This window comes from Stenotrophomonas sp. PS02289 (genome assembly GCF_029960115.1).
GTDB lineage: Bacteria > Pseudomonadota > Gammaproteobacteria > Xanthomonadales > Xanthomonadaceae > Stenotrophomonas.
Genome location: NZ_JASCOZ010000015.1, coordinates 1 through 45,766, shown reverse-complemented (window position 1 = coordinate 45,766; position 45,766 = coordinate 1). Strand labels below are relative to the sequence as shown.

The window sequence follows — 45,766 nt, the reverse complement described above, 5'->3', positions numbered from 1 at the left end:
GGCCGTTGGCCGGCCCTCATTACCGCCTGGGCCGGCCAACGGCCGGCGCTACCGGGGTGCTGTGCCATTTCCCTTCAAAGGGCGATGTCAGCTTCATCCATCGGCTGCAGATACGGCGACGGATATCGTTCGACGAACAAGCTGGGTGCAGCGCTCTCCAGCTCCATCAAGATGTCATCGGCCGCTACGACATACATGTAGTAGTCGTAGCCGAAGTGCACTTCCATGCGCTCTGCCACCAACTTGCACCAGCAGGCTTCACGCAGCACCTGACGCGCCATTTCCAGCGCCTGGGTCAGTTCCAGGCACTGCCCTTCCGTGAAACCGCGCGCCCGGTTCCCGTCCAATGCCTTCACCCGCAGCGCAGTGGCACCACTGGCAGTGCACGCGGTCTCGATTGCCTGCAGATAAGCCGACTCCACCTGCAGATAGTCCGCCAAAGTCACCAACCGGCCGACATCCGAGAAGGCAGTCCACTCCGACGGCGGCGACGTCCGCGCCCCGTTGGGGCCCAGCGTCGCGTATTTGGTGATGCGGAAGGAGTGCACGAGGTCGGTGTTCATCAGCCCGTATTCTGCACGCCCTGCGACACACCATTCACGCACGCCACCAGCGCGCGCAGCACATCATCATCTTCACCGCCGCTGGCACGCCAGCGCTTGAGCAGATCCACCTGCAGCACGCTGATCGGGTCCACGTACGGATTGCGCAGGCGGATCGACAGCGCCAGCCGCTGGTCGTGCTGCAGCAGGCTGCTTTGCCCGGTCAGCGCCAGGATCAGCTTCCCGGTCAGCGCCAGCTCCTGCTCGATCTGCGGGAAGAAGCGCGCATGCAGCGGACCGGACAGCTGCGAGAACTGTTCGGCAATGGTGATATCGCCCTTGGACAACACCATCGCGATGTCGTCGAGGAAGGTGCTGAAGAACGGCCAGTCACGCGCCATCTCGTGCAGGGTTTCCTCATGACCCGCATCAAGCGCGGCCTGCAGGCCACTGCCCACGCCATACCAGCCGGGAATCACCGCACGCGCCTGGCTCCAGGCGAACACCCAGGGAATCGCACGCAGGTTACCCAGCGCGGCGTCCTGGCCCAGCCGGCGCGACGGGCGCGAGCCCAGCGTCATCCGCTCGATCACATCGATGGGAGTGGCGAGGCGGAAGTACTGCATGAAATCAGGTTGGCCCACGAAGGCGCGATAGGCCGCCGCGCTGTGTTCGGCGATCAGGTCCATCACCGGCCGCCACTGGTCCTCGCGCGGCTCGGGCGCACGCGGGCGCAGGCTGGAGCGCAGTACCGCGCCAGTGGCCTGTTCCAGCGAGCGCAGCGCCAGCGCGCGGATGCCGTACTTGCGGTGAATCACCTCGCCCTGCTCGGTGACGCGCAGACGGCCGTCGATGCTGCCACGCGGCGACGCATCCACGGCGTGAGTGGTTTTGCCACCACCGCGGCTGATCGATCCGCCACGACCGTGGAAGAAGGTCAGGCGGATGCCGGTTTCAGCAGCCACTTCCAGCAGTTCCACCTGGGCCCGCTGCAGGCCCCAGCGCGAGGCGGCGATGCCGCCGTCCTTGCCGCTGTCCGAATAGCCCAGCATGACCATCTGCACGTCGTCGCGCGCGCGCAGGTGAGCGCGGTACACCGGGTCGGCGAGCAGGTCGCGCAGCGTTTCGGTACCGCGCTTGAGGTCGTCCACGGTTTCGAACAGCGGTGCGATATCCAGCGGCACGGCACCTTCGTCGTTGACCAGGCCACCGCGCCGCGCCAACGCCAGTACCGCCAGCACGTCGCTGCGGTCGTGCGCCATGGAAATGATGTAGCTGCCGAGCGCGTCGGTGCCGTGGCGCTGGCGTGCATCGGCGAGTGCCGCGAACACGGCATCCAGCCGCTGCCCGCCCTCTTCTGTGCTGGGCGGCAGCGCCTGCTCGCCGCTGGCGAACGGGGCCAGACGCTTGGCTCGCGCCAGCGCATCGGCGTTGTCCCACGCCTCCTGCCCGTCGAGCACGCTGGCCAGCGCACGGCCGTGCACGCTGGATTCCTGGCGCACATCCAGTCGCGCCAGATGGAAACCAAAGGTACGCACGCGCCACAGCAGGCGGCGCACGGCAAAGCCACCGGCGTGATCACCTTTGTTGGCATGCAGGCTGTCCAGGATCAGCTGCAGGTCGTGTTCGAGTTCGTGCGGGCCAGCATAGGCGCCGTCGGCGTCATCCAGCGTCGCCTGCACGCGCGCACGCATGCGGTCGTTGAGCAGGCGGTACGGCATGTCGGCGTGGCGCGGGCGCGAGCTGACGTTCGGCAGCAGTTGCTGGTAATGCGCGACCTGCGCCTGCAGCGCATCGCTGACCCCGACCCGCTCGGTGCTCTGGCTGAGCAGGCTGGCCAGCTGCAGCAGGTCTTTCTGGTAGCGGCCCAGTACCGCCTGGCGCTGCGCATCGAGCGTATTGCGGATGGTGCGGGCATCCACATTGGGATTGCCATCCATGTCACCGCCCACCCAGGTGCCGAAGCGCAGCAGACGCGGCAGGGGAAGGGTCTGTCCGTACGTGTCCAGCAGCGCCTGCTGCAGCGATTCGTACAGCACCGGCATCACCCGATACAGCACCTGCACCAGGTAGAAGCCCACGTGTTCGCGCTCGTCATCGACGGTCGGCCGTACCGGCGAGGAGTCGGTGGTCTGCCAGGAGGCGGTAAGCGCCATGCGGAACCGCGCCGCGTCGGCCGCTGCTTCGCCGGGCGTGCGCTGGCCATCCAGCGCATCCACCAGACTGGCCACCATCAGCTGTTCTTTCTCAAGCAGCGCCCGGCGCACGGCTTCGGTGGGGTGCGCGGTGAATACCGGTTCGATGTCGATGCGCGGCAGCCACTGTGCCAGTTCGTCGAGGGTGACGCCTTGGGCTTTCAGGTGCTGCAGCGCGTCCTGCAGGCTGTCCGGCTGCGGCACGGCGGTGCCGGCGCGCTGGTAATCACGACGGCGACGGATGCGATGCACGCGCTCGGCGATGTTGACCACCTGGAAGTACGTGCTGAAGGCGCGCACGGTGGCTTCTGCTTCGGCCGGTTCCAGCGCCTGCAGTGCCGCGCTGAGCTCGCTCAGCGGCGCACCGCTCTCACGCCGGGCGATGGCGCGGGTGCGGATCTGTTCGATGTGTTCAAAGAAATCTTCGGAGACCTGCTCGACCAGAAGGTCGCCGACCAGCGCGCCGAGCCGGCGCACGTCGTCACGCAGGGGAATGTCCGGGGTGGCAAACACGATGCTGCTGCGGTATTCGTTCATCTGCGACGCATGGGCCTGAAGGAACGGAATCCGCTCAAGCGTAACGCAGATTGTGTGCGTGTCAGCAGATGGCAAATGGTTTCATCTGCATGTGTTGCACACCGGTCGCCCCACTGCGGGGCGACCGGTGCATGGATCACTTCTTCTTGATCGGCTGGCCCGGGCCAATCGTGCTTTCCAGCCAACGCTCGCTTTCGGCGAGCATGGTCATGATCGACTCGCGGGCACGGTAGTGGTGCGATTCGTTCGGCAGCATCACCAGCCGGGCGGTGCCGCCCAGCCCCTTCACCGCCGAGAACATGCGCTCGCTCTGCATCGGGAAGGTGCCGGAGTTGTTGTCGTCCTGGCCGTGGATGAAGAGCACAGGGTCCTTGATGTTGCCGGCGTAATTGAACGGCGACATCGCCTGGTACACCGGCTGGGCCTGCCAGTAACTGCGTTCTTCTGCCTGGAACCCGAACGGGGTCAGCGTGCGGTTGTAGGCACCGCTGCGGGCGATACCGGCCTTGAACAGGCGCGTGTGCGCAAGCAGATTGGCGGTCATGAAGGCACCGTAGGAGTGCCCGCCGATGGCGATGTGCTCGCGGTCGGTCACACCCCGACGCACCACTTCATCCACGGCCGCTTCGGCATTGGCAATGAGCTGCGGCAGGTAGGTGTCATTGGGTTCCTTGTCGCCTTCACCGATGATCGGCATCGACGGACTGACCAGGACCGCATAGCCGGTGGCCAGGAATGCCTGCGGCCCCCAGTAACCCACCGCGTTGAAACGGTACGGCGAGTCGGTGACCTGGCTGGCGGCAGCGGCGGTTTTGAACTCGCCCGGGTAGGCCCACATCAGCAGCGGCAGCGGGCCGTCCTTTTTCGCGTTGTAGCCCGGCGGCAGCATCAACGTGGCGGTGAGGTCGACACCGTCATTGCGCTTGTAGCGGATCTGTTCCTTGCTCACCCCGCGCAGCTGCGGCAGCGGGTGGATGAAGGCAGTCAGCGCGCGCGGTGCGGCCGCCGCATCAGTCAGCGACTGCACGTAGTAGTTGCCCGGCTCATCCGGCGACTCGCGGGTCAACAGCAGCGAGGTGCCCTCCTGATCCAGCAGCGCCTGCGGCAGGGCGTAGCTGGGGGCCTGCGAATGGAACAGGCGGGTGCTCTGGCGGCTGTCCAGATCGAAGCGGTCCACGAACGGACGATCGCCTTCCGGCGACGCGCCCTGGCCGTACAGGAAGATGCTGCGACCGTCGGCACTGGTCTGCAGGCGGCTGCGCCCATTGACGTCACGCACCATGCCGGGACGGCCGGGGTCGTTGTAGCGGTCCTGCGAGGAGCGCTCCACCAGCAGCTGCGGCTCGGTTTCCGGGTGGTCCGGCGCGATGCGCCACTGCTTGACCGTGCGGCTCTTCCACCACGACTCGTTGAGCAGGGCGAGGTCGCCACGTCCCCACTGGATGCCGGCATAACGGCTGCCCAGCTGCGCCAGGGTCTGCGGCGGACGGTCAAACGGAGCCGCCTGGGTCAGCACGGCATCGCGCACCGCTGCCTCACGCGCGGGGTCGCCGCCGTCCTGGGCTTCGGCCCAGACCAGGGTGGCCGGCACGTCGGCGCGCCAGCTGACCCGACGCACGCCGGTGGCGACGGCGTCATTGCCGGTGGGCAGGCCTTCCACCAGCGGCAGTTCGGCCAGGGTGTGCTGCAGCGAGCCGTCAGCGGCGGACAGCACTTCGATGCGACGCGGGAAATCGTCGGCCGGTACCTGGTAGGAATACGGGCGCAGCACGCGTTCGGCCAGGAGGTACTGACCGTTGGGCGAAACGTCCAGATCGAGATAGATGCCACGGCTGGACAGCGACGTGGTGGCACCGTTGAGCGCGACCTTCACTGGCTGCGCGGTGGCGTAGTAGTCGAACAGGCGCGCATCGGCCTCGTTCTTCAACAGGTCCTGATAGGTGCGCAGCGAGCGCACGCCCGCATCCGGTTCGGTCTGCTGGATGGCCGGCCCGGTCGGAATGCCATCGGCCGCCGGCGCGCTGCCCTGGCCGCTGGGCTGTACGGTGGCGACCAGACCACGGCTGTCCGGCAACCACTGGTAACCGTCACCGAAGACGGTGTTGAGCTGCCCGACCAGCTTGCGCGCGCTGTTGCTGGCGATGTCCACCAGCCAGAGTTCGTTGACGCCGGTGGACGGCTGCACCTGGTTGAAGGCCAGGTACTGCTGGTCCGGCGACCACGCCATCGAGGCGATCGACAGCGGCTGCGGCAGGCCGCTGATCTGGCGCTCCTTGCCGTCGGCGATGCTCATCAGCCACAGCTTGTTGCCGAAGCTGAAACGGCTGGCCGAATGGGTCGCCGGATGGATGCGTACGCCCGCCAGCTTCAGTTCCGGCTGGGCCACGTCGCTGATGGCCGCCAGCGCCGGGGTCTGCAGCAGCGCGGCCAGATCGCGACGCGGAGACAAGCTCAGGGTGGGCGCGCGTGGGGCGTCAACCACGGCCTGCAGGCGCGCCGACGGCAACTGGTAGCCGGACAGCGGTGCGCTGGCCGCAGTCTGCGGGGCATTTGCCTTGCCGGCACCTGCGGCCAGCCCCAGCGGGGCCACTGCCAGCAGGGCTGCGCCCATCATCAGGCGGTTCCAGCCTGCCCTGCGTCCACGTTCACTGCGTGCCATCGTGCCTTCCCGTTCCGGTAAACCTTGGACCTTAACAGGGGGGCGTCGCCCGGCCCCCTGCCGATGGTTGGGGAACGCGGCATTTCATGCCGTTGCAGCGTGGCGGGATATAATGGGCGTCTCCTTCACCGAGGGGCGCTGCGACCGGACCGGCTTTGCCTGGACGGCCAGGCTCGGTGGCCTGGATGGTTCCAACGGCGCCCGGCGAAGACGTACCCACGTCAATTACCGGAGCTTTACATGAACGCTGTTGCCAAGACCTTCTCCACCGAAGGTGATTACAAGATTGCCGACATCTCCCTGGCCGACTGGGGCCGCAAGGAGCTGGACATCGCCGAGCACGAGATGCCGGGCCTGATGTCGATCCGCCGCAAGCACGCCGCCAGCCTGCCGCTGAAGGGCGTGCGCGTGACCGGCTCGCTGCACATGACGATCCAGACCGCGGTGCTGATCGAGACCCTGAAGGACATCGGTGCCGACGTGCGCTGGGCCTCGTGCAACATCTTCTCCACCCAGGACCACGCCGCAGCAGCGATCGCCGCTACCGGCACCCCGGTGTTTGCGTGGAAGGGCGAAACCCTGGAAGAGTACTGGGACTGCACCCTGGACGCGCTGACCTTCACCCTGGCCGACGGCACCCTGACCGGTCCGGAGCTGGTGGTCGACGACGGCGGCGACGTCACCCTGCTGATCCACAAGGGCTATGAGCTCGAAAACGGCAGCGACTGGGTCAACACCGCCTCGGGTTCGCACGAAGAACAGGTGATCAAGAACCTGCTCAAGCGCGTCGCCGTGGAGCGCCCGGGTTACTGGGGTCGCGTGGTCAAGGACTGGAAGGGCGTTTCCGAAGAAACCACCACCGGCGTGCACCGCCTGTACCAGCTGGCCCAGGCCGGCACCCTGCTGATCCCGGCGATCAACGTCAACGACTCGGTCACCAAGAGCAAGTTCGACAACCTGTACGGCTGCCGCGAGTCGCTGGCCGATGGCCTCAAGCGCGCCATGGACGTGATGCTGGCCGGCAAGCTGGCCGTGGTCTGCGGTTACGGCGACGTCGGCAAGGGCTGCGCCGCTTCGCTGCGTGCTTATGGCGCGCGCGTGGTGGTCACCGAAATCGATCCGATCTGCGCACTGCAGGCGGCGATGGAAGGCTTTGAAGTCAACACCATCGAATCGACCCTGGGCCGTGCCGACCTGTACGTCACCACCACCGGCAACAAGGACATCATCCGCATCGAGCACCTGAGCGCGATGAAGGACCAGGCCATCGTCTGCAACATCGGCCACTTCGACAACGAGATCCAGGTCGACGCGCTGGTCGCCTACCCGGGCGTGCAGCAGATCAACATCAAGCCGCAGGTGGACAAGTACGTGTTCCCGAACGGCAACGCGATCTTCCTGCTGGCCGAAGGCCGCCTGGTCAATCTGGGCTGCGCCACCGGCCACCCGAGCTTCGTGATGTCCAACAGCTTCGCCAACCAGACCCTCGCGCAGATCGACCTGTGGGCGAACAAGGACACCTACGAGAAGTCGGTGTACCTGCTGCCGAAGAAGCTGGACGAAGAAGTGGCGCGTCTGCACCTGGAGAAGATCGGCGTGAAGCTGACCACCCTGACCCAGGAACAGGCCGACTACATCGGCGTGCCGGTGGAAGGTCCGTTCAAGCCGGATCATTACCGTTACTGATCGGTGAAGGCGTGCAGCCACGCAGGGCGTGGCTCTACGCGTGACAAGGTTCATTGAGGACGGGCACCTTCGGGTGCCCGTTTTCGTTGGGGTGTGCGCTACCCTCATGTGCATGACGCCCGCCATCAACCTGCTGAAGAAGAACGGGGTTGCCCATCAGGTGCTGAGCTATGCCCACGCGCCGGGAGCCGATTCGTATGGGGGCGAGGCGGCCAGCCTGCTGGGCCTGGACCCGTCGCAGGTGTTCAAGACGCTGCTGGCCGCCACCGAGAAGCACGAACTGCTGGTGGCGATCGTGCCGGTCAGCGGCTCGCTGGACCTGAAGGCGCTGGCCGAGGCGGCCGGCTGCCGCAAGTGCGAGATGGCCGACCCGGCCGCCGCGCAGCGCGCCACTGGCTACCTGGTCGGCGGCATCAGTCCGCTCGGACAGAAAAAGCCCCACCGCACGTTCCTGGATGAGAGCGCGCGGTCGCTGGAGGCCGTGCATGTCAGCGCCGGACGGCGTGGGCTCGAAGTGGCATTGGCTCCTGACGACCTGGTCGTGCTGACCCAGGCCGCGTACGCGCGCATCGGCAAACCCGGCCGATAACGCCGGCGTCAGGGTCGCCAGTTGGCGTTGTTTTCCCAGAACATCACCGCACGCTGGTAGGCGGCGCGATCCAGCGGCACGCCCGAGCCGCCCTCTTCCACGCCCAGCGCGTTGCGCATCATGGTGATCGGAGCCATCGGCACTTCTTCGGGTTCGGCGGTGTAGATGCAGCCGACGATGCCCCAGTCGGCGTCAATGGGGGAGCCTTCTTTCGCCAGCTGCTCGGCGCTGTACAGGATCACCACCAGGTAGTTGGCGCGCGGGCTTTCCACGCCCTCGAACCAGCGCACCAGCACCGGCAGTTCCTCGCGGTTGCGCGCCTCATAACCGCTGCGCAACTGGTGGCGGTTGGCGTCGGTAATGGGAACCGTCAGGCAGCGCGTACTGGTCCAGTTCTCGTACACATGCAGCTTGCAGAACGGCGCGTAGCCGTCGAGCACCTTGTACGGCGCATGCGCATTGAGGTGGGCCTGGAACTGCTCGGCGGTGCAGTCCTGGATGGTATTGCCGCGCGGAACACGGGGGAACAGGCGGGGACGGGCGAATTCGGTGAGGATGATCGACATGCCGATAGCCTACCCGGCGCGGACCGCCGATACGATTTTACATTCATCGCGATGAAGCGATATTATTGCGGCATACCCGCTGCCGCCGCCGCCCATGACCGCCATCAGCTTCGAGTTCTATCCGCCCAAGACCGATGATCAGCGTGCCCAGCTCGACCGCACGGCGACCCGGCTCAGCGCGTATGACCCGCAGTATGTCTCCTGCACCTTCGGTGCCGGCGGCTCGACGCTCAGTTACACCTCCGAAACGGTACGCCACCTCAAGCAGCACCACGGCTTCGACGCGGCTCCCCATCTGTCCTGCGTCGGTGGCACCCGCGAAGAGATCCGTGAACTACTCAAGCTGTACCGCGCCATCGGCTGCCGGCGCATCGTCGCCCTGCGTGGCGACCTGCCGTCGGGGATGGGCCACCCCGGTGACCTGCGCTATGCCGCCGAGCTGATCGCCTTCATCCGCGCCGAGCACGGCGACCATTTCCACATCGAGGTCGGGGCCTACCCGGAGACCCATCCGCAGTCCGACGACGCGCTGCGTGACCTGCGCTACTTCAAGGAGAAGGTCGACGCCGGGGCCGATGCGGCAATCACGCAGTACTTCTTCAACGCCGACGCCTATTTCCACTTCGTCGACGCGGTGCGCGCACTGGGCGTGCAGGTGCCGATCGTGCCGGGGATCATGCCGATCTCCAACTTCAGCCAGCTGCGCCGGTTCTCCGAGCAGTGCGGTGCGGAGATCCCACGCTGGATCGGCAAGAAGATGCAGGCCTATGGCGACGACGCCGATGCCGTGCGCGCCTTCGGGGCCGAGGTGGTGGCCCAGCTGTGCCAGCGGCTGCTCGACGGCGGCGCACCCGGCCTGCATTTCTACACGCTCAACCTGGCACGCCCGACCACGCAGGTGCTGAAGCTGCTGGGTCGCTGAACGAAGCCGGCGATGAAGGCTTGCAGATCACAGGATCACCGCTAACCTGCTGCGATGAAACTGCCTGCCCTGCTGCTGTTGTCCTGCGGACTGTTGAGCCTGCCCCTGGGCGCTCACGCGCAGGCGCAGCGCGTGAACCGATGCACGAACGCGCAGGGGCAATCGGTGTTCACCGACCGCAGCTGTGACGCGGTGGATGCCACCGCACGCGCGCCGCGCGGCGAACCCTCGGTGGGCAACACCGGCATCTACCGTGCCGGCTGCGCGCGCCGGCTCAGCGAGTTGACCGAGCAGATCCGCCAGGCGGTGAGCCTGCAGGACGTGAACCGCCTGTCATCCATCTACCTGTGGGGCAATGTCTCCAATGCCACGGCCAACCAGATCATTGGTCGGCTGGAATCGGTGGTGCGGCGGCCGCTGGTGGATATTGCGCCGGTCTACCCCAGCGTGGCCGAGCCGATCGAGCCGTTGATCCTGCCGCCGGACCCGGATGCGACCGCGGGGGCCGCCGGCGTCGTGCCCGTCGAGGTGGCTCCGCCTGCACCCAGCCGGCCGCGGCCAGTGGGACTGCGCCTGGAACAGACCCTCGCCAACAGCGCCACGCCGTCGCGCACCGTGTTCGGGTTGCGCCGTCAGTACGGGTGCTTCTGGATCACCTTGTAAGGCTCAGCCCGGCCAGAATCCGCGGATGGCGGCAATGCCCTGCGCGCCGTGCCGGCGCGCCTGTGCCAGGTCATCCGAGCCCAGGCCGCCCAGCGCATAGATCGGCAACGACACCTGCGCACGCAGGCTGTCAAACGTTTCCCAGCCCATCGGCGTGGCCTGCGGATGGCTGGAGGTCGCCTGCACCGGGCCCAGCACCACGAAGTCGCAGCCCAGCCGTTGCGCCGCCCGCAGCTGTTCCAGGTCGTGGCACGAGGCGGCCACCAGCTGGCCTTCCGGCAGCGGACGTTCCTGCAGCTGGGCCAGCTGTTCGCCGCCCAGATGCACGCCCACGCCCAGCCGCTGGGCCAGTTCGATGTCGCGATTGAGCAGCCACTGCACGCCCTGCCGGTGCTGGCCGATGGCCTGCTCGGCCAGCGCGATCCGGGCCGGGCTGGTCGGCGTACGCAGCTGCACACGACGCACTCCCGCCTCCAGCGCCTGCGCCAATCGCGTGTACCAGAGCTGGTGCGCGGTCTCGTCGTCAGCGTCCGGCTCGGGGGTGATCAGGTAGCGGTCCGGGTGGCGCAGGGCCGCCACGACCGGCAGATCGGCCGGGGGCATCGAATAGCGCGCCAGCTTGTCGGGAGCCACCCAAGTGATGGCCTGGCCCTCGCGCCCGCGTGGCGTGCCCTTCCAGCTGCGCACGTGCCGCACTTCCAGGCGCAGGTGCTTGTCCGGATACAGCTGCGGCACGTCCATCAACCAGTCGCCGACCTGGGCCTCGATGCCCAGTTCTTCGCGCAGCTCCCGCACCAGCGCCTGTTCGGAGGTCTCGCCCGCTTCGCGCTTGCCGCCGGGAAACTCCCACAGACCGGCCATGTCGCGGTTCTCGGTGCGACGGTTGAGCAGAACACGGCCACGGGCGTCGGTGATGACGGCCGCGACCACATGAATGGAGCGTGTGGGGGATGGCATGACCCCAGCATGCCCAATCGGTTGTGACAAGCGCAATGCCGGTCAGATGAATGGGCCGAAAAAGAAAAGGGCCCCTTGCGGGGCCCTTTTGTTGCCGGGCATGGCCCGGCACTACCTCAGAACGACACGTTCCAGTTCAGCTGGGCACCGAACTCACGCTGACCGTCACCCGCGCGGCCCTGCGCACGCAGCGACAGGCGGCTGTTGTCGGTCGGCTTCAGCGAGACGCCCAACTCGGCGATGCCCACGTTGCGGGCCAGCGGCAGGCCGTACACGGTGAAGGCATCGCTGCCGGCCACGAACTGATTGCGCGAATCGGCACGCAGTTCGCCGGCGGCGTTCTGCCAGGCCAGCCCGGCTTCCAGGCGGGCACCATCACGCTGGCCGTTGCTGATGTCCCACGCCGCACGCACGCCGGCGGTGGTGGTCCAGACCTCGTCCTTGCTGGCGTCCACTGCCAGCGCCGCGCTGCCGCCGTACTCCACGGCGTCGTCGGTGGACAGGCGGGTGTAGGCCAGGGCCACGTACGGGGTGACGGTCAGGCGGTCCAGCTCGACATCCCAACCGGCCTCGGTGAAGGCCGACGCGGCATCGGCGTCGTAACGGCTGCGCAGGGTCTGCGCCCAGGCCTGCGCCGCACCCACCGCGCGCTGGGTATCCAGCTCGTAGTCGGCATAGGTCAGCCCACCATTGATCCAGAACGCTTCGCCACGGAACCCGGCGTACAGGCCGGCATGCACGGCGTCGACCTCGGTCTCGGCATTGCGGCCGTTGACCTGCTGACGCAGCGACTCGGTGCCCGCAGCCAGGCCGAAGGTCCAGCGGCTGTCCAGGGTCCAGTCGGCACCGGCCATCAGGCCGTCGCTGTGCTGACGCACGCGCGCTGCGGTGCCGTCGCTGTCGCGGCGCGAGCTGTTGCCCGCACCGGCGATCCAGGCCGAAACGCCATCGGCATCGCTGCCCGAACGCAGGCGCTGGGCCACGCCGTCACGCAGGAAGCGGTCTTCCAGCAGCAGCCCACGGCTGCTGGCATGCACTTCACCGGACAGTTCGTCGAAGGCAGTGCGTGCGGTGGCTTCGTCCAGCATCAGCAGGCCGTTGTACAGGGCCAGTGCATCGCCGGACTGCTGCAGCGAGTCCAGACCGGCGGCAACGCCGCGCTGGTTGGCGGTGCTGGCCACGCGACCGAACACGATCGGGCCACCCGGGGCGACCGGGGTCACCGGCGGGGTCACCGGGTTGGTCGGGTTGGTCGGGTTGCCCGGGTCGACCGGCGTGCCCGGGTCCACCGGGGTACCCGGATCCACCGGCGTGCCGGTGTTGTCCACCTGGATGGTCACCAGCACCTGGCTGCCGACCTTGGCGACGCTCGACTGCAGGAACGCCGAGTTGATCAGCACGCTGTCGAATCCACCCTGCACGCCGCCGGCTGCATCCAGCACGGTGTAGGTCTGGCCCTGCTGGTAGCTGGTCGCCGGATCCAGGGCACCCACCCGCAGCGAAGCCTGGCCGCTGTAACCGGTGGCGGCGGTGCTGCCGATGTAGGCCTTGCCGGTCACGGTCAGCATGTCGGCCTGGCCGTTGCCGCGCAGCTGCACATCGTAGATCGCCGCCTGCGCGGTCTGGCTGCTCAGCATCAGGTTGCTGTTGAAGAACAGGTCGCCGTCGATGGTCATCGCGCCGATGCCTTCGCTGCCGCCCGGCGACAGCGTGCCGCCGTTGTAGACGTAGGTGGTACCAACCGTGGGATTGCCGGCCAGCACGCCGGTGCCACGCACCGTCACCGCGCTGCTGCGCACGACGCCGGTGCTGCCGCCGCCGTAGTCGATGGTTTCCTGGAAGCCGCTGCTGCCGTTGAGCACCAGGGTACCGCCGGTGACGTCAATCTGCTGCTGCGGTGCCTGGCTGGACGGGACATAGCCCTGCCCGGTGTACATGTCCGAATCGATGCGCAGCACGCCCGCGCTCACGTCAACGCGACCACCAAATGCGGTCAGGTCGCCATTGAGGGTGGTGGTGCCGGCCACCTGGGTCAGCGCGCCACTGGTCCACGAACCCGCGCCATTGTTGCTGCTGAGGTCATTGCCCAGCACGATGTCGCCGGTGTGGTTGAAGACCAGGCCACCGGCGGCATTCAACTGCGTGATCACGCCCGCACCCAGGGTGCCGGCCGCTTCGGCCGCGCTCCATTCGGATGCGAGGCCGTTCTGCGCCCAGTTGCCCATCCCGCCACCCAGGATCAGGTAGCCGCTGGTCCCCAGCGTGATGCCGGTGCCGCCGTCGGCGTGACCGCCGTTGCTGACATTGAGCACGCCATAGGGCTCACCGACCAGGTGACTCTCCACGGTGATGCCGTTGCTGGCGAGCAGCTGGGAACCGCTGCCGCTGACGCGGACCTGCTCGTTCAGATTCTGCAGCGCGCTGGTGACGTAATTCTTACCACCGGCGATGGTGACGGTGTCGCTGCTGAGCACGCCGCCGTCCAGGATATCCATGCCGGAACGAATATCCATCAGGCCGGTGTTGGTCCAGTTCGACCCCGCGCCGGTGATCGTCGCAATGCCGGCGACCGGACTGTAGCTGTCCTTGACGCGCGCGTCGTCGGAACGGATCGAACCGCCGTTCTCGATCAGCAGGTGGTTGCTGGTTTTAACGGTGGCGGCTTCGATCGCCGATCCGTTGCCACTGACGATGATGGTGCCCGCCTGGTCGAAATTGCCGGAACCGAAGCTGTCGTAGTTCTCGGCGATCACCTCGGTGGTGGCACGCACCAGGCCGCCGTTATCCACGCGCAGGGTGCCGCTGCCGCTGGAGCCGACCCACACCGCGTCGGCGTCGACCAGCGCGTTGGCACCGCTGACGGTCATGAAACCGGTGGAGCCACGCACGTGCCCGATCACCACCTCCGGTGCGCGCAGGGTCGCGCCGGCGTTGACGTTCACGGTGCCGGTGGCGGTGGATGCCTGACCGAGCAGGACACGGCGGTCCACGGTCACGGTGCTCTGGTCGTTGATGTTGAGCGTGCCGTTGCCCGCATTGCCCACCAGCAGATCGTTGTCCTGCACATGGATCGTGCCGCCGCTGCTGACATTGACGACGCCCGTGCTGCCGGTATCGGCGGCAATGCTCAGACCATACGGATTGATCACCGCATAGGGGTCGTTGGTGACCAGCGAGCCACCATTGACGATGTCCAGGGTACCCGAGCCGAGACGGCCCACCTGCACACGACGCGCGGTCAGCGCGGAGCCATCCACCAGAATGGTGCCGGTGCTGCCGGCCTGGTGACCGAGCGACAGGGTGCTGGTCACGTTGGCGGTGCTGCCACCGGTCAGGCGCAGCGTGCCGATACCGGCATCACCCACGCGCATGGCCGAGGTGCCATTGACCTGCAACGACACACCGGCACCGTTCAAGTTCAGCGTGCCGTTGCCGGTTGCGGTGGTGCCCAGCGAGACCAGATCAAGCGAGGTGAGCACGGCGGTGCCGAATACATCGACCGTCGCCTGCTGCGCCGGACCAACGCGGAAGCCGTCGTTGTAGCCACGATCACCACTGATGCTCTCATCGGCGGTGTACTCATGCGGCACCGCGAACGCGGAGGGCGCGGCGGCCAGGGTCAGCGCCACGGCCAGCGCCGTGCATAACGGCGAGCGGCGACGTGCAGTGGAGGAAGCAGCGGCGGGAGAGGAATGCGTGCTGGCGAGTTCGGATGCAACCTGCATCTGGCCGGTGGTGTGGTTGAACACCAGGCGATAGATCCTGTTCATGAAGCTCCATGGATAGCGACTCAGGGAAGCCGCGCATTCGCATCGTGCAAAAGCGCGGACGCGCCACAAACGATCAAAAACGATAGTTCGTGACGCGACCGACACTTTAATTTCCAATCACGAGTCTGAATATGAGGAGGGTCTCAATTCAGCATCAGGGTTTTTCCTGACACCTCGTCAGACTTTCCCTACGCTGCAGCGCGCATTTCAGAACATCACGTTCCAACTCGCCTGCGCGGCGAACCCACGTTCGCCGCCACCGCGCTGGCCCTGCACGAACAGGTTCACGCGACTGCTCCCGGTCGGACGCAGTACCACGCCGATTTCCGCCAGTGCACGATTTCGCGCCAACGGTGCGCCGTACACGGTGAAGGCATCACTTCCCACGACGAATGCCTGGGTGGAGCCCACCGTGCGGTCGCCCTGCTGGTTCTGCCAGGCCAGACCGCCTTCAATCCGTGCGCCATTGCGCTCACCACTGCCGACGTCCCACGCCGCTCGCATGCCGGTGGTGGTGGTCCAGACGCGGTCGCGGCCCGGCAGCACCTGCAGTGCCGCACTGCCCTCGCCCTCGACGCTGCCGCCCGTGGACAGCGTGGTGTGCGCCAGCCCCAGGTAGGGGGTGAGCGTGAGGGTCTGCAGCGGCAGGTCGATGCCCACTTCGCTGAAGGTGGATACCGCGTTCGCCCTGTAGTGCGCGCGCAGGTGCTGTTCCCACGGCTGGCCCGCGCCCAGGCTGCGCTCGGTCTCCACCTTGAAGTCGGCATAGCTCACACCGCCACGCAGCCACAATGCATCGCGGCGGAAGGCTGCGTAGACGCCGCTGTGCAGCGCATCGACCTCGCTGCGTGTGCCGCGTTCGCGCACCTGCTGGCGCATGGATTGGCGCCCGCCTGCCGCACCCACGGTCCAGCCTTCGCCGAAGCTGAAGTCATAGCCCATCAGCAGCCCTTCGCTGTGATCCCGCCGCGCCGCCGCATTGCCATCGCTGCGCTGCGAGCGCGCATCGCCGCCGCCAGTGATCCAGGCCCGGGAACCGTTCGCCACCTCGGCGGGATCCGTGCGCAGATGCGCCAGCACGCCGGTGCGAAGGAAGTCATTGCGCAGCAGCAGTGCACGGGTGCTGGCATACGCTTCGCCGGACAGTTCGTCGAAGCTGCGACGGGCGCTTTCTTCGTCCTGCATCAGCAACTGGTTGTACAGCGCCAGCGCGTCGCCCGACTGGTGCAGGGAATCCAGCGCCGCAGCCGTTGCGCGCTGGTTGCTGGTGTGAGCGACGCGGCCGAAGACGGTGAGTCGCTCCTGCCCGCCTTCGATGGTCTCTTCTTCAGGCTCTTCTGTAACGAGCGCCAGATCCAGGTGCACCGCCTTGTCGGTCTGCACCAGGGTGCCGGTGATGAACGCGGAGTTCGTGACCACGTCGTCGAAGCCACCGGTCACCCCACCGTCGGCTTCCAGAATCGTGTAGCGCTGCCCAGCCTGATAGCTCGTGTCCGGATCGAGGGTGGTCACCCGCACGCCGGTTTCGCCCTGCTCACCTTCGATGGTGGATCCGACACCGATGTGCGCCGTACCGCTCACCTTGACCCGATCCGATGCGCCGTCGGCGCGTACGTCCACGTCAAGGTACGCCTTGGTGTCTACGTGATCAGGGCCGACCCCACCCGCGTTGAAGTACAGATCGCCCTCCACGTTGAAGGTACCGATGCCGTCCTGCCCGGGTGACAGGCGACCGCCGTCATACACCCATGTGTTACCCACAGTACCGGTGCCGGCCAGCCTACCGTTGCCCCGGACCGAGGCCCACGCGGTGCGGAACGTGGAGCTGGCGTCGCCCGGCTCCTTTTCATACAGGAAGCCGCTGGTGCCGTTGAGTACCAGCGTGCCGTCCTCAACCAGCATCGTCTGGATGGGCTGCACCTTGGGCAGGCGCTTGTACCCCTCGATGTGTTCGAACGTGTTGGTGTTGATCACCAGCGTGCCGCCCTGTACCCGGATCATCCCGCCGAACTCACTCAGATCGCCTCCCAGCACGGTGGTACCGGCCTGGTTGATCAACGCACCACCGGTCCAGACCAGCCCACTACGCGCGGTGCGGTCGCTGCGCAGCGTATGGTCCACGTTGATCGTCCCGTTGTGGTTGAACACCACGCCGCCCGAGCCAGCGGTCATGGTCACCACCGAGTCATCCAGTTCGCCGGCCGCGACCGGCGCGTTCCAGGAGAACGGCGCACCGCCATCGCCCATCGCGCCGCCCAGCACAAGGTAACCACCCGCGCCGAGAACCAGCTTGCCGTTGGCTTCAATGCGACCGCCTTCGCTGGCGGTGATCGCCGCGCTGTGAATGGCGGAATCGCTTTCGATCAGGATGCCGTCCTTGGCCTTGATCACGGCACCCGCACCGGTCACCCGAAGCTGCTCGCGGCGCAGGTCGGTGTCGCGATTTTCCATCACGCCGTTGGCGGACACCCGCAGGCTGTCGGCGGCCAACATGCCGCCGTCGCGCACGTCCAGCGCCCCCAGCACCTCAAGGTGCCCGTCGTGCTCCCAACGACTGCCGGTGCCGGTGATGATGGACGGATCGGACAACCCGGGATGCGTATCGTGCTTGCTGTCGCCACGGGTCTTCAGCGTACCGCCGTCGGTTACCCGCAATGTGCCGCCGATGAACGCATAGCGCGCATCCACTTCGGAACCCGCGCCGGAGATTTCCAGCCGGCTGCCGCGCTGACCCGTCGCCACCACACCGAACCCGAGCCGCAGCTCGTCGGCCTCCACTTTGCCGCCGTTGTCGACGCGCGGCAGGGCATCACCGCGCTCGCCGACGTACAGATCATCCAGATGCAGGCGCGAGCCCGCGCCGGTCACGTGCACGACACCCGTGGATCCGTCCAGCACGCCCACGCGCATCTGATGCCCACCGCCCACGCGGGCACCGTTCTGGATCAGCAGGCGGCCCTTGCCCTGGTAACCGACATCGGTGCCGTTGTAATGAGCGCTGGTGAACACCGCGTCTGGCCCGGTGACGATCAGCGTGCCATCGCCCTTGCGGTTCTGCCCAACATTGACCGCACCTTCGGCGTGCAGGGCACCCTTCCCGCTGACGGTGACGGTCGCGGTGGTGTCGGTGCCGATTTCGAATCCTTCCTTGTGGGTGCGTACGTCAGTCACTTCCTCGTCGGTGGTGTATTGATGCAGATTGGCGAATGCGGACGGCAGCGCGGCGCTGGCGAGGCCGAGCGCAGTGAACAGTGCGGTGCTCAGCGGTGAGACGGTGGCACGACGCAGCGTGCGGCGGGTGGTTGTGGTCATGTGACTCCATCAGTGGCAACTGCGCGCAGAAGATGCGCGGTGAGGCGCAGACGTTAAGGCGCGGGTCACAGGGTGTCGTCCCAACAAATCCGAGCGAAGCGTAGGTGTTCCCCGCGCATGCGTATCGGTTCGCTGCAGAAACGAACACGGGCCCATTGCGGGCCCGTGGTGTGTCAAACACAACAGCGAAAATCAGAACATCAGATTGAAGCTCAGCTGTCCGCCGAACTCGCTCTGCCCATCGCCGCTGCGACCTTGCGCCATCAGCGCCAGACGGCTGTTGTCGGTGGGCTTGATCGACACGCCCAGCTCGGCCACGCCCACGTTGCGGGCCAGCGGCAGACCCTGCACGGTGAAGCTGCTGCTGCCGGCGACGAAGCGGTTCTCGGACTGCGGCAGGTCGCCGCCACTGTGCTGCCACGCCAGACCGGCCTCGAGACGGGTGGCGATGCCACCTTCGTCACCCAGCTGCCACCCCGCGCGCACGCCGGCGGTGGTGGTCCACGCGTCGTCCTTGCGTGCGGCCACGGCCAGCGCCGCACTGCCGCCGGTTTCCTGCAGCGCCTCGGTATCCAGGCGGGTCCAGGACACGGCCAGGTACGGGGTCAGCGTCATCGGGTCGAAGTCCAGCTCCCAGCCACCTTCGGCGAACACCGACACCGCACTGGCGCTGTAGGTGCTGTTGAGGGTCTGTGCCCAGCTGTGACCGGCCCCGACACTGCGTTCGGTGTCGACGTCATAGTCGGCATAGCTGGCCCCGACATGGAAGTTGAACTGGTTGCCGCGCCAGCCGACGTACAGGCCGCCGTGCACGGCATCCGCATCGGTGGTGCTGTGGCGGTCGGACACGCGCTGGCGCAGTTTTTCCGGACCCACCGCCACGCCGAACTTGCCGCCTTCGCCGAAGCTCCAGTCCATGCCGACGATCGCACCGTGACGGTCGTCGCGGGAGCGCGCCGCACGGTCGTCGGCGTCCTGCCGACGCGAGGTGCTGCTGCCGGCCATCCACAGCGACGGGCCGTAGTCGGCCATGGTCGGGTCCGGACGCAGGCGCTGGGCAATGCCTTCGCGCAGGAAGCGGTCATCCAGCAGCATCGCGCGGTTGCTGGCATGGGCTTCACCGGAGAGGTCATCGAACGCCTGCTGCGCCTGGGTCTCGTCCAGCATCAGCAGCGCGTTGTACAGCGCCAGTGCTTCGCCGGACTGCTGCAGGCTGTTGAGGCCGTTGGCCACGCTTTCCTGGTTCGGGTTGGTGGCGACCGGATTGAACACCTGCGGCGGCGGCGTGGTACCCGGATCACCGGGCGTGCCCGGAGTACCTGGAGTACCCGGCGTGCCGGGATTGCCGGGCGTCCCTGGGTCACCCGGCGTACCCGGAGTGCCCGGATTACCTGGATTGCCGGGATTCCCCGGATTGCTGCTGTCGTTGACCGCAATGGTCAGCAGCACCTGGTTGCCGTCCTGGCTGAGGGTCGGGGTGATGAAGGCGGAATTGGAAATGACGCTGTCAAAGCCGCCCTGCACGCCGTCCACCGCGGTCAGCACCGAATAGGTGTGGCCGTTCTGGTAGCTGGTGGCCGGATCCAGCCCGGTCACCCGCATGCCAGCATCGCCGCTGTTGCCCACGTTCGCGCTGCGGCCGATGTAGGCCTTGCCGGTCACCGCCACCAGGTCTGCCTGGCCGTTGCCGAGCAGGTCGACATCGTAGAACGCGGCGGACGCGACTTCGGCAGCCGAGAGTGCACCGGCATTGAGGTAGAGGTCGCCGTCCACGGTGATCAGGCCGACGCTGTTGCCCGGCGAAAGTACACCGCCGTTGAGGATGCTGGTCTGGCCGACGGTGGCATTGCCGGCCAGCGTGCCGCCGTTGCGCACGGTCACCAGCGAGGTACGCTCGGTGGTCGGCACGCCACCGACACTTAGGGTCTGCTGGAAGCCGGCGTCACCGTTGAGCACCAGTGTGCCACCGGAGACGTCGATCACCTGCGACACCGCCTGGGTGCCGCTGCTGAAGCCCTGGCCGGTGTACATGTTCGAATTGATGACCAGCGTGCCAGCGCGCACGTCGATATCGCCGCCAAAGGCCGTCAGGTCGCCGGTCAGCGTGGTGTTGCCGGCGACGTTGAGCAGACGACCACTGGTCCAGTCGCTCCCGCTGGTGTCGCTGGCGATGGTGTTGGCGAGGCTGATGTCGTCGGTGTGGTTGAACACCAGTCCGCCCGAGTTGATCGCCATGTTGATCGGCGCGCCGGAGAGCGCACCGGCACCCGTGGCCGGGTCCCAGGTGAACGAACGCGAGGCCGAGTTCCACGACGTGGCGTTGGCGATTCCGCCCAGCACCAGGAAACCGTTCTCGGTCAGATTGAATTCGCCGCCGGCCTCGATGCGCGCGTCGTTGGATGCGACCAGCAACCCGTAGGGCTCGGTGCCGTCGGCACCGACCGTGATGTTGCCGCGGGCGGAGAGGGTTGAACCCGTACCGCTGACCCAGACGCGGTCGTCGGTGATGTTCGGACTGCCGGTCGAAGCGTTGATGCCGCCGGTGACCAGCAGGTCGTCGGTGGTGATGCGCGCCGCACCGCTGATGTCAGCCTTCGCGCGCAGGGCCAGAAGACCGTCGTTGGCCCACTGAGTGCCGGTGCCGGACATCAGCAGCGCGGTCTGGGTGTCGCCGTTGGGCAGCACGATCCGCGTGTCCTTGAGCGTTGCGCCGTTGCGGGTCACCAGCGATGCCCCGTCCTCCAGATAGAGGGATGCGGCGCTGAGCGAGCCGGCGGTGATCTTCGAGTTGGCCCCGGTCACGCGGATGTAGCTGGTCGTGGCCGAACCGGTTTCAGAGGTCAGCGCGTTGGCGACTTCCAGCTGGCCGCCGTTCTGCACGTTCAACATGCCGGTACCATTCACGGACACCTGCAGGCTGTCGGAACGGAGCAGCGCCCCGGCACCGGACACCGTCAGCTGGCCGACGCTGTTGGTGGCGACGCCCAGCACCACCGCGCCTGGCGTGGTGACGGTGCCGCCGGCCGCGACGGTCAGATTGCCACTGCCACCCGTACCGACCCGGATGCTGCCGCCGACGCTGGCCACGCCGCTGTCGCCGACGGTCAGGGTCGCTTGGCCGCTCTGGGCGATATCCAGATTGCCGGCACGTACTTCCAGATTGCCGCCATTGGTGACATTGACCACCGTGGTCAGCAGACCGGTGCCGGAGCCCTGGCCGCCAATCCGCAGGCCGTAACCGCCGATGGTCCCCGTCGTGACGACTTTGCCGCCATTGGTGATGTTCATCGTGCTGTCGCCCTGCACGCCGACATCGATCGCCCCGGCCGTGAGCAGCGAGCCGTTGCCACGGACCGTGACGGTACCGCGTCCGCTGGCCTGATCACCGAGCGAGACCACCCCAGCCACGTTCGCCTGGCCACCGTCGGTGACATTGAGCGCACCGGTGCCGCGCAGGCCGACATACATCGACGCATTGACCACGTCCAGATTCGACGACGCCGTGCTCACGTTGATGGTGCCGCTGCCACCGGCGTTGGTGCCCAGCGAGACTTGGCTACCGCCACGCAAGGTGCCGCCGGCGATGATGTCGAGCACGACAGGGGAGTTCGAACCGACAGTGAAGCCGTCCAGATGCTCGACCACGCCGGTAATGGACTCATCCGTGTTGTAGGGATACGACTGCGCAAGCGCTGCCGTTGATGCGCCGGCGGACACCAGCGCGGTCAGCAGGGCGGCGGCGAGCGCGGTACGTCGGCGTGGGCGGCCGGCGAGTCCTGCGGACGACACATGGCTGGAGGTGAGTTCGGACGCAACCTGCGTCTGACCAGTGGCGTGGTTGAACACCAGGCGATAAATCCTGTTCATGAAACTCCTTGTTTTGCGACTCGAAGGGCGCGGTGCCCACTCCCCGTGGTGCCTCCGGCGCGACAACACCCGCAGCGAACCCCCGGTCCGGGTGCAGGGAATGCAAGCGTACCCCCTGCCGGACGACATCGCCACCGTGGGTCCGTGCTGTGCCCCGTAGGGGAAATCCGATTCGGATGTCAGGCAGAGGCTGGCGATGGCGAAATGTGCATTACGTCACATTACCAGTGCAGAACGATGCCGCCGCTCAAGCGGACGGCGCTCCAACAAAAAACCCCGCCGGAGCGGGGTTTCCTGTGATCAGGTCAGCTGACCGTGGCAGTGCTTGAACTTCTTGCCGCTGCCGCACGGGCACGGGTCGTTGCGGCCGACCTTGGGTTCGTCGCGGGTGACCTGGCTGACGCCCTGCGCCGCCTGCATCTCCGCCACTTCTTCCTCGGCACCGTAACCACCCGCGCTCTGGTGCTGGAACTGCGAGGCCTGCATGCGCGCCTGCTGCTGCTGACGATCGGCTTCTTCCATCGCCGCCACTTCTTCTTCGCTGCGGATGCGCACGCGCGCCAGCAGGGTCACCACTTCGCGCTTGACGTTCTCCAGCATTTCCGAGAACAGCTCGAACGCTTCCTTCTTGTATTCCTGCTTCGGCTGCTTCTGCGCGTAACCACGCAGGTAGATGCCCTGGCGCAGGTAGTCCATGCGGGCCAGATGCTCCTTCCAGCTCTGGTCCAGCACGGTCAGCATCACGTGCTTTTCCAGTGCGCGCATGGTCTCTTCGCCGACGCCGGTTTCCTTGGCCGCGAAGTGCGCGTCCAGCTGTTCCTGCACCTTGTTGGCAATCGCCTCGGCGTCCAGCTCTTCGTGCTGGTGCACCAGGCCGACCACGTCCATCTCCACGCCGAAGTCCGAGGCCAGGGTGGCCTGCAGGCCGGCCAGGTCCCACTGCTCGTCGATCGAGTTCGGCGGCACGAAGCGCGCCACCACGTCGAAGATCACGTCACCGCGGATGCCGTCGACGTTGTCCTTGACCGACTCGGCGTCCAGCAGTTCATCGCGCTGGGCGTAGATCACCTTGCGCTGGTCGTTGTTGACGTCGTCGAAGTCCAGCAGGTTCTTGCGGATGTCGAAGTTGTGCGCTTCGACCTTGCGCTGTGCCTTTTCGATCTGGCGGCTGACCATGCGGTCTTCGATGACGTCGTCTTCCTTCATGCCCATCAGACGCATCGCCTTCTGGACCCAGTCCGAGGCGAAGATGCGCATCAGGTTGTCTTCCAGCGACAGGTAGAAGCGCGAAGAACCCGGGTCGCCCTGACGACCCGAACGACCGCGCAGCTGGTTGTCGATACGGCGCGATTCGTGGCGTTCGGTGCCCACGATATGCAGGCCACCGGCAGCCTTGACCTGCTCGTGGCGACGCTGCCACTCGGCCTTGACCTTGAACTTGTCGTCGGCGCTGGCGTCTTCGCCGAGCTCATGCAGCTGCGCTTCCAGCGAACCGCCGAGCACGATGTCGGTACCGCGACCGGCCATGTTGGTGGCGATGGTCACCGCACCGGGCATGCCGGCGTTGGCGATGATGGTGGCTTCGCGGTCATGCTGCTTGGCGTTGAGCACTTCGTGGTGCACGCCGGCCTTTTTCAGATGCTCGGACAGCATTTCCGAGGTTTCGATCGAGGTGGTGCCGACCAGCACCGGCTGGCCGTTCTTGTTGCATTCCTGGATGTCGGCCAGCACGGCGTTGAACTTGCCGTTGCGGTTGAGGAACACCTGGTCCGGCGAGTCCTTGCGGATGGTCGGGCGGTTGGTCGGAATGACCACCACTTCCAGGCCGTAGATGCTCTGGAATTCGTAGGCTTCGGTATCGGCCGTACCGGTCATGCCGGACAGCTTCTTGTACATGCGGAACAGGTTCTGGAAGGTGATGCTGGCCAGCGTCTGGTTCTCGCGCTGGACCGGCACCCCTTCCTTGGCTTCCACCGCCTGGTGCAGGCCATCGGACCAGCGGCGGCCGGCCAGGGTACGGCCGGTGAATTCGTCGACGATCACCACTTCGCCGTCGCGCACGATGTAGTCCACGTCGCGCTGGTAGATGGCATGCGCGCGCAGGGCGGCATTGAGGTGATGCACCACGGTCAGGTTCTGCGCGGCGTACAGGCCTTCGGTTTCGGCGCTGAGGATGCCGGCGTCAACCAGCAGCTGCTCGGCGTGCTCCATGCCCGCTTCGGACAGGTGCACCTGCTTGCCCTTTTCATCGACCCAGAAATCGCCTTCGGCTTCTTCGTTCTCCTGGCGGATCAGGCTGGGCACCACGCGGTTGACGCGGATGTACAGCTCCGGGGAGTCGTCGGCCGGGCCCGAGATGATCAGCGGGGTGCGCGCTTCGTCGATCAGGATCGAGTCGACTTCGTCGACGATGGCGTAGTGCAGGCCGCGCTGGTAGCGGTCGGCACGCGACAGCGCCATGTTGTCGCGCAGGTAGTCGAAGCCGAATTCGTTGTTGGTGCCGTAGGTGATGTCGCTGTTGTAGGCCTCGCGCTTGTCGCCGTGCGGCATGCCCGGGTACACCACGCCCACGCTCAGGCCCAGCCAGTTGTACAGCTTGCCCATCTGGCCGGCGTCGCGGCGGGCCAGGTAGTCGTTGACGGTGACCACGTGCACGCCCTTGCCTTCCAGCGCGTTCAGGTACACCGGGAGGGTTGCCACCAGGGTCTTGCCTTCACCGGTGCGCATTTCGGCGATCTTGCCCAGGTGCAGGACCATGCCGCCGATCAGCTGCACGTCGTAATGGCGCATGCCCAGCACGCGGCGGCTGGCCTCGCGGCAGACCGCGAAGGCCTCCGGCAGAACCTTGTCCAGGGCTTCGCCGGCGGCGATGCGCTGCTTGAACTCGGGGGTCTTGGCCTTTAGCTGCTCGTCGGAGAGCTTTTCGATCTCCGGTTCCAGGGCGTTGATCTTGGCGACGATGCGGTTGAGCTGGCGCAGCTGTCGTTCATTACGACTGCCGAAGACGCGGGTAAGCAGGCTGTTGATCATTGAAGGAACCGGTTGGAATGAGACGCCCCAACGGCGGCGCTTCCGCAGAAGCTGCTCGCCGCAAACGAAACAGGGCGCACTGCGCCCTGTCTATGGCAACACTTATTGTAGCTTGGGACGGGGGTGTCGCGTTTCAAGCACCCCCGGTCCGTTCGTCGCACTCAGCCGCGCGACACCCGGCCGACCGGGGTATTGCCGCCGTCACCCAGGAACTTGCGCGGATTGACCACATTGCCGCGCTCCCAGACCTCGAAGTGGACGTGGGCACCGGTCGAACGACCGGTGGAACCGGCCTTGGCCACTTCCTGGCCGGCACGGACCAGGTCACCGGCCTTCACCACCAGGCGCGAATTGTGCGCGTAGCGGGTCACGTAGCCATTGCCGTGGTCGACGTCGACGACGTTGCCGTAGCCGCCCTTGACCCCGGAGAAGCTGACCACACCATCGGCCACGGCCATGACCGGGTCGCCGACCTTGGCGTGGAAGTCGATACCCTTGTGGTTGCCGCGACCACGACCGAACGGGTCGTTACGGCCGCCGAACCCGGAGGTGATGTAGCTGTTGCGGATCGGCATGCGACCCGGCACGGCATCCTGCTCGAGCTGATGGTCGAACATCAGCGACTCCATCACCGACAACTGGCGGCCTGAAGCAGCGAAACGCTGCTCCAGCACCTGTAAGTCGCTGTTGACCGCGCTGACCGGGATGTCCTGGGTCGGGCCGGCTTCGCCTTCACCGAGGCCGGGGGTCTCGTTGAAGTCGAACTCGCCGTCTTCCAGCTTGCCCATCTGGGTCAGGCGCTCGCCGAGCGCGTTGAGCCGGGTGGCCTGCGCCTGCAGCTCGCCCATGCGGGCAGCCAGCGCGTTGACCTGGGTCTGGGCGTCCTTGCGGGCCTGGGCCAGTTCGCGCTCCTGCTGCGCCACCTTGGCGTGCAGGCGCGAATCATTGAACATGCTGCCGCCCAGACCGGCACCGAAGCCGATCAGGCAGCCCAGCCCGAGCACGCTGCCAAGCAGGGCACGGGGGCGGTCCTCGAAATAGAACCGCAGACGCGCGATGGGCGTTTTGGCCTGTCCTTCACGCGTTTTGATTACGATCTTTTTGAATGCCATCAGTGAGTTTTCATGTCTGAGCCGAAATCCAGTGCCCGTTCCCCTTCTGCGCCGAAGCCGGCGCTGGAAGCGGTCATGGAGGACAAAACCGGCAACCCGCTGCGTCGTGCCCTCTGGCTCGACGCGCTGGACCGTCAGTTGCGCCCCCATTTGCCGCCCACCCTGGCCACCCGTTGCCGGCTGGCGAATGTGAACGGCGAGCACCTCGTTTTTCTCGTCGAGTCCCCGGTCTGGCATGCCAAGCTGCGGCTTGCCGAACGCGAGTTGATCGACGCGGCCCGTTCCATCGGGCTGAAAGTCACCAAGGTGACCATCAAGACTGCGCTTGCCGCTCCTCCACGCTCCCCAGCGATCGACAACAGGAATGGCCCCCGCGCAGTTTCAGCCGCCACGCACCAAGGGCTACGCGACGCTTTGGCTTGCTTCCAGGACCCCAAGGGCTCGAAGTCCTGACTGCATCGGAGCATCCCGCTCCTTCCCCGGCTGTGTCACGAAGTCGTGAAACATTTCGGGGAGCCGGCGGCCATCGTAGCCGCGGATGGTCGTCCAGTCGTTAGTCTTTTATTAAATTTGCGTTATTTTTACCCTGAAACTGGATCGGGTTCACAAAAAGGTGACGACGGTCCGGTCACGGTTCATTGACGTGAGCTTCACGGCCGCCGAGCGCCAGAAACGCGGAACGGCGCAGTAAGCGCCGTTCGTTTGCGTTTCAAATCAAGGAGTTGGCGTCACGCGTAGGCCGGAACACCGTAGACCACCGGAGCCGGGTCGGCCGCCGCGTTGACCCACTCCCAGGCCGTGACGTCGGCCAGCAGGGCCCGCACCAGCTTGTTGTTGAGCGCATGGCCGGACTTGAAGCCCTCATACGCGCCCAGCACCTGGGCACCGGCCAGGTACAGATCGCCGATGGCGTCGAGGATCTTGTGGCGCACGAATTCGTCGGCGTAACGCAGGCCGTCTTCGTTGAGCACGCGGAATTCGTCGAGCACGATGGCGTTGTCCATCGAACCACCGAGACCCAGGTTGCGCTCACGCATGTACTCCAGGTCGCGCATGAAACCGAAGGTACGGGCGCGCGAGATTTCCTTGGTGTAGGCGGCGGTGGAGAAGTCGATCTCCGCGCGCGACTGCTTGGCCGGAATCATCGGGTGGTCAAACTGGATGGTGAAGCCCAGCTTGTAGCCTTCATAGGGGGTGAAGCGGGCCACCTTGTCGCCTTCGGTGACTTCCACGGTCTTGAGCACGCGGATGAAACGCTTCGGCGCGTCCTGCTCGGCGATGCCGGCGGACTGCAGCAGGAACACGAACGGACCGGAGGAGCCGTCCATGATCGGCAGCTCGGCCGAGGACAGCTCCACGATGATGTTGTCCACACCCAGGCCGGCCAGGGCCGACATCAGGTGTTCCACGGTCTGGATCTTGGCGTTGTTGCAGGTCAGGCCGGTGCACAGGGTCACTTCGGTGACCAGGTCGGCACGGGCCGGGACCTCGACGACCGGGTCCAGGTCCACGCGACGGAACACGATGCCGTGATTGACCGGAGCCGGACGCAGGGTCATGTAGACCTTGTCGCCGCTGTGCAGGCCAACGCCGGTGGCGCGGATCGTGTTCTTGAGGGTGCGTTGCGGAATCATGGGGGTCGACCGGGTAGCGCGCTGTCAGCGCGACAATGACAAACAAGAATAACACGCAGTACCGCAACCCCTTTCTGAACGGGGTGCGTCCCGACCAGAGGCCGAAACCACGGAACGGCGAACTGCCGGGCCCATCCAGGCCCGGCAGCTAGGGACATGGCGATGCTTACCGGGGCGGACAAGTCCCCGGCATGCAACGCTTAGTCCGCCTGGCGGCGCAGGAACGCCGGGATATCCAGGTAATCGTTGGGCAGCTCGGCCGTTGCCGGGCCGGCCGCCGGGGCCGACGGAGCCACGGTGTCGGCGCTCGGACGGCGCAGGCCCAGGCCCATGCCACCCACGGCTTTGGACACCGCGTCACCGCCGTTGTCGAAATCGCCGAACTCCGGCTGGCCGGTGGTGGCGTTGCGGACCAGCTTGATCGGCGCACGCTCGCCCGGACGCTGGGTCTTGGAGGCGACGGCACGGTTCAGGCCGGTGGCGACCACGGTCACGCGCACTTCGTCCTGCATGTCCGGATCGAGCACGGTGCCCACCACCACGGTGGCGTCTTCGGAGGCGAAGCCGTCGATGGTGCGGCCGATTTCGTCGAACTCGGCCATGGTGAAGTCGGCACCGGCGGTGATGTTGACCAGGATGCCGTTGGCACCGGCCAGGTTCACGTCGTCCAGCAGCGGGTTCTGGATGGCGGCTTCAGCGGCGGCCTGGGCGCGGTCGTCGCCACGGGCGGTGCCGGTACCCATCATCGCCAGGCCCATTTCGGACATGACGGTGCGCACGTCGGCGAAGTCGACGTTGATCAGGCCCGGACGCACGATCAGGTCGGCGATGCCCTGCACGGCACCCTGCAGCACGTCATTGGCCGCGCGGAACGCCTGAATCATGGTGGCGTTGCGGCCCAGCACGGTGATCAGCTTTTCATTCGGAATGGTGATCAGCGAGTCGCAGTGCTGGCTCAGTTCCTCGATGCCCTTCAGCGCCACCTGCATGCGGCGACGGCCTTCGAACGGGAACGGCTTGGTGACCACAGCCACGGTCAGGATGCCCATTTCCTTGGCCAGCTGGGCCACGACCGGAGCCGCGCCGGTGCCGGTGCCACCGCCCATGCCGGCGGTGATGAACACCATGTCCGCACCCTGCAGGGCGTCCATGATGCGCTCACGATCTTCCAGGGCGGCCTGGCGACCCACTTCCGGGTTCGCGCCTGCGCCCAGGCCCTTGGTGACGTTGGTACCCAGCTGCAGCTGCAGCTTGGCACCGCAATTCTTGATGGCCTGCGAGTCGGTGTTGGCGGTGATGAATTCCACGCCGTCCACGCTGGTGCTGACCATGTGCGCCACGGCGTTGCCGCCGCCGCCGCCCACGCCGATCACCTTGATCACCGCATTGGGTGCCATCTTTTCAATCAATTCGAAGTGCGCCATGTCCGTGTCCTCGTTGAAACCGCTTCTATTGGCGTGGTCCTCATGGGCGTCCTGCCCTTCGTGCCACGCCGCCATTGCGGCGGTAGTTTTAGGTATGTCCTTCGGAGCGGGGGCTCGTCAGGTGAGTTGCGATGAAGCGATGTTGCCGGTGTTGCAGTGATGCGGCTGTCAGATGCAGATCAGAATTCGCCGCGGAACCAGGTTTTGACTTTGTTGAATAGACTGCCGGCACGACCGGTCGGCAGCGATGGGCGACGCGGATGTTCAATCTGGCTGCCCATCAGCAGCAGCCCCACGCCCGTGGCATGGACCGGGTTACCAACCACTTCACCCAGTCCGGTGACGTGCTGCGGAATACCGACGCGAACCGGCATCTGCAGCATTTCTTCGGCCAGCTCGACCACGCCTTCCATCTTCGAGGCACCACCGGTGAGTACCATGCCGGCACGCACCAGTTCCTCGAAGCCGGAGCGACGCAGCTCGGCCTGGACCATTTCGAAAATTTCCTCGTAGCGCCCCTGCACCGCCTGCGCCAGTGAATGACGCGGCATGCGGCGCGGCGGACGGTCGCCGACGCTGGGCACCTGGATGCTTTCCTCGGCGGTGGCCAGCTGGGCCAGCGCGCAGGCGTAGCGCACCTTGATCTGCTCGGCTTCCGGGGTCGGCGTGCGCAGCATGTGGGCGATGTCGTTGGTGACGTGGTCGCCGGCGATCGGCAGCGACGCCGTGTGGCAGATCGCGCCCTGCACGAACACCGCCAGGTCGGTGGTGCCCGCGCCCATGTCGACCAGCACCACGCCGAGTTCGCGTTCGTCGGCGGTCAGCACGGCCACGCTGGAGGCCAGCGAGGACAGCACCAGGTCGTCCACCTGCAGGCCGCAGCGCTGCACGCACTTGCTGATGTTGGCGGCCGCCGACTGCGCGCACACCACCAGGTGGGCGTGCACTTCCAGGCGCACGCCGGTCATGCCGACCGGATTGCGGATGCCTTCCTGAGAATCGTCCAGCACGTACTCGCGCGGAATCGCGTGCAGGATCTTCTGGTCGGCCGGAATGGCCACGGCCTTGGCTGCGTCCAGCACCCGGTCCAGGTCGCCCCAGGTCACTTCGCCGTCGCGGATCGGCACGATCCCCGGCGAGTTCTTGCACTGCACGTGGTTGCCTGAGATGGAGGCGTACACCGAGCGGATCTCGCAGCCGGCCATCAGCTCGGCTTCTTCGACCGCTCGCTGGATCGACTGCACGGTCGACTCGATGTCCACGACCACGCCGCGCTTGAGTCCGCGCGATTCATGCGAGCCGATGCCGATGACCTCGATCGGGTTGCCCGGCGAATACTCGCCGACCAGCGCCACCACCTTGGAGGTGCCGATATCGAGCCCGACGATCAGCGATTTGTCACCCTTGCGATTCATGTCCTGTCCTGCGTGTTCTGTGCCGGTGTGCCCGGCGCGGCCGGAACCGGGGTACCCCAGCTCAGCGTGAAACCATTGGTATAGCGAAGGTCGGCGCGTTCGATCGGCGTACTCTGGTTGGCCAGCTGCGGCAGCACGCGCACGAAGCGCTGCAGGCGCGAACGGGCGTCGTCGCGGCCGACCACCACTTCCGTGCCGTTGCTCAACTGCAGCGACCAGCTGCCGCGCGCGTCCATGCTGACCCGGGTGACGTCCAGCCCGGTGGGCGCGAACAGCGCACGCGATTCGTTGTACAGCGCCACCACTTCCTGGGTCTGGGTGTCCGGACCGTCGAGGTTGGGCAGCTTCAGGTCCTGCAGCTGCTTGGGGGTGGCGAACAGCTTGCCCTGCTCGGACAGCAGCCGGTCCTGGCCCCAGCGGGCGAACGGCTTGTGCTCGACCAGGGTGATCTCCAGCACATCGGGCCACTGCTTGCGGACCTGTGCGCTTTCCACCCACGGCAGCTGCTCGATGGCGTCCTGCGCGTCCTGCAGCTTGACCGCGAAGAAGCCGGCCTGCGCATACGGCAGGATGACCTGCTGCAGCTGCTCGGCCGGGACCCGCTTGAACTCACCGTGCACGCGCAGCTTGGCCAGAGGCCAACGCTCAGCCGCGACCCAGCCGTTGAGCACCGCCACCACGGGCAGCGCTACCAGCGACAGAGCCAGCAACCAGACGAAGATGCGCAGCACCGCGTTCATGCGTGGGCGTTCTCCTGGGCGTTGTGCGGCAGGGTCTGCTCCAGCACGCGCCAGACCAGCTCCTCAAAGCCGATGCCCACCTGACCGGCGGCCTTGGGTACCAGCGAATGACTGGTCATGCCCGGCGCGGTGTTCACTTCCAGCAGGTACATGCGGCCGCTGGCGCGGTCGCGCATCACGTCCACGCGGCCCCAGCCACGGCAGCCGGCCGCCTGGAACGCGGCCAACGCGAGCCGGCGGATCTCCGCTTCGTCGTCGCCGTCCAAGCCCGGGCACAGGTACTGGGTGTCGTCGGCGAGGTACTTGGCGTTGTAGTCGTACCACTGGCCCTTGGGCACGATGCGGATCGACGGCAGCGCCACGTCGCCAAGAATACCGACGGTGAGCTCGTCGCCGACCACCATCTGTTCCATCAGCAGCTGGCCGTCATAACGCGAAGCCAGGGCCACCGCTTCGTCGAGACCGGCGTCATCGAGCACCCGGCTGATGCCGACGCTGGAACCTTCGTTGGCCGGCTTCACCACCACCGGCAGACCGAGTTCGCGCGCCTGCGCGTGTACGGTCTCAGCGGTGACCTTCCGATACTGCGGGGTCGGCAGACCGATCGACAGCCACACCTGCTTGGTGCGGATCTTGTCCATGCCCAGCGCCGAGCCGAGCACGTCCGAACCGGTGTACGGCACGCCAAAGGCCTCCATCAGCCCCTGCACGATGCCGTCCTCACCGCCACCGTTGTGGCCGTGCAGAATGTTGAAGACGCGGTCGAAGCGCTTTTCCACCAGGGCCTGCGCCAGCGCCGGAATGCCGTCCACGGCGGTGGCGTCGACGCCACGCGCGCGCAGGGCTTCCAGCACGTTGCGGCCGGAGTCCAGCGACACCTCACGTTCGCTGGAGGTGCCGCCCAGCAGCACCGCCACGCGACCGAAGTCGGCGGGGTTGGTGGTGCGCAGCGGGGCGAAGTTGAAGGTGCTCATGCCTGACCCTCGCTCTTGAAGCCTTCCACGGCCAGATGCGTGGCCATGGCACCGATGTCGCCCGCGCCCATCATCAGCAGCAGGTCACCGTCCTGCAGCACGTCGGGCAGCACGCTGGCCAGCTCGGCAGGCTTGCCCACCACCACCGGTTCGCTGCGGCCGCGCGCGCGGATGGCGCGTGCCAGCGCATGCGAGTCAGCCCCGGCGATCGGGTCCTCACCGGCCGGGTAGACCTGGCACAGCACCAGTGCGTCGACGCTGGACAGCACCGCTGCGAACTTGTCGAACTGGTCGCGGGTACGGCTGTAACGGTGCGGCTGGAACGCCACCACCAGGCGCTGGTCCGGCCAGCCGCCACGTGCCGCGGCGAACACCGCTTCCAGTTCGCTGGGGTGATGGCCGTAGTCATCGATGATGCGCACCTTGGCACCGGACGCGGTGGTCACTTCGCCGAGGTCGTTGAAGCGGCGGCCGACACCGGCGAAGCCGGCCAGCGCGCGCGCGATGGCGTCCGGCGCGACACCCAGCTGCCAGCCCACTGCGGCTGCGGCCAGTGCGTTGAGCACGTTGTGACGACCCGGCAGGGCCAGCACCACTTCCTGGCTGGTGCCCTGCGGCAGGCGCAGGGTGAAACGCATGCGCGAGCCTTCCTGCACCACGTTCTCGGCGCGCACGTCGGCCTGCGGGCTCATGCCGTAGCTCATCACGTGACGCGGTGTGTGGGCCGCCAGCGCGGCCACTTCCGGGTCGTCGATGCACAGCACGGCCAGCCCGTAGAACGGCAGGCGCTGCAGGAACTCGGCAAATGCCGCCTGCACGCGGGCAAAGTCGTTGCCGTAGTTTTCAAGATGGTCGGCATCGATGTTGGTGATCACCGAGACCAGCGGATTCAGCCGCAGGAAGCTGCCGTCGCTCTCATCGGCTTCGGCCACCAGCCACTGGCCACCGCCCAGCTTGGCGTTGGCACCGGCGGCGAGCAGCTGGCCACCGATCACGAAGGTCGGGTCCAGTCCGCCTTCGCTCAGCACGGCAGCGGTCAGGCTGGTGGTGGTGGTCTTGCCATGCGTGCCGGCCACGGCGATGCCGCGGCGGAAGCGCATCAGCTCGGCCAGCATGGCCGCGCGCGGCATGATCGGAATGCGCTGGCTGCGCGCTTCCATCAGCTCCGGGTTGTCTTCGCGGATGGCACTGGAGACCACCACGCAGTCGGTGCCCAGTACATTGGCGGCCGAATGACCGCGCATCACGCGCGCGCCCAGCCCGGCCAGACGGCGGGTAGCGGCGTTGTCGGCGTTGTCCGAACCGGACACTTCATAGCCCAGGGTCAGCATGACCTCGGCGATGCCGCTCATGCCGGTGCCGCCGATGCCGACGAAGTGCACGCGCGGGAACGCGCGGACCAGGTCATTGGTGTCGTGCAGGCGACGGATCATGCGCGGCCTCGCGGGCACATGCGGATAACGGTGTTCATTTGGCTTCCTCAAGAATGATGTCGGCGATGCGCTCAGCGGCATCGACCTTGGCCAGCGCACGCGCGGCTTGCGCCATCTGCATGCGGCGGCCGGAATCGGCGGACAGGTCGCGCAGCACGGCCTGCAGGCGGTCGGCCAGACTGTCGTCCTGCTTCAGCAGCACGGCGGCATCGCGCTCGACCAGGTACTCGGCATTGCGGGTCTGGTGGTCATCGACGGCGGCGGCGAACGGCACCAGCACGCTGCCCACCCCGACCGCGCACAGCTCGGCCAGGGTGGAGGCACCGGAACGGCACACCACCAGGTCAGCCCAGCTGAAGGCTTCGGCCATGTCGGCAATGAACGGCTGCACGTCGGCACTGACGCCGCTGTCGGCATAAGCCTGCAGCGCCTCGGCGTGCAGCTTCTCGCCGCTCTGGTGACGAACCTGTACGGCCACGTCGCTGCCCAGCGCGGCCAGCGCATTGGGCACTGCGTTGTTGAGCGCGCGCGCGCCCTGGCTGCCGCCCAGCACGAGCAGGCGCAGCGGACCGCTGCGACCGGCCAGTCGTTCTGCCGGCGGTGCGATGGCAGCGATTTCCGCACGCACCGGATTACCCACTGGCTCTTCGCGGGTGGCGAAGCTGCCCGGGAAGCCGGTCAAAACGCGGCGCGCGAAGCGCGACAGGATGCGGTTGGTCAGTCCCGGCGCGCGATTCTGTTCGTGCACCAGCAGCGGCAGACCATGCAGGCGCGCGGCCAGGCCGCCGGGGCCGGAGGCGAAGCCGCCAAAGGCGATCACCGCACGCGGCTGACGGTCGCGGAGCAGGAAGCCCGCAGCGCGGATCGCGCGCAGCAGGCGACCCGGCGCGGTCAGCAGGGCCAGCTTGCCCTTGCCGCGCAGGCCGCTGATCGCCAACGTGTCGATGTGGATGTCGTGCTGCGGCACCAGACGGGTTTCCATGCCGCCGTCGCTGCCCAGCCAGGTCACCGGAATGCCGCGCGCGCGCAGCACCTTGGCCACGGCCAGGCCGGGGAAGATGTGGCCACCGGTGCCACCGGCCATGATCAGGACCGGTCGTTCAGAGGCGCTCATCCCATCCTCCCGAAGGTCGGTTCGATCCGCTGCTGCATGCGGCTGGTGCCGCGTGCGCTGCTGTTCGGGGCCGGATCGCGGTAGGCGTTGGGCGGCACACTGCCCTGCACCGCTGCCGCCACTTCACTGGCGCTCGGCCCGGTGTGCGCGGGAGCGGGTTCGTCACCGTCAGCCGCGCCCATGCGCACCGCCTGGCGGCGCTCGGCGCGTTCGAGTTCGTAGGACACGCGCAGCAGCAGGCCCATCGCCACGCAGGTCATCAGCACGCTGGAGCCGCCCGACGAGATCAGCGGCAGGGTCAGACCCTTGGTCGGCAGGATGCCCAGGTTGACGCCGATCGAGACGAAGCTCTGCATGCTGATCCACAGCGCGATGCCGAAGGCGATGTAGCCGGAGAAATGACGCTTCATCTCCACGCAGCGCATGCCGATCCAGAACGCACGGCCGACCAGCACCGCATACAGCGCGATGATCACGCAGGTGCCCAGGAAGCCGAACTCCTCAGCCGTCACCGAGAAGATGAAGTCGGTATGCGCTTCCGGCAGGTAGTACAGCTTCTGCACCGAGTTGCCCAGGCCGACGCCGGTCCACTCGCCGCGACCCACCGCCATCAGGGCATTGGTCAACTGGTAACCGTCGCCCTGCTGGTCCGCCCACGGGTCCATGAACGAGGTGATGCGGCGCAGGCGGTAAGGCTCGAAGATCGCCAGCGCGCTCATCGCCGCCAGGCCGATCACCGCCGGCATCGACATGCGCAGCATGTTGACCCCGCCCAGCACCAGCATGCCGGCAGTGATGCCCAGCAGCAGGGTGGACGAGCCGAAGTCCGGCTGCAGCAGCAGCAGCACGACCAGCGCACCGGCCACGCCCTGCGGCTTGAGCATCGCCGGCCAGGTGGCGTTGACCTCGTCGCGGAAGCGGACCAGATAGCTGGACAGCCAGACGATGTACAGCACCTTGACCGCTTCCACGGTCTGGAACTTGGAGATGCCCAGGTTGATCCAGCGCCGCGCGCCATTGACGCTGCTGCCCAGGCCCGGGATGAACACCACCACCAGCAGCGCGAAGCAGCCCAGCAGCAGGATCTGGTTGTACTGCTCGATGCTCTTCAGCTCGGTGCGCATCGCCAGGATGGCCAGGCCGATACCGACCGCCAGGAAGATCAGATGGCGGTTGAGGTAGTAGAACGGGCTGCTCATCAGCGCGATCGAGCTCGACGCGACCATCACCACGCCCACACCGGTCAGCGCGATGATCGCGCCCAGCAGCCACGGATCGAAGCGGCCTCCGATGGCTTCAAGACGGGTTGCCTGGCGCGACAGGTCATTCATCAGCGGACCTTCAACGTGGCCAGGCCGATGAGCACCAGCACCACCGAGATGATCCAGAAGCGCACGATCACGCGCGGCTCCGGCCAGCCCTTCAGTTCGAAGTGGTGGTGGATCGGTGCCATGCGGAACACGCGCTTGCCGGTCAGCTTGAACGAGGCGACCTGGATCATCACCGACAGCGTTTCAATCACGAACACGCCGCCCATGACCACCAGCACCAGCTCCTGGCGGGTGATCACCGCGATGGTGCCGAGCACCGCGCCGAGCGCCAGCGCGCCGATGTCGCCCATGAACACCATGGCCGGATAGGTGTTGAACCACAGGAAGCCCAGGCCGGCACCGGCGATGGCGGCACAGATGATGATCAGCTCGCCTGCGCCGGGGATCTGCGGGATCTGCAGGTAGTTGGCGAACACCACGTTGCCCGATGCATAGGCGAACACGCCCAGGCCGCAGGCCACCAGCACGGTGGGCATGATGGCCAGGCCGTCCAGGCCGTCGGTGAGGTTCACCGCGTTGGAGAAGCCGACGATCCAGAAATAGGCGATGGCGACGAAGCTGATCCCGGCCAGCGGCAGCGCCACCGACTTGAACATCGGGATATAGAACGTCAGCTGCGCCGGCACGTCGGCGGTGTAGTACAGGAACAGGCCGGCGGCCAGGCCGAAGATCGACTGCAGCAGGTACTTCCAGCGCGAGGCCAGCCCGTTCGGGTCGCGGCGCACGATCTTGATCCAGTCGTCGTACCAGCCGATGACACCGAAGCTGAGCATCACCGCCAGCACCAGCCACACATAGTGGTTGCGCAGGTCACCCCACAGCAGGGTGGACAAGGTGACGGTAAGCAGGATCAGCGAACCGCCCATGGTCGGCGTGCCGGCCTTGGAGAAATGGGTCTGCGGGCCGTCCTTGCGGATCGGCTGGCCGCCCTTGAACTGGGCCAGCTTGCGGATCACCGCCGGTCCCAGCCACAGCGACAGGAACAGCGAGGTGAGCGCGGCGAGGATGCCACGGAACGTCAGGTAGCCGAACAGCCCGAACAGGCTCTCCAACTGCTGCAACCATCGGGCCAGTTCAAGCAACATGGGGGCTTTCCTCTCCTCGCGCCAGCAGCGCTTTCACAATCTTGTCCATCGCGCTGCCGCGCGAACCTTTCACCAGGCAGCGCACGCCGGCGTGCAGTTCCCCGGCCAGTGCATCGGCCAGGGCGTCATGGGTGGAAAAATGTCGACCGCCTTCACCGAAGGCAGTGGAGGCGGCTTCGCTGAGCGGACCCAGCGTGTACAGGCGCTTGAGTCCGGCCGCGCGGGCGCGCTGACCGGCCTGCGCATGCAGCGCCGGACCGTCCGGGCCGAGTTCGCGCATGTCGCCCAGGACCAGCCAGCCCTCGTCTTTGCCGGCGGCCAGCGCGTCAATCGCGGCGGCCAGCGAGCCCGGGTTGGCGTTGTAGCTGTCGTCGATCAGCACCGCGCCACCGGGCAGCGTGTGCGCGATCTGCCGACCCGGAACCGGCTCGGCGTTGCCCAGGCCGGTGACCACCTGGGCCAGCGGGATCTCGGCGGCCAGGGCCAGGCTGGCGGCGGCCAGCGCATTGCTGATGTTGTGCCGGCCCGGCAGTGCCAGGGTGATCGCGGCGGTGCCCACCGGGGTGTGCAGGGTGAACTGGCTACCTGCAGCGGTCAGGCGGATGTCACGCGCGGTGATGTCGGCACTGTGGTCCAGCCCGTAGCGCAGCAGTCGGCTGCGCGGCGGGTGACCGACGATATGCTGCTCGAACCACACGCCGTAGGCGTCGTCGGCATTGATGACGGCCACGCCATCGGCCGGCAGCGCCGCGTAGATCGCACCTTTGGTGGTCGCCACGCCGAGCAGGTTGCCCATGCGCTCCAGGTGCGCCGGGGCGATGTTGTTGACCAGCGCATACTGCGGACGGGCGATGTCGGTCAGGTACGCGATGTCTCCCGGCTTGCCCGCCCCCATCTCGTAGATGGCGAAATCGGCGTCTTCCGGCGCGTCCAGCACCGCCAGCGGCAGGCCGATCTCGTTGTTGCGGTTGCCCGGGTTGGCGTAGACCACCTTGTGGTCCTCGCGCGCCACCTGCTGCAGGATCGCCAGCAGCAGCGTCTTGACGCTGGTCTTGCCGTTGCTGCCGGTGATCGCGAATACCTGGGTGGCGCGGTTGCGCTGCATGCCGGCGGCGATGCGCGCCAGCGCCAGTTCGGTGTCAGCCACCACGACCTGCGGCACCGCCACATCGAGCAGACGTTCGACCAGCATCGCGCTGGCTCCACGCGCGAGTGCGTCCGCGGCGAAGTCATGGCCGTCGAAACGCTCGCCACGCAGCGCCACATAGAGGCTGCCCGGGGCCAGGGTACGGGTGTCATTGCTGACCGCATCGATCGCCGTGTCATCGCCGTGGATCTCACCACCGGCCCAATGCGCGATCAGGGAGAGAGGCGTGCGCTTCATTCGGCCTCCTGCGCGTTCCGCTTGAGCAGGCCTTCCTTCGCGCTCAGCGCGGCGGCCGCCACCAGGGTGTCGTCGAAGTCGTGCTTCACGCCACGTACTTCCTGATAGGGTTCATGACCCTTGCCGGCGATCAGCACGATGTCGCCGGCCCCGGCCAGCTTCACGGCCAGGCCGATGGCGCGCGCACGGTTGCGCTGCACGGTCACGGCGTCTGGCGCAGTGAAGCCTGCCAGGATATCGGCCACGATCACGTCGCCGTCCTCGCCGCGCGGGTTGTCGTCAGTGACGATCACCTGCTGGGCCAGACGCTCGGCAATGGCGGCCATCTGCGGGCGCTTGCCGGTATCGCGTTCGCCGCCGCAGCCGAACACGCAGAACAGACGCCCCTGCAGATGCCCCTGCAGGCTCTGCAGCGCCTGTTCGAGTGCATCCGGCGTGTGTGCGTAGTCGACCACCACCGTCGGCAGGCCGTGTTCGCCACCGAGACGGTTCATGCGGCCGGCGATGGGCTGCAGCTGCGACAGCAGCGTGGCAATGTCAGCCGGTGCATGGCCCAGCGCGTACAGCGCGCCAGCCACGCCCAGCAGGTTGTCGACGTTGAAGCGGCCCAGCAGCGGCGATTGCACCGGATGGCGCGCGCCCGCCACAACCAGGTCGAAGGCGATGCCGCGGCCGTCGAGCTTGAGCGAATCCGCGCGCAGCGTCGCCTGCTGCGCGCCGCGCGAGCTGAGTCCGATCTGGGCGATGCCGGGGTCGACGGTGCGCAGCAGTTCGCTGCCGAAGCTGTCGTCCAGATTGACCACGGCGGCCTTCAGGCCCGGGCGATGGAACAGCTTGGCCTTGGCCGCGCCGTACTGCGCCATGTCGCCGTGGTAGTCCAGGTGGTCGCGGGTGAGGTTGGTGAATACCGCCACGTCGTAATGCACCGCGTCCACTCGGCCCTGATCGAGCGCGTGCGAGCTGACTTCCATCGCGACCGCCTGCGCGCCTTCATCGCGCAGCTGCGCCAGCACTTCATGCATCTGCAGCACCAGCGGGGTGGTGAAACCGGTCGGCACCACGTGGCCGTACAGGCCGACGCCGAGCGTGCCGATGCTGCCACTGCGGGTGCCGAGCAGGTGCCAGGCCTGGGCCAGCAGCTGCACCGTGGAGGTTTTGCCGTTGGTGCCGGTGACGCCGACCATGGTCATGGCGCGCGACGGCTGGCCGTGGAACTGGTCGGCCATCGCGCCCATGCGGCCACGCAGGCCGGGCACGGCAATGGCGTCGGCCGGAGCCGGCAGCTCGGCCGGGGCCGGCGGATCGAACAGAATGGCGGCGGCGCCGGCGGCCTTGGCCTGGTCGACAAAGCCCAGGCCATGCGCGCCAAAGCCGGCAATGGCCACAAAGGCATTGCCGGGGCGCACGGCGCGGCTGTCCAGCACCAGGCCGGTGATGGCGGGGTCGTGGCTGAGCGCCACGTCCGGAATCAACTGCGAAAGCAACATCGTATGGCTCATTGCGTGCCTCCCTGCGCGGGTGGCAACGTGGCATGCGCGCTGGGCAGCGCGGCATCGAATTCAGCGGCGGCATCGGGAGCCATGAGGGCCTCCATCGGCGGGGTCGGCAGCGATGACGCTGCATGGCCCATCTTTCCGGACTGCTGCGCGGCCAGCCAGGCATCGATGTCGTCCGGCGGCACGTCCATCAGGCGCAGCGCACCTTCCATCACGTTGTGGAACACCGGGGCCGACACCAGGCCGCCGTAATACTTGCCGGCCTGCGGGTCGTTGATGACGATGACCGTGGCAAAGCGCGGATTGCTGGCGGGCACCACGCCGGCGAACAAGGAGTTGTAGTGACCCGGCACATAGCCGCCCGGCCCCGCCTTGCGCGCGGTGCCGGTCTTGCCAGCCACGTGGTAGCCGAGCACGGCAGCGCCCTTGGCACCGCCCTGGGTGACCACGGTTTCCATCATCGCCACAACTTCCTTGGCGACCTTCTCATCGATGATCTGCTTGCCTTCGTTGTGCTGACCTTTCACGAAGGTCGGCGCGATCAGCTTGCCGCCGTTACCCAGCGCCGAGTAGGCGGTGGCGATCTGCAGCGGCGTCACGTTCAAGCCATAGCCGTAAGACATGGTGGTCTTGGACGGGCCACTCCAGCGCGCGGGCCGCGGGAACACGCCCGCCGACTCCCCCGGGAAGCCGCTGTGCGGCTGCGAGCCGTAGCCGAAGCTGTGCACGGAGTCGTAGAACACCTGGTCAGGCATCTTGGCGGCGATCTTGGCCGCGCCGATGTTCGAGCTGCGGGTGATCACGCCGGTGACATTGAGCACACCGTTGTTACGCGGCACGTCCTTGATGGTGTACCGGCCGACGGCCATGTACCCCGGATTGGTGTCGACGATGGTGTCCTTGGTGACCGCACCGGTCTGCAGCGCCGAGGCGATGGTCAGGGGCTTCATGGTCGAACCCGGTTCGACCAGGTCGGTCACCGCGCGGTTGCGGCGCGTGTCCGGTGCGGTACCACCCACCGAATTGGGGTTGTAGGTGGGCAGGTTGACCATGGCCAGGATCTCGCCCGTGGCCACGTCCATGATGACCATCGAACCACCGGCCGCCTTGTTGGCGATCAGGGCGCTGCGCAGCTCCTTGAAGGCCAGGAACTGGATGCGGCGGTCAATGCTGAGAGTCAGGTCCTTGCCCGGCTCGGCGGGGCGCAGCAGGTCGCTCTCCACCGTTTCGCCCTTGCGGTTGCGGATGACCCGCTTCGCGCCGGGCTTGCCGCGCAGCCATTCGTCGAAGGCCAGCTCCAGCCCTTCCTGGCCGCGGTCGTCGATGTTGGTGAAGCCGAGCACGTGCGCCATCGCCTCACCCTGCGGGTAGAAGCGACGGAACTCGCGCTGCGAGGCCACACCGGGAATCTTCAGTGCCACCACTTTCTCGGCATCGTCCGGATTGATCCGGCGACGCAGGAACATGAATTCCTTGTCCGACTTCTGCGACAGCTTCGAGCTCAGCTCGTCCAGCGGCATGCCCAGCGCGGTGGCCAGCTCGGGGATGCGGTCGGGCGAACGCAGCAGTTCCTGCGGGTTGACCCAGATCGAGGCGACCGGCGTGGACACCGCCACCGGTTCGCCATTGCGGTCGGTGATCATGCCGCGCGAGGTGTTGATCGGCAGCTCGCGCAGGTAACGGGCCTCGCCCTGACGCTGATAGAAGTCGCTGTTGATGATCTGCACGTACGCCGCCCGGCCGACCAGCGACACCGAGCACAGCCCGAGCGCCAGCCCCACCCACTGCAGGCGGCGGCGCAGGTTGAAGCTGTTGCGGGTGCGGTTGCGACCGGAGCCGTTCATGGGCGCACCACCACGACATCATTGGCTTCCGGGAACTTCATGCCCAGGCGCTCACGGGCGACCCGGTCGACGCGGGTGGCTTCGGCCAGGGTGGCCTGTTCCAGCTGCAGGCGGCCGAATTCAATATTCAATTCATCGCGCGCGCGCTCCACCCGCGACAGCTCGACGAAGGTCTGCCGGTGACGATGGCGCATGAACACCACCCCGATCGCCGAGGCGATGGTGGCAGCCAGCAGGATCACCAGCAGCAGGCGACTCATGCCGCCTCCCCGCGCTTTTCGGCGACGCGCAGCACCGCGCTGCGCGAGCGCGGATTGACCGCCAGCTCTTCGTCTTCGGCCTTTATGGCCCCGCCGATCAGGTCCAGGGTCGGCACGAAGGTCTGCTGCTCGGGCAGCCGGCGATTGGCCGGCGGTGCCTTGGCGTGACGGTTCATGAACTGTTTGACGATGCGGTCTTCCAGCGAATGGAAGCTGATCACCGCCAGGCGGCCACCCGGCTTGAGCCGGGCCAGCGCCGCGTCCAAACCGGCTTCGAGGTCGGCCAGTTCGCGGTTGATATGGATGCGGATGGCCTGGAAGCTGCGCGTGGCCGGGTGGATCTTGTCCTTCCCGCGCGGCATCACCGAGGCGATCAGGTCGGCCAGCTGGGCAGTACGGGTCAGCGGCTGGCTGGCGCGCTTGGCCACGATGGCGCGGGCGATGCGCCGGCTCTGGCGCTCTTCGCCGTAGGTCCACAGTACGTCGGCGATCTCGCGCTCTTCCGCGCTGGCCAGCCATTCGGCGGCGCTCTGGCCGCTGTCCGGATCCATGCGCATGTCCAGCGGACCGTCCTTGCCGAAGCTGAAGCCGCGTTCGGCCACGTCCAGCTGCGGCGAGGACACACCGAGGTCGAACAGCACCCCGTCCAGGCCTGCCGCAGTGGCCGGCCAGTGCAGCAGGTCGGCGAAGCTGCCACGGAAGATGGAGACGCGCGGGTCCGGCGCGAAGTCGCGCTCGGCTACCGCGATGGCCTCCGGATCCTTGTCCATGACCAGCAACGCACCTCCCGGCCCCAGCTTCTCGAGCACGCCGCGGGCGTGACCGCCACGACCAAACGTGCCATCGAGATACGTTCCGTTTTCGATCACCCTCAGGCCGTCCAGGACCTGGGTGTACAGAACCGGCAGGTGACCCGCCGGCGACTGCGACACCGGGTGACCGGCCTGCGCGCCGCCGCGCATCCGGGCACCCCGGCTCACAACTTCAGGTCGAGCAACCCATCGCCCAGATCCTCGTCAGACAACGTCTGCTGGATCAACGCGCGATGAGCCTGCTCGCTCCACAATTCGAATTTGTCGCCCATGCCGAGCAACACCGCCTTCTTTTCAATGCCAACGGCACCACGGTGGCTGGCGGGAATGCTGATGCGGCCGTTGCCATCCAGCTCCAGATGCGCGGCCGAACCGACCAGCTTCTGCTGCAGGAGGCGCACGACGCGCTGCGTATTGGGCTTGGACATGACGTCGTCGCGGACCCGCTCCCATTCGGCCTCGGCATACAGCCACAGGCAGCCGGACTCGAACGGGTTGTAGGTCAGGACCAGACGGTTGTTGCTCACGCGCGCGACCAGGTCGCGATGCGCGGTCGGAACCGCCATGCGCCCTTTGTCGTCAACTGTGATGGCCGTCTCGCCCTGGAACACGACGCCTGCACCTTTCCTTCGCCCGGTGAAACATTGAACCACGAAAAACCACAAAAAACCCGGTTTTCCCTCTGTTGCCCACCTTAGCAGTGCCGTTCGGGTTGTCAACATCTTTGCGAGCGGCAAATCGCCTTGGACATCAAGGGCTTGCAGCAATGTTTAGAGACTTGTTCAAGGCTTATCCACAAGTTGCTGTTTCGTCTCAAATTTTGAGATTGAACAGAAGTTCAGTCCTGTGCAGGCCTTGTGAAACCTGGCCTCGCATTCATGCCGGGCGCGGCCGCTGCCCGCGCGGGCTTGCGCAAAAACGGCCACAATTCCGGCCATGTGTCTGCTCACCCTGGCCTGGAAGGTCCACCCCCGCTGGCAGCTGCTGATGGCCGGCAATCGCGACGAGTTCCACGCCCGCCCCACCGCACCGCTGGCGGTATGGCCGGCGGCGGAGGGGGCTGTGCGGGCGGGGCGCGACCTGCGCTCGGGCGGTACCTGGGCCGGCATCAGCGCGACCGGCCGGATGGCGGTGGTCACCAATGTGCGCGACCCGCGGGCGGCCCAGACCGGCCCCTCGCGCGGCGCACTGGTCGCCCGCTTCCTGCGCGATGCCGCGCCCGCCGGACGCTACGCCGACTGGCTGGCCGGTCATGAGCGTGCCGCCAATGCCGAGGCACCGGACGCCCGTGCGTACGCCCCCTTCAACCTGCTGCTGGCTGACGCGGACAGCTGCGAGTTCCTCGGCAACCACCCGCTGCAGCGGCAGACCCTGGCCGCGGGCATTCATGGCCTGTCCAATGGACCGCTGGATGCTCCATGGCCGAAAACCCTGCGCCTCAATGCGGCGCTGCAGGCCTGGCTGGACAGCGGCAGCGACGCACTGGACCCGTTGTGGCACGCGCTGGCCGACACCACCCGAGCCGACGATGCGGCGCTGCCGGACACCGGCATCGGGTTGGAGCGGGAACGCTGGTTGTCGTCGGCGTTCATCCGCAGTGCCGAATACGGCACCCGGGCCAGCACGATCATCGCCCTCGATGCCCAGGGCATCGGCTTCATCATGGAGCGCCGGTTCGACCCTGCTGGCGCGTGCGTTGGCGAGAGCCGGCTGGCGGTCGGCGGCGACTGACCGCCCGCGGCGCAGGGCATGTCAGGCACGGCCTGTTTCAGAATGGGCCACCTGCGACAGGCTGCGCTCGGGATACTGGCGCGCCATCCGGCGTGATCACATGCGTTGTCCCTCCCCGCGCGTCGTACTGACCCACTCCCTGGCCATCGCGATCGGATTGGGTTCCGGCCTTCTGCTCTGCTCCGGCGACGGCCGGGCCGGCGCAGCGCCGGGGACCCAGGTGGAAGCCGCGCTGGCGGACGCGCCCTATAAGTGTCATTTCCGGCGCGACCACCCCGGCAGCACCCGGCTGTACTGGGCCGACGGGCATCTCGGGGTGAGCCATGGGCAGATCGTGTTCGATGGCCGTATGTCGGTTCCGGCCTCAGCCGGTCGTACCAGCACGGTCTATCTGACCAGCGACCGCATCATCCACCGCGATGACTTCCTGCGCGCCCAGCCGCGCGCGCGACGCGTCGGCCAGATCACCCCGCAATCGCGTTTCCTGCTTGACGTTCCCCATGACATCGACGTGGACGAGTTCACCACGGTGGTGCTGTGGTCGGACGCCGACCAGCAGCTGATCTCCAGCGCGCAGTACCGCACGGCGTGGGATGACGAACCGGTTGAGGATTGATGCGCTGGAGTGGCGCGCCCAGCGCGGGCCCCCGCGGGTGGGGAAATGCGGCGCCCGCCGCTAAGC

At 66.9% G+C, this 45,766-nt stretch carries 31 protein-coding genes, 1 pseudogene and 1 riboswitch; of the genes and pseudogenes, 7 read left to right on the top strand and 25 right to left on the bottom strand.

The genetic code is table 11. The annotated features are described in order from the left end of the window. Positions 1-74 precede the first annotated feature (74 nt). From QMX83_RS03905 to QMX83_RS03895, 3 genes are all read right to left on the bottom strand, one after another. Complete coding sequence (locus tag QMX83_RS03905) at positions 75-563, bottom strand: hypothetical protein (protein WP_282295343.1); 489 nt, start codon at positions 561-563, stop codon at positions 75-77. Further along, complete coding sequence (ppc, locus tag QMX83_RS03900) at positions 563-3,274, bottom strand: phosphoenolpyruvate carboxylase (protein WP_282295342.1); 2,712 nt, start codon at positions 3,272-3,274, stop codon at positions 563-565. The genes QMX83_RS03905 and ppc overlap by 1 nt, the downstream gene beginning before the upstream one ends. 136 nt (positions 3,275-3,410) lie before the next feature. After that, the gene (locus tag QMX83_RS03895) at positions 3,411-5,933 is read right to left on the bottom strand and encodes a prolyl oligopeptidase family serine peptidase (RefSeq protein WP_282295341.1); all 2,523 of its coding nucleotides are present in this window, start codon (positions 5,931-5,933) and stop codon (positions 3,411-3,413) included. 124 nt (positions 5,934-6,057) lie between these two features. Continuing rightward, positions 6,058-6,143: riboswitch (S-adenosyl-L-homocysteine riboswitch) on the top strand. A gap of 30 nt (positions 6,144-6,173) precedes the next feature. Here QMX83_RS03895 and ahcY point away from each other — a divergent pair. Both ahcY and ybaK read left to right on the top strand, forming a co-directional pair. After that, the gene (gene ahcY, locus QMX83_RS03890; protein WP_282295340.1) at positions 6,174-7,619 is read left to right on the top strand and encodes an adenosylhomocysteinase; all 1,446 of its coding nucleotides are present in this window, start codon (positions 6,174-6,176) and stop codon (positions 7,617-7,619) included. Positions 7,620-7,731: 112 nt separating this feature from the next. Next, complete coding sequence (gene ybaK, locus QMX83_RS03885) at positions 7,732-8,208, top strand: Cys-tRNA(Pro) deacylase (protein ID WP_282295339.1); 477 nt, start codon at positions 7,732-7,734, stop codon at positions 8,206-8,208. An 8-nt stretch (positions 8,209-8,216) separates the two neighbouring features. On the opposite strand, the gene QMX83_RS03880 is transcribed toward ybaK, so the two are convergent. After that, on the bottom strand, positions 8,217-8,774 hold the full coding sequence (locus QMX83_RS03880; RefSeq protein ID WP_282295338.1) for a DUF3228 family protein: 558 nt from the start codon (positions 8,772-8,774) through the stop codon (positions 8,217-8,219). Between the two features lie 94 nt (positions 8,775-8,868). On the opposite strand from QMX83_RS03880, the gene metF reads away from it, so the two are divergent. Then, positions 8,869-9,696 carry a methylenetetrahydrofolate reductase [NAD(P)H] gene (gene metF, locus QMX83_RS03875; RefSeq protein WP_282295337.1) on the top strand — a complete coding sequence of 276 codons (828 nt, stop codon included), beginning with the start codon at positions 8,869-8,871 and terminating at the stop codon, positions 9,694-9,696. 54 nt (positions 9,697-9,750) lie between these two features. Beyond that, positions 9,751-10,359 (top strand): hypothetical protein, encoded by a 609-nt coding sequence (locus QMX83_RS03870; RefSeq protein ID WP_282295336.1) that lies wholly within the window; start codon positions 9,751-9,753, stop codon positions 10,357-10,359. Between the two features lie 3 nt (positions 10,360-10,362). Here QMX83_RS03870 and QMX83_RS03865 read toward each other — a convergent pair whose 3' ends face one another. The 6 genes from QMX83_RS03865 to QMX83_RS03840 form a co-directional block, all read right to left on the bottom strand. After that, entirely contained in the window at positions 10,363-11,316 is a 954-nt protein-coding gene (locus QMX83_RS03865) for a Nudix family hydrolase (RefSeq protein ID WP_282295335.1), read from the bottom strand. Positions 11,317-11,432: 116 nt separating this feature from the next. After that, the gene (locus QMX83_RS03860) at positions 11,433-15,086 is read right to left on the bottom strand and encodes an autotransporter domain-containing protein (protein ID WP_282295334.1); all 3,654 of its coding nucleotides are present in this window, start codon (positions 15,084-15,086) and stop codon (positions 11,433-11,435) included. A 207-nt stretch (positions 15,087-15,293) separates the two neighbouring features. Then, positions 15,294-18,398, bottom strand: coding sequence for an autotransporter domain-containing protein (locus tag QMX83_RS03855; protein ID WP_282295333.1), 3,105 nt, complete (start codon positions 18,396-18,398; stop codon positions 15,294-15,296). Positions 18,399-18,590: 192 nt separating this feature from the next. Next, positions 18,591-22,265 carry an autotransporter domain-containing protein gene (locus QMX83_RS03850; RefSeq protein ID WP_282295332.1) on the bottom strand — a complete coding sequence of 1,225 codons (3,675 nt, stop codon included), beginning with the start codon at positions 22,263-22,265 and terminating at the stop codon, positions 18,591-18,593. A 300-nt stretch (positions 22,266-22,565) separates the two neighbouring features. After that, positions 22,566-25,295: a preprotein translocase subunit SecA gene (gene secA, locus QMX83_RS03845; RefSeq protein WP_282295331.1), complete on the bottom strand. Its 2,730-nt coding sequence runs from the start codon at positions 25,293-25,295 to the stop codon at positions 22,566-22,568. A gap of 161 nt (positions 25,296-25,456) precedes the next feature. Beyond that, positions 25,457-26,407, bottom strand: a complete 951-nt coding sequence (locus QMX83_RS03840) for a M23 family metallopeptidase (protein ID WP_282295330.1) — start codon at positions 26,405-26,407, stop codon at positions 25,457-25,459. A gap of 12 nt (positions 26,408-26,419) precedes the next feature. Here QMX83_RS03840 and QMX83_RS03835 point away from each other — a divergent pair, with 12 nt between their 5' ends. Then, positions 26,420-26,860: a DUF721 domain-containing protein gene (locus QMX83_RS03835; RefSeq protein WP_282295329.1), complete on the top strand. Its 441-nt coding sequence runs from the start codon at positions 26,420-26,422 to the stop codon at positions 26,858-26,860. Positions 26,861-27,135: 275 nt separating this feature from the next. Here QMX83_RS03835 and lpxC read toward each other — a convergent pair whose 3' ends face one another. The 15 genes and pseudogenes from lpxC to mraZ all read right to left on the bottom strand — a co-directional run bounded on the left by lpxC (position 27,136) and on the right by mraZ (position 43,964). Next, a complete protein-coding gene (gene lpxC, locus QMX83_RS03830) occupies positions 27,136-28,041 on the bottom strand; it encodes a UDP-3-O-acyl-N-acetylglucosamine deacetylase (protein WP_125360213.1) in 906 nt (301 codons plus the stop codon). A 200-nt stretch (positions 28,042-28,241) separates the two neighbouring features. Further along, positions 28,242-29,465, bottom strand: coding sequence for a cell division protein FtsZ (ftsZ, locus tag QMX83_RS03825; RefSeq protein ID WP_282295328.1), 1,224 nt, complete (start codon positions 29,463-29,465; stop codon positions 28,242-28,244). Positions 29,466-29,644: 179 nt separating this feature from the next. Next, positions 29,645-30,880 (bottom strand): cell division protein FtsA, encoded by a 1,236-nt coding sequence (gene ftsA / locus QMX83_RS03820; RefSeq protein WP_125360211.1) that lies wholly within the window; start codon positions 30,878-30,880, stop codon positions 29,645-29,647. A 65-nt stretch (positions 30,881-30,945) separates the two neighbouring features. Then, a pseudogene (locus tag QMX83_RS03815) lies at positions 30,946-31,620 on the bottom strand (cell division protein FtsQ/DivIB); the annotation flags it as partial. Beyond that, a complete protein-coding gene (locus QMX83_RS03810; protein ID WP_282295325.1) occupies positions 31,617-32,594 on the bottom strand; it encodes a D-alanine--D-alanine ligase in 978 nt (325 codons plus the stop codon). The pseudogene QMX83_RS03815 and the gene QMX83_RS03810, both read right to left, overlap by 4 nt. Further along, positions 32,591-34,027 carry a UDP-N-acetylmuramate--L-alanine ligase gene (gene murC, locus QMX83_RS03805; RefSeq protein ID WP_282295324.1) on the bottom strand — a complete coding sequence of 479 codons (1,437 nt, stop codon included), beginning with the start codon at positions 34,025-34,027 and terminating at the stop codon, positions 32,591-32,593. Before murC ends, QMX83_RS03810 begins: the two co-directional genes overlap by 4 nt. A gap of 34 nt (positions 34,028-34,061) precedes the next feature. Further along, positions 34,062-35,141 (bottom strand): undecaprenyldiphospho-muramoylpentapeptide beta-N-acetylglucosaminyltransferase, encoded by a 1,080-nt coding sequence (gene murG, locus QMX83_RS03800; RefSeq protein ID WP_282295323.1) that lies wholly within the window; start codon positions 35,139-35,141, stop codon positions 34,062-34,064. Beyond that, entirely contained in the window at positions 35,138-36,472 is a 1,335-nt protein-coding gene (ftsW, locus tag QMX83_RS03795) for a putative lipid II flippase FtsW (protein WP_282295322.1), read from the bottom strand. The genes murG and ftsW overlap by 4 nt, the downstream gene beginning before the upstream one ends. Continuing rightward, entirely contained in the window at positions 36,472-37,557 is a 1,086-nt protein-coding gene (gene mraY, locus QMX83_RS03790) for a phospho-N-acetylmuramoyl-pentapeptide-transferase (protein ID WP_282295321.1), read from the bottom strand. Before mraY ends, ftsW begins: the two co-directional genes overlap by 1 nt. Further along, positions 37,547-38,941: a UDP-N-acetylmuramoyl-tripeptide--D-alanyl-D-alanine ligase gene (murF, locus tag QMX83_RS03785; protein ID WP_282295320.1), complete on the bottom strand. Its 1,395-nt coding sequence runs from the start codon at positions 38,939-38,941 to the stop codon at positions 37,547-37,549. The genes mraY and murF overlap by 11 nt, the downstream gene beginning before the upstream one ends. Then, the gene (locus QMX83_RS03780; protein ID WP_282295319.1) at positions 38,938-40,440 is read right to left on the bottom strand and encodes a UDP-N-acetylmuramoyl-L-alanyl-D-glutamate--2,6-diaminopimelate ligase; all 1,503 of its coding nucleotides are present in this window, start codon (positions 40,438-40,440) and stop codon (positions 38,938-38,940) included. Before QMX83_RS03780 ends, murF begins: the two co-directional genes overlap by 4 nt. Next, positions 40,437-42,281, bottom strand: a complete 1,845-nt coding sequence (locus tag QMX83_RS03775) for a penicillin-binding transpeptidase domain-containing protein (RefSeq protein WP_282295318.1) — start codon at positions 42,279-42,281, stop codon at positions 40,437-40,439. Before QMX83_RS03775 ends, QMX83_RS03780 begins: the two co-directional genes overlap by 4 nt. Continuing rightward, positions 42,278-42,541, bottom strand: a complete 264-nt coding sequence (gene ftsL, locus QMX83_RS03770; protein WP_282295317.1) for a cell division protein FtsL — start codon at positions 42,539-42,541, stop codon at positions 42,278-42,280. The genes QMX83_RS03775 and ftsL overlap by 4 nt, the downstream gene beginning before the upstream one ends. Further along, positions 42,538-43,503, bottom strand: coding sequence for a 16S rRNA (cytosine(1402)-N(4))-methyltransferase RsmH (rsmH, locus tag QMX83_RS03765; RefSeq protein ID WP_282295344.1), 966 nt, complete (start codon positions 43,501-43,503; stop codon positions 42,538-42,540). The genes ftsL and rsmH overlap by 4 nt, the downstream gene beginning before the upstream one ends. 14 nt (positions 43,504-43,517) lie before the next feature. Continuing rightward, complete coding sequence (mraZ, locus tag QMX83_RS03760) at positions 43,518-43,964, bottom strand: division/cell wall cluster transcriptional repressor MraZ (RefSeq protein ID WP_125361893.1); 447 nt, start codon at positions 43,962-43,964, stop codon at positions 43,518-43,520. Between the two features lie 325 nt (positions 43,965-44,289). Between mraZ and QMX83_RS03755 the strand changes: the two genes are divergently transcribed. Together QMX83_RS03755 and QMX83_RS03750 are read left to right on the top strand one after the other, a co-directional pair. Further along, positions 44,290-45,084 carry an NRDE family protein gene (locus tag QMX83_RS03755; RefSeq protein ID WP_282295316.1) on the top strand — a complete coding sequence of 265 codons (795 nt, stop codon included), beginning with the start codon at positions 44,290-44,292 and terminating at the stop codon, positions 45,082-45,084. Positions 45,085-45,184: 100 nt separating this feature from the next. Further along, positions 45,185-45,700 carry a hypothetical protein gene (locus QMX83_RS03750; protein ID WP_282295315.1) on the top strand — a complete coding sequence of 172 codons (516 nt, stop codon included), beginning with the start codon at positions 45,185-45,187 and terminating at the stop codon, positions 45,698-45,700. The last annotated feature ends 66 nt before the right edge of the window (positions 45,701-45,766 follow it).

Bases quoted from the DNA above. Each gene is read 5' to 3' on its own strand.
- murG (WP_282295323.1), bottom strand. From the start codon at position 35,141: ATGAGCGCCTCTGAACGACCGGTCCTGATCATGGCCGGTGGCACCGGT.
- QMX83_RS03860 (WP_282295334.1), bottom strand. From the start codon at position 15,086: ATGAACAGGATCTATCGCCTGGTGTTCAACCACACCACCGGCCAGATG.
- ftsL (WP_282295317.1), bottom strand. From the start codon at position 42,541: ATGAGTCGCCTGCTGCTGGTGATCCTGCTGGCTGCCACCATCGCCTCG.
- QMX83_RS03870 (WP_282295336.1), top strand. From the start codon at position 9,751: ATGAAACTGCCTGCCCTGCTGCTGTTGTCCTGCGGACTGTTGAGCCTG.
- ftsA (WP_125360211.1), bottom strand. From the start codon at position 30,880: ATGAATCGCAAGGGTGACAAATCGCTGATCGTCGGGCTCGATATCGGC.
- secA (WP_282295331.1), bottom strand. From the start codon at position 25,295: ATGATCAACAGCCTGCTTACCCGCGTCTTCGGCAGTCGTAATGAACGA.
- QMX83_RS03850 (WP_282295332.1), bottom strand. From the start codon at position 22,265: ATGAACAGGATTTATCGCCTGGTGTTCAACCACGCCACTGGTCAGACG.
- lpxC (WP_125360213.1), bottom strand. From the start codon at position 28,041: ATGATTCCGCAACGCACCCTCAAGAACACGATCCGCGCCACCGGCGTT.
- metF (WP_282295337.1), top strand. From the start codon at position 8,869: ATGACCGCCATCAGCTTCGAGTTCTATCCGCCCAAGACCGATGATCAG.
- ahcY (WP_282295340.1), top strand. From the start codon at position 6,174: ATGAACGCTGTTGCCAAGACCTTCTCCACCGAAGGTGATTACAAGATT.
- QMX83_RS03855 (WP_282295333.1), bottom strand. From the start codon at position 18,398: ATGACCACAACCACCCGCCGCACGCTGCGTCGTGCCACCGTCTCACCG.
- ybaK (WP_282295339.1), top strand. From the start codon at position 7,732: ATGACGCCCGCCATCAACCTGCTGAAGAAGAACGGGGTTGCCCATCAG.
- mraY (WP_282295321.1), bottom strand. From the start codon at position 37,557: ATGTTGCTTGAACTGGCCCGATGGTTGCAGCAGTTGGAGAGCCTGTTC.
- QMX83_RS03750 (WP_282295315.1), top strand. From the start codon at position 45,185: ATGCGTTGTCCCTCCCCGCGCGTCGTACTGACCCACTCCCTGGCCATC.
- rsmH (WP_282295344.1), bottom strand. From the start codon at position 43,503: ATGCGCGGCGGCGCGCAGGCCGGTCACCCGGTGTCGCAGTCGCCGGCG.
- QMX83_RS03865 (WP_282295335.1), bottom strand. From the start codon at position 11,316: ATGCCATCCCCCACACGCTCCATTCATGTGGTCGCGGCCGTCATCACC.
- ftsZ (WP_282295328.1), bottom strand. From the start codon at position 29,465: ATGGCGCACTTCGAATTGATTGAAAAGATGGCACCCAATGCGGTGATC.
- QMX83_RS03905 (WP_282295343.1), bottom strand. From the start codon at position 563: ATGAACACCGACCTCGTGCACTCCTTCCGCATCACCAAATACGCGACG.
- QMX83_RS03840 (WP_282295330.1), bottom strand. From the start codon at position 26,407: ATGGCATTCAAAAAGATCGTAATCAAAACGCGTGAAGGACAGGCCAAA.
- QMX83_RS03835 (WP_282295329.1), top strand. From the start codon at position 26,420: ATGTCTGAGCCGAAATCCAGTGCCCGTTCCCCTTCTGCGCCGAAGCCG.
- murC (WP_282295324.1), bottom strand. From the start codon at position 34,027: ATGATCCGTCGCCTGCACGACACCAATGACCTGGTCCGCGCGTTCCCG.
- QMX83_RS03895 (WP_282295341.1), bottom strand. From the start codon at position 5,933: ATGGCACGCAGTGAACGTGGACGCAGGGCAGGCTGGAACCGCCTGATG.
- QMX83_RS03775 (WP_282295318.1), bottom strand. From the start codon at position 42,281: ATGAACGGCTCCGGTCGCAACCGCACCCGCAACAGCTTCAACCTGCGC.
- QMX83_RS03810 (WP_282295325.1), bottom strand. From the start codon at position 32,594: ATGAGCACCTTCAACTTCGCCCCGCTGCGCACCACCAACCCCGCCGAC.
- murF (WP_282295320.1), bottom strand. From the start codon at position 38,941: ATGAAGCGCACGCCTCTCTCCCTGATCGCGCATTGGGCCGGTGGTGAG.
- ppc (WP_282295342.1), bottom strand. From the start codon at position 3,274: ATGAACGAATACCGCAGCAGCATCGTGTTTGCCACCCCGGACATTCCC.
- QMX83_RS03880 (WP_282295338.1), bottom strand. From the start codon at position 8,774: ATGTCGATCATCCTCACCGAATTCGCCCGTCCCCGCCTGTTCCCCCGT.
- QMX83_RS03780 (WP_282295319.1), bottom strand. From the start codon at position 40,440: ATGAGCCATACGATGTTGCTTTCGCAGTTGATTCCGGACGTGGCGCTC.
- QMX83_RS03755 (WP_282295316.1), top strand. From the start codon at position 44,290: ATGTGTCTGCTCACCCTGGCCTGGAAGGTCCACCCCCGCTGGCAGCTG.
- ftsW (WP_282295322.1), bottom strand. From the start codon at position 36,472: ATGAATGACCTGTCGCGCCAGGCAACCCGTCTTGAAGCCATCGGAGGC.